This window comes from Aureivirga marina (genome assembly GCF_015767265.1).
GTDB classification, from domain to species: Bacteria; Bacteroidota; Bacteroidia; order Flavobacteriales; family Flavobacteriaceae; genus Aureivirga; species Aureivirga marina.
This window is the reverse complement of sequence record NZ_JADPIB010000001.1, coordinates 288,357-346,027: the sequence shown is the minus strand read 5'-3', so window position 1 is coordinate 346,027 and position 57,671 is coordinate 288,357. Positions and strand designations below refer to the sequence as shown.

The 57,671-nt window shown below is 30.4% G+C and carries 62 protein-coding genes (1 of these 62 only partly in view); 44 read left to right on the top strand and 18 right to left on the bottom strand.

Features of this window, described 5'->3' with window-relative positions:
• Window positions 1–28: 28 nt before the first annotated feature.
• Together I1A51_RS01635 and I1A51_RS01630 are read left to right on the top strand one after the other, a co-directional pair.
• Entirely contained in the window at window positions 29–985 is a 957-nt protein-coding gene (locus I1A51_RS01635) for a M20/M25/M40 family metallo-hydrolase (protein ID WP_196890633.1), read from the top strand.
• A gap of 115 nt (window positions 986–1,100) precedes the next feature.
• Window positions 1,101–2,144: an NAD(P)/FAD-dependent oxidoreductase gene (locus tag I1A51_RS01630; protein WP_196890632.1), complete on the top strand. Its 1,044-nt coding sequence runs from the start codon at window positions 1,101–1,103 to the stop codon at window positions 2,142–2,144.
• A gap of 34 nt (window positions 2,145–2,178) precedes the next feature.
• On the opposite strand, the gene I1A51_RS01625 is transcribed toward I1A51_RS01630, so the two are convergent.
• Together I1A51_RS01625 and I1A51_RS01620 are read right to left on the bottom strand one after the other, a co-directional pair.
• Complete coding sequence (locus I1A51_RS01625) at window positions 2,179–2,991, bottom strand: T9SS type A sorting domain-containing protein (protein WP_196890631.1); 813 nt, start codon at window positions 2,989–2,991, stop codon at window positions 2,179–2,181.
• A 116-nt stretch (window positions 2,992–3,107) separates the two neighbouring features.
• A complete protein-coding gene (locus I1A51_RS01620; protein WP_231373929.1) occupies window positions 3,108–3,497 on the bottom strand; it encodes a DUF983 domain-containing protein in 390 nt (129 codons plus the stop codon).
• A 194-nt stretch (window positions 3,498–3,691) separates the two neighbouring features.
• On the opposite strand from I1A51_RS01620, the gene I1A51_RS01615 reads away from it, so the two are divergent.
• The 3 genes from I1A51_RS01615 to I1A51_RS01605 all read left to right on the top strand — a co-directional run bounded on the left by I1A51_RS01615 (window position 3,692) and on the right by I1A51_RS01605 (window position 7,403).
• Window positions 3,692–5,614 (top strand): ABC-F family ATP-binding cassette domain-containing protein, encoded by a 1,923-nt coding sequence (locus I1A51_RS01615; RefSeq protein WP_196890630.1) that lies wholly within the window; start codon window positions 3,692–3,694, stop codon window positions 5,612–5,614.
• 17 nt (window positions 5,615–5,631) lie between these two features.
• Window positions 5,632–6,573: a 1-aminocyclopropane-1-carboxylate deaminase/D-cysteine desulfhydrase gene (locus tag I1A51_RS01610; RefSeq protein WP_196890629.1), complete on the top strand. Its 942-nt coding sequence runs from the start codon at window positions 5,632–5,634 to the stop codon at window positions 6,571–6,573.
• A 65-nt stretch (window positions 6,574–6,638) separates the two neighbouring features.
• On the top strand, window positions 6,639–7,403 hold the full coding sequence (locus I1A51_RS01605) for a glucosaminidase domain-containing protein (protein WP_196890628.1): 765 nt from the start codon (window positions 6,639–6,641) through the stop codon (window positions 7,401–7,403).
• A gap of 40 nt (window positions 7,404–7,443) precedes the next feature.
• Here I1A51_RS01605 and I1A51_RS01600 read toward each other — a convergent pair whose 3' ends face one another.
• Window positions 7,444–7,947 (bottom strand): DUF456 domain-containing protein, encoded by a 504-nt coding sequence (locus tag I1A51_RS01600; protein WP_196890627.1) that lies wholly within the window; start codon window positions 7,945–7,947, stop codon window positions 7,444–7,446.
• Window positions 7,948–8,125: 178 nt separating this feature from the next.
• Between I1A51_RS01600 and I1A51_RS01595 the strand changes: the two genes are divergently transcribed.
• The gene (locus tag I1A51_RS01595; RefSeq protein ID WP_196890626.1) at window positions 8,126–8,557 is read left to right on the top strand and encodes a hypothetical protein; all 432 of its coding nucleotides are present in this window, start codon (window positions 8,126–8,128) and stop codon (window positions 8,555–8,557) included.
• 47 nt (window positions 8,558–8,604) lie between these two features.
• Here I1A51_RS01595 and I1A51_RS01590 read toward each other — a convergent pair whose 3' ends face one another.
• From I1A51_RS01590 to I1A51_RS01550, 9 genes are all read right to left on the bottom strand, one after another.
• Window positions 8,605–10,575, bottom strand: a complete 1,971-nt coding sequence (locus tag I1A51_RS01590; protein WP_196890625.1) for a LysM peptidoglycan-binding domain-containing protein — start codon at window positions 10,573–10,575, stop codon at window positions 8,605–8,607.
• Window positions 10,576–10,588: 13 nt separating this feature from the next.
• A complete protein-coding gene (gene guaA / locus I1A51_RS01585; RefSeq protein WP_196890624.1) occupies window positions 10,589–12,121 on the bottom strand; it encodes a glutamine-hydrolyzing GMP synthase in 1,533 nt (510 codons plus the stop codon).
• Window positions 12,122–12,525: 404 nt separating this feature from the next.
• Window positions 12,526–14,220: a hypothetical protein gene (locus I1A51_RS01580; RefSeq protein WP_196890623.1), complete on the bottom strand. Its 1,695-nt coding sequence runs from the start codon at window positions 14,218–14,220 to the stop codon at window positions 12,526–12,528.
• Window positions 14,221–15,458: 1,238 nt separating this feature from the next.
• Window positions 15,459–15,890, bottom strand: coding sequence for a lipocalin family protein (locus I1A51_RS01575; protein WP_196890622.1), 432 nt, complete (start codon window positions 15,888–15,890; stop codon window positions 15,459–15,461).
• Between the two features lie 259 nt (window positions 15,891–16,149).
• Window positions 16,150–17,142 carry a GTPase ObgE gene (obgE, locus tag I1A51_RS01570; protein ID WP_196890621.1) on the bottom strand — a complete coding sequence of 331 codons (993 nt, stop codon included), beginning with the start codon at window positions 17,140–17,142 and terminating at the stop codon, window positions 16,150–16,152.
• Between the two features lie 39 nt (window positions 17,143–17,181).
• Window positions 17,182–18,297 carry an adenylate kinase gene (locus I1A51_RS01565; protein WP_196890620.1) on the bottom strand — a complete coding sequence of 372 codons (1,116 nt, stop codon included), beginning with the start codon at window positions 18,295–18,297 and terminating at the stop codon, window positions 17,182–17,184.
• 197 nt (window positions 18,298–18,494) lie between these two features.
• The gene (gene secDF, locus I1A51_RS01560; RefSeq protein ID WP_196890619.1) at window positions 18,495–21,488 is read right to left on the bottom strand and encodes a protein translocase subunit SecDF; all 2,994 of its coding nucleotides are present in this window, start codon (window positions 21,486–21,488) and stop codon (window positions 18,495–18,497) included.
• Window positions 21,489–21,958: 470 nt separating this feature from the next.
• Window positions 21,959–22,384: a hypothetical protein gene (locus I1A51_RS01555; RefSeq protein WP_196890618.1), complete on the bottom strand. Its 426-nt coding sequence runs from the start codon at window positions 22,382–22,384 to the stop codon at window positions 21,959–21,961.
• Window positions 22,385–22,418: 34 nt separating this feature from the next.
• On the bottom strand, window positions 22,419–22,820 hold the full coding sequence (locus tag I1A51_RS01550; RefSeq protein WP_196890617.1) for a hypothetical protein: 402 nt from the start codon (window positions 22,818–22,820) through the stop codon (window positions 22,419–22,421).
• A 409-nt stretch (window positions 22,821–23,229) separates the two neighbouring features.
• Between I1A51_RS01550 and I1A51_RS01545 the strand changes: the two genes are divergently transcribed.
• Window positions 23,230–24,906 (top strand): formate--tetrahydrofolate ligase, encoded by a 1,677-nt coding sequence (locus tag I1A51_RS01545; RefSeq protein WP_196890616.1) that lies wholly within the window; start codon window positions 23,230–23,232, stop codon window positions 24,904–24,906.
• 109 nt (window positions 24,907–25,015) lie between these two features.
• On the opposite strand, the gene I1A51_RS01540 is transcribed toward I1A51_RS01545, so the two are convergent.
• From I1A51_RS01540 to I1A51_RS01530, 3 genes are all read right to left on the bottom strand, one after another.
• The gene (locus I1A51_RS01540; RefSeq protein ID WP_196890615.1) at window positions 25,016–26,479 is read right to left on the bottom strand and encodes a SusD/RagB family nutrient-binding outer membrane lipoprotein; all 1,464 of its coding nucleotides are present in this window, start codon (window positions 26,477–26,479) and stop codon (window positions 25,016–25,018) included.
• 11 nt (window positions 26,480–26,490) lie between these two features.
• Entirely contained in the window at window positions 26,491–29,697 is a 3,207-nt protein-coding gene (locus I1A51_RS01535) for a SusC/RagA family TonB-linked outer membrane protein (RefSeq protein ID WP_196890614.1), read from the bottom strand.
• Between the two features lie 139 nt (window positions 29,698–29,836).
• A complete protein-coding gene (locus I1A51_RS01530; RefSeq protein ID WP_196890613.1) occupies window positions 29,837–31,531 on the bottom strand; it encodes a POTRA domain-containing protein in 1,695 nt (564 codons plus the stop codon).
• Window positions 31,532–31,690: 159 nt separating this feature from the next.
• Between I1A51_RS01530 and rpsL the strand changes: the two genes are divergently transcribed.
• From rpsL to ctlX, 37 genes are all read left to right on the top strand, one after another.
• Window positions 31,691–32,065 (top strand): 30S ribosomal protein S12, encoded by a 375-nt coding sequence (rpsL, locus tag I1A51_RS01525; RefSeq protein ID WP_196885245.1) that lies wholly within the window; start codon window positions 31,691–31,693, stop codon window positions 32,063–32,065.
• Window positions 32,066–32,091: 26 nt separating this feature from the next.
• Window positions 32,092–32,568, top strand: a complete 477-nt coding sequence (rpsG, locus tag I1A51_RS01520) for a 30S ribosomal protein S7 (RefSeq protein ID WP_196890612.1) — start codon at window positions 32,092–32,094, stop codon at window positions 32,566–32,568.
• Window positions 32,569–32,579: 11 nt separating this feature from the next.
• Window positions 32,580–34,703: an elongation factor G gene (gene fusA / locus I1A51_RS01515; protein ID WP_196890611.1), complete on the top strand. Its 2,124-nt coding sequence runs from the start codon at window positions 32,580–32,582 to the stop codon at window positions 34,701–34,703.
• Between the two features lie 18 nt (window positions 34,704–34,721).
• Entirely contained in the window at window positions 34,722–35,027 is a 306-nt protein-coding gene (rpsJ, locus tag I1A51_RS01510) for a 30S ribosomal protein S10 (protein WP_196890610.1), read from the top strand.
• Window positions 35,028–35,121: 94 nt separating this feature from the next.
• Window positions 35,122–35,739: a 50S ribosomal protein L3 gene (gene rplC, locus I1A51_RS01505; RefSeq protein WP_196890609.1), complete on the top strand. Its 618-nt coding sequence runs from the start codon at window positions 35,122–35,124 to the stop codon at window positions 35,737–35,739.
• Window positions 35,739–36,368, top strand: a complete 630-nt coding sequence (gene rplD, locus I1A51_RS01500) for a 50S ribosomal protein L4 (RefSeq protein ID WP_196890608.1) — start codon at window positions 35,739–35,741, stop codon at window positions 36,366–36,368. The genes rplC and rplD overlap by 1 nt, the downstream gene beginning before the upstream one ends.
• Window positions 36,369–36,377: 9 nt before the next feature.
• A complete protein-coding gene (gene rplW, locus I1A51_RS01495) occupies window positions 36,378–36,668 on the top strand; it encodes a 50S ribosomal protein L23 (protein ID WP_196890607.1) in 291 nt (96 codons plus the stop codon).
• Between the two features lie 12 nt (window positions 36,669–36,680).
• A complete protein-coding gene (rplB, locus tag I1A51_RS01490; protein WP_196890606.1) occupies window positions 36,681–37,505 on the top strand; it encodes a 50S ribosomal protein L2 in 825 nt (274 codons plus the stop codon).
• A gap of 9 nt (window positions 37,506–37,514) precedes the next feature.
• Window positions 37,515–37,796 (top strand): 30S ribosomal protein S19, encoded by a 282-nt coding sequence (gene rpsS / locus I1A51_RS01485; RefSeq protein ID WP_196890605.1) that lies wholly within the window; start codon window positions 37,515–37,517, stop codon window positions 37,794–37,796.
• A gap of 9 nt (window positions 37,797–37,805) precedes the next feature.
• Window positions 37,806–38,213 carry a 50S ribosomal protein L22 gene (rplV, locus tag I1A51_RS01480; protein ID WP_196890604.1) on the top strand — a complete coding sequence of 136 codons (408 nt, stop codon included), beginning with the start codon at window positions 37,806–37,808 and terminating at the stop codon, window positions 38,211–38,213.
• A gap of 12 nt (window positions 38,214–38,225) precedes the next feature.
• A complete protein-coding gene (gene rpsC, locus I1A51_RS01475; RefSeq protein ID WP_196890603.1) occupies window positions 38,226–38,933 on the top strand; it encodes a 30S ribosomal protein S3 in 708 nt (235 codons plus the stop codon).
• Window positions 38,934–38,954: 21 nt separating this feature from the next.
• A complete protein-coding gene (gene rplP, locus I1A51_RS01470) occupies window positions 38,955–39,383 on the top strand; it encodes a 50S ribosomal protein L16 (RefSeq protein WP_196890602.1) in 429 nt (142 codons plus the stop codon).
• Between the two features lie 12 nt (window positions 39,384–39,395).
• Window positions 39,396–39,587, top strand: a complete 192-nt coding sequence (gene rpmC, locus I1A51_RS01465; protein ID WP_196890601.1) for a 50S ribosomal protein L29 — start codon at window positions 39,396–39,398, stop codon at window positions 39,585–39,587.
• Window positions 39,588–39,601: 14 nt separating this feature from the next.
• Window positions 39,602–39,859, top strand: a complete 258-nt coding sequence (rpsQ, locus tag I1A51_RS01460) for a 30S ribosomal protein S17 (RefSeq protein ID WP_196885232.1) — start codon at window positions 39,602–39,604, stop codon at window positions 39,857–39,859.
• Between the two features lie 2 nt (window positions 39,860–39,861).
• Window positions 39,862–40,230: a 50S ribosomal protein L14 gene (gene rplN / locus I1A51_RS01455; protein WP_196890600.1), complete on the top strand. Its 369-nt coding sequence runs from the start codon at window positions 39,862–39,864 to the stop codon at window positions 40,228–40,230.
• Between the two features lie 16 nt (window positions 40,231–40,246).
• The gene (gene rplX / locus I1A51_RS01450; RefSeq protein ID WP_196890599.1) at window positions 40,247–40,555 is read left to right on the top strand and encodes a 50S ribosomal protein L24; all 309 of its coding nucleotides are present in this window, start codon (window positions 40,247–40,249) and stop codon (window positions 40,553–40,555) included.
• Between the two features lie 2 nt (window positions 40,556–40,557).
• The gene (rplE, locus tag I1A51_RS01445; RefSeq protein WP_196890598.1) at window positions 40,558–41,109 is read left to right on the top strand and encodes a 50S ribosomal protein L5; all 552 of its coding nucleotides are present in this window, start codon (window positions 40,558–40,560) and stop codon (window positions 41,107–41,109) included.
• A gap of 3 nt (window positions 41,110–41,112) precedes the next feature.
• Entirely contained in the window at window positions 41,113–41,382 is a 270-nt protein-coding gene (gene rpsN / locus I1A51_RS01440; protein ID WP_196885228.1) for a 30S ribosomal protein S14, read from the top strand.
• A gap of 20 nt (window positions 41,383–41,402) precedes the next feature.
• Entirely contained in the window at window positions 41,403–41,801 is a 399-nt protein-coding gene (gene rpsH, locus I1A51_RS01435) for a 30S ribosomal protein S8 (RefSeq protein ID WP_196890597.1), read from the top strand.
• 15 nt (window positions 41,802–41,816) lie between these two features.
• Window positions 41,817–42,359: a 50S ribosomal protein L6 gene (gene rplF, locus I1A51_RS01430; protein ID WP_196890596.1), complete on the top strand. Its 543-nt coding sequence runs from the start codon at window positions 41,817–41,819 to the stop codon at window positions 42,357–42,359.
• Between the two features lie 11 nt (window positions 42,360–42,370).
• Window positions 42,371–42,724 carry a 50S ribosomal protein L18 gene (rplR, locus tag I1A51_RS01425; protein ID WP_196890595.1) on the top strand — a complete coding sequence of 118 codons (354 nt, stop codon included), beginning with the start codon at window positions 42,371–42,373 and terminating at the stop codon, window positions 42,722–42,724.
• A gap of 8 nt (window positions 42,725–42,732) precedes the next feature.
• Window positions 42,733–43,257 carry a 30S ribosomal protein S5 gene (rpsE, locus tag I1A51_RS01420; RefSeq protein ID WP_196890594.1) on the top strand — a complete coding sequence of 175 codons (525 nt, stop codon included), beginning with the start codon at window positions 42,733–42,735 and terminating at the stop codon, window positions 43,255–43,257.
• Window positions 43,258–43,269: 12 nt separating this feature from the next.
• Window positions 43,270–43,452 (top strand): 50S ribosomal protein L30, encoded by a 183-nt coding sequence (gene rpmD / locus I1A51_RS01415; protein ID WP_196890593.1) that lies wholly within the window; start codon window positions 43,270–43,272, stop codon window positions 43,450–43,452.
• Window positions 43,453–43,467: 15 nt separating this feature from the next.
• Entirely contained in the window at window positions 43,468–43,920 is a 453-nt protein-coding gene (rplO, locus tag I1A51_RS01410; RefSeq protein WP_196890592.1) for a 50S ribosomal protein L15, read from the top strand.
• A gap of 12 nt (window positions 43,921–43,932) precedes the next feature.
• Window positions 43,933–45,270: a preprotein translocase subunit SecY gene (gene secY, locus I1A51_RS01405; RefSeq protein ID WP_196890591.1), complete on the top strand. Its 1,338-nt coding sequence runs from the start codon at window positions 43,933–43,935 to the stop codon at window positions 45,268–45,270.
• Window positions 45,270–45,485 (top strand): translation initiation factor IF-1, encoded by a 216-nt coding sequence (gene infA / locus I1A51_RS01400; RefSeq protein WP_152285504.1) that lies wholly within the window; start codon window positions 45,270–45,272, stop codon window positions 45,483–45,485. The genes secY and infA overlap by 1 nt, the downstream gene beginning before the upstream one ends.
• A gap of 10 nt (window positions 45,486–45,495) precedes the next feature.
• Window positions 45,496–45,612 (top strand): type B 50S ribosomal protein L36, encoded by a 117-nt coding sequence (gene ykgO, locus I1A51_RS01395; protein ID WP_073316873.1) that lies wholly within the window; start codon window positions 45,496–45,498, stop codon window positions 45,610–45,612.
• A 2-nt stretch (window positions 45,613–45,614) separates the two neighbouring features.
• The gene (gene rpsM, locus I1A51_RS01390; protein WP_196890590.1) at window positions 45,615–45,989 is read left to right on the top strand and encodes a 30S ribosomal protein S13; all 375 of its coding nucleotides are present in this window, start codon (window positions 45,615–45,617) and stop codon (window positions 45,987–45,989) included.
• A gap of 12 nt (window positions 45,990–46,001) precedes the next feature.
• Window positions 46,002–46,385 carry a 30S ribosomal protein S11 gene (rpsK, locus tag I1A51_RS01385; RefSeq protein ID WP_196890589.1) on the top strand — a complete coding sequence of 128 codons (384 nt, stop codon included), beginning with the start codon at window positions 46,002–46,004 and terminating at the stop codon, window positions 46,383–46,385.
• Window positions 46,386–46,476: 91 nt separating this feature from the next.
• Complete coding sequence (gene rpsD, locus I1A51_RS01380; protein ID WP_196890588.1) at window positions 46,477–47,082, top strand: 30S ribosomal protein S4; 606 nt, start codon at window positions 46,477–46,479, stop codon at window positions 47,080–47,082.
• Window positions 47,083–47,102: 20 nt separating this feature from the next.
• Window positions 47,103–48,095 (top strand): DNA-directed RNA polymerase subunit alpha, encoded by a 993-nt coding sequence (locus I1A51_RS01375; RefSeq protein WP_196890587.1) that lies wholly within the window; start codon window positions 47,103–47,105, stop codon window positions 48,093–48,095.
• 24 nt (window positions 48,096–48,119) lie between these two features.
• Complete coding sequence (gene rplQ / locus I1A51_RS01370) at window positions 48,120–48,602, top strand: 50S ribosomal protein L17 (protein ID WP_196890586.1); 483 nt, start codon at window positions 48,120–48,122, stop codon at window positions 48,600–48,602.
• Between the two features lie 89 nt (window positions 48,603–48,691).
• On the top strand, window positions 48,692–49,801 hold the full coding sequence (gene carA / locus I1A51_RS01365; protein ID WP_196890585.1) for a glutamine-hydrolyzing carbamoyl-phosphate synthase small subunit: 1,110 nt from the start codon (window positions 48,692–48,694) through the stop codon (window positions 49,799–49,801).
• 5 nt (window positions 49,802–49,806) lie between these two features.
• Window positions 49,807–51,099 (top strand): phosphopyruvate hydratase, encoded by a 1,293-nt coding sequence (eno, locus tag I1A51_RS01360; RefSeq protein ID WP_196890584.1) that lies wholly within the window; start codon window positions 49,807–49,809, stop codon window positions 51,097–51,099.
• 240 nt (window positions 51,100–51,339) lie between these two features.
• Window positions 51,340–52,629, top strand: a complete 1,290-nt coding sequence (locus tag I1A51_RS01355; RefSeq protein ID WP_196890583.1) for a citrate synthase — start codon at window positions 51,340–51,342, stop codon at window positions 52,627–52,629.
• Window positions 52,630–52,740: 111 nt separating this feature from the next.
• Complete coding sequence (rocF, locus tag I1A51_RS01350; protein WP_196890582.1) at window positions 52,741–53,706, top strand: arginase; 966 nt, start codon at window positions 52,741–52,743, stop codon at window positions 53,704–53,706.
• A gap of 5 nt (window positions 53,707–53,711) precedes the next feature.
• Window positions 53,712–54,641, top strand: a complete 930-nt coding sequence (ctlX, locus tag I1A51_RS01345) for a citrulline utilization hydrolase CtlX (protein WP_196890581.1) — start codon at window positions 53,712–53,714, stop codon at window positions 54,639–54,641.
• Between the two features lie 68 nt (window positions 54,642–54,709).
• On the opposite strand, the gene I1A51_RS01340 is transcribed toward ctlX, so the two are convergent.
• From I1A51_RS01340 to I1A51_RS01330, 3 genes are all read right to left on the bottom strand, one after another.
• On the bottom strand, window positions 54,710–55,156 hold the full coding sequence (locus tag I1A51_RS01340; protein ID WP_196890580.1) for an ankyrin repeat domain-containing protein: 447 nt from the start codon (window positions 55,154–55,156) through the stop codon (window positions 54,710–54,712).
• 20 nt (window positions 55,157–55,176) lie between these two features.
• Window positions 55,177–55,881, bottom strand: a complete 705-nt coding sequence (locus tag I1A51_RS01335; RefSeq protein ID WP_196890579.1) for a head GIN domain-containing protein — start codon at window positions 55,879–55,881, stop codon at window positions 55,177–55,179.
• A gap of 189 nt (window positions 55,882–56,070) precedes the next feature.
• Window positions 56,071–57,671 carry the 3' portion of a PspC domain-containing protein gene (locus I1A51_RS01330; RefSeq protein ID WP_196890578.1) on the bottom strand. It continues 100 nt past the right edge of the window, so 1,601 of the gene's 1,701 nt are visible here — the last part of the coding sequence; the start codon falls outside the window, past its right edge; the stop codon is at window positions 56,071–56,073.

Below are 57,671 nucleotides of genomic sequence, written 5' to 3'. Positions count from 1 at the left end.
CTTATTTGAAAATGAAATTAACTAAGAAATGAAAAGCATTAAAACAAAACTTTGGATTCCTATTATTGCGTTAGCACTTTCAGGAAGTGTTTTCGCACAGACTTCGGCTAAAAATAAAAGAATTTTAGATAAAATTGTGACAATTCCTTATGTTATAGAACGAGTTACAACTTTAGCTTCTGATGAAATGGAAGGAAGGTTAATTGGAACAGATGGAATAGAAAAAGCTGCAACTTATATTGAAGAGAATTTTAAGAAAATTGGTTTAAAACCATTTGATGGAAAAACTTTTCGTCAACAATTTGTAGCAAAAGATATTCCGATGGAAAATATTATCGGAGTTTTAGAAGGAAAAACTAAAAAAAATGAATTTGTAATCTATTCTGCACATTATGATCACATCGGATATATTGGTGGAGAAGGAAAAGAACATATTGCAAATGGTGCAGATGACAATGCTTCTGGAGTTACAGCTTTATTTGGTTTAGCAGAATATTTTAAAAAAGTTGGAAATGAAAGAACAATTATTTTTGTTGCATTTTCTGGAGAAGAATCTGGACTTTTAGGTTCAAAACATTATGCAGAAACGATAGATGCTGATAAAATTATTGCTGGAATAAATATTGAAATGATTGGTAAAATTTCTTCTTTTGGAGTAAAAAGTGCTTTTTTAACTGGATTTGAGCGTTCAAGTTTAGGAGAAATTATTCAAGAAAACTTAAAAGGAACAGAATATAATTTACATCCAGATCCTTATAAAAGATTTAAATTATTTTACCGCTCAGATAATGCTCCTTTAGCAAAAAAAGGAGTTCCTGCTCATACTTTTTCTACAGATGCGATTGATAAAGACAAACATTATCATCAAGTAACAGATGAGGTAGAAACATTAAATATGGAAAATCTTATGCATGCAATTAAATTGATTGCGATAGGAACAGAAGAAATTGTAAATGGTAAAGATACACCAACAAGAGTGAAATAATACAGCAATTTTGAATCATAAAAAACACCTTTCTCTAAAATAAGAAAGGTGTTTTTATTTTAAATATATAACAAATGTTATAGTTATTTCTGTTTTTGCGTTTTACCTTTGCAATATGAAAGTAGATTATATTATTGTTGGTTTAGGTTTAGCAGGTTTGGCTTTTGCGGAACAATTAAGAGAACATGGAAAAACATTTGTTGTTTTTGAAGATAATTCACAAACATCTTCTAATGTTGCTGGAGGAATGTATAATCCAGTAATTTTAAAGAGATTTACACCTGTTTGGAACGCTGTTTCACAATTAGAATTAGCGATGCCTTTTTATAAAAAAATAGAAGAAAAATTTGAATCACAATACGATTATCCAATAGAAATTTATAGAAGTTTTAAATCTATTGAAGAGCAAAATAATTGGTTTGCAACTTGCGATCATCCTGCTCTTTCTGAATTTATGATTCCGAAAGTTATTCCAAATGAAAACGAAGCTGTAAATGCGCCTTTTGGTTTTGGAAAATTACAACATACAGGAAGGATTTATACAAAAAAACTATTGAATGATTATAAAGCTTTTTTAAGAGAAACCAATAGTATTCGTGAAATATCTTTCGATTATGATGATTTGGTTTTTACGGATAAAATTGTAAAATATCAAGATATTACAGTTTCTAAAATTGTTTTCTGTGAAGGTTTTGGATTAAAACAAAATCCATTTTTTAATTATCTTCCGATGCAAGAAGCAAAAGGTGAATTAATAACGATTAAAGCACCAAATCTAAAGATAGATTATTTATTAAAATCAGCTGTTTTTGTATTGCCATTAGGAGATGATTTATATAAAGTTGGAGCTACTTTTAATTGGAAAGATAAAAGTTTAGAACCAAGTGAAGAAGGGAAAAATGAATTGGTAGAAAAATTAAAAACTGTTATCAATGTTCCTTATGAAATCATAAATCAAACAGCTGGAATTCGTCCAACAGTAAAAGATCGAAGACCATTAGTTGGTGTACATCCTCAATATAAATCATTAGCAATTTTAAATGGTTTAGGAACTCGTGGGGTTATGATTGCTCCAACTGCTGCTAAAATGCTTTATGAATTTTTAGAAGAAAATAAAGAAATCGATAAAGAATATTGTATTAATCGATTTGAGAAATAAAAAAAGGGAACTTTAAAGTTCCCTTTTTCAGTATTTAACTTTTAATAAATTTAACTCTTTTTGTTCCTTTGTCGAATTGTGCTTCTAAAAAGTAAACTCCTGAAGTTAAATCAGAAATATTTATTGCAGAATTATCTCCTGATAATTCTTTTACAACATTTCCTCTAATTGAAATTACTTTGATTGATTTTAATGTAGTTGCAGAATTTGTTTCCACTTTTAAGATATCAGTAGCAGGGTTAGGGTATACTGAAAAAATAGTAGAAATTCCGAATTCTTCATTATCTAATAATTCACCACCTTCTTGGTAGTTATGAGCTGCTAAAGCATTTTTAATTCCAACATAGAAATTAGGCTCAGTTGTATCATTATCATTGTAAGCAACCATTGGGTGACCAGTATCAGGATCTGGAACAAACATGATAAAGAATGGGATTCCAGTTACATTATAAGTATTAAATAACGTACTAATTGCATCATTATTTGAAGATCCATTAGCTGATGCAGGAACAGTAGGATAATGTAAGTTTAAGTCAGTATCCCATTCTGTGATTGTTTCACAAGTTGAGCTAGCTCCACTTACATTTTGGTATAACATTCCAAGAAAAATTACATCTTCTTGATTTTCACCATATAATTCATAAAGTTCTTGAATATAAGGTGCTGCACTTTGGCATGGTCCACACCATTGTGCACCCATATCTACAATAACTGCTTTATTTTGTGCAATTAAATCATGTAAAGTATAAGATGCTCCGTTACAATCTGTAACAGTCCAATTTGGAGGTGTTTGTGCGTTTATACTTAACGAAATTAAGAATAAACAAAAAAGTAATAGTTTTTTCATAATAAAATATATTTATAATTAAAATTATTTGAATATAATGTAAAAAAAGTATTACTTGCTATAGAAAGCTCAAAAAAGATAAGATAATATAAAGAATGGTTAATATTATAGAAGTTTTATTTCTTTGCGCCTCGCTTTGTCGGATTGTATTTTACGAAAATATTGATCCAAATTAAGCGAGCCAATCTTAAATTTAAAGGCATTGTTAAAAATAGAGCAATAACAATTGCATAGAAGCAATCTAAAAGAGAAGAAAAATTTAAAATAAACCTTGCAATGATAAAAGCAGCAACACCAATTGCTACAGTTAGAGCATAATTTACATACATTGCTCCATAGAAAAAAGAAGGTTCAATCATGAATTTTAATCCACAGTTACTACAAGTTTCATTTGTTTTTAAAAGCTTTTTTGGATTCAAAGTCATTTTATATTCAAAAAAATTGCCTTCTTGACATCTTGGACATTTGTTTTTAAAAATACTGTAGAAAATAGAACCTTTTTTCATTATTTAATTTTTTGGTTTAATTATGGTTTTTAAGGTATTTTAGAAAGAATTAATATAGTTTTTTCATTTCAATTACTGAAAATAAAATAATAGTTTTGCAAAGTTAAGCTTTTATTTACAGAGCTGCTTTTAAGATTCTCAGAAAAACATGAAAATCAAACAAAAATCAGTTCTTAATATACAATTACAAATTCATGGTTAATATACATAATGTAACAGTTACTTTTGGAGGAGAAGATTTATTTTCAGGAATTACTTTCAAATTAAATGCAGGAGATAGAGTAGGACTTGTTGGGAAAAACGGAGCAGGAAAATCTACTCTATTAAAAGTTTTAGCAAAAGATATCGAAAACGATGGCGGAACACTTGCTTTTGATAAAGATGTAAAAATCGGATTTCTTCGTCAGGATATTGATTTTGTAAAAGGAAGAACAATTTTAGAAGAAGCATATCAGGCTTTTACAGAAATTAAAGAACTGGAGAAACAGTTAGAAAATATTAATAATGAATTAGTTTCAAGAACAGATTATGAAAGTGATTCTTATAATGAATTAATCATAAAACTAAATGAAACAACTTCAAGATATGAACTTCTAGGAGGATATAATTACAAAGGAGATACTGAAAAAATTCTTCAAGGTTTAGGATTTAAAAGAGAAGATTTTGATAAGCTTACGGATACTTTTTCTGGAGGTTGGAGAATGCGAATCGAATTGGCGAAATTACTACTTCAAAAGAATGATATTTTACTTCTGGATGAGCCTACGAACCATTTAGATATTGAATCGATTATTTGGTTAGAAGGATTTTTAAAGAATTTTTCAGGAGTTGTTGTATTGGTTTCGCATGATAAAATGTTCTTAGATAATGTAACAAATCGAACGATTGAAATTTCTCTTGGAAGTATTTATGATTATAAAAAACCATATTCTCAATATTTAGTTTTAAGAAAAGAAATAAGAGAGCAACAGTTAAAAGAACAGAAAAATCAAGAAAAAGAAATAAAGCAAACAGAACAACTTATCGAGAAGTTTAGAGCGAAAGCAAATAAAGCTTCGATGGCACAATCTTTAATTAAAAAACTAGATAGAGTTGAAAGAATTGAAGTAGATGTGGAAGATAACGCAGTGATGAATGTGCAATTTCCTTTATCGAAACAGCCTGGAAAAATTGTTGTTACAGCAGAAAATGTTTCTAAGAATTATGGAGATAAAAATATTCTTCATGATGTAAGTTTAATGATAGAAAGAGGAAGTAAGATTGCTTTTGTCGGTCAAAATGGACAAGGAAAATCAACTTTAGCAAAAATTATCATTGGAGAAATTGCTCACGAAGGAAACATGAAGCTTGGTCATAATGTAGAAATCGGATATTTTGCACAAAATCAAGCAGAATATCTAGATGGAGAGAAAACGTTATTACAAACAATGGAAGATGCTGCAAATGATGGAAATCGAATTAAAGTTCGTGATATGCTTGGTTCTTTTTTGTTTAGTGGAGATGATGTAGAAAAGAAAGTAAAAGTACTTTCTGGAGGAGAAAGAAATCGTTTGGCTTTATGTAAAATGTTATTAGAACCTTTTAATGTTTTAATAATGGATGAGCCGACAAACCATTTAGATATTGCTTCTAAAAATGTATTGAAAAAAGCATTACTAAATTTTGAAGGAACCTTAATTTTAGTTTCGCATGATCGTGATTTCTTACAAGGATTAACTTCTAAAGTTTTTGGATTTAAAGATAAAGTTATCAAAGAATATTTAGGAGATATTGATTATTTCTTAGAGGAACACAAAATTGAAAGTTTACGTGAAGCAGAAATGCGAACAAAAGTTTCTGAAGAAAAGGATGTAACAAAAAAAGAAGCATATCAAGCACAAAAAGCTTCAGGAAAAGAGATAAAACAAATAAAGAATAAGATTTCAAAAATTGAAAAAGAGATTTCAAGATTAGAAACAGAGATTGAAAAAGATGATGTAAATCTTGCTGAAAATTTTGAAGAAATTTCTCAAAATCCAGACTTTTTTAAAGAATATGAAGCAAAAAAGAAAAAGCTAGAAGATTCGATGGAAGAGTGGGAAGTATTAGAAGAAAAGTTAGCAGAATTAGAAGGATAAATTTTAATTTTGAAAAGATGATATTTTTAGAAAAAGTACATAGTAGAATTCAGAAAATAGAACTTTCAGAAATAAAAGTTAGTGGCGTTTCGTTATATATTAAGCGAGAAGATGAATTGCATACTTTTGTTTCTGGGAATAAATTTCGAAAATTAAAATACAATATTTTTGAAGCACAGAAGCAAAATAAGAAAGTTCTTTTGACATTTGGTGGAGCATATTCAAATCATATTGCTGCAACTGCATCAGCTGGAAATTTATGTGGATTTAAAACTATTGGAATCATTCGTGGAGAGGAACTAGCAAATGATTTGGAGAAAACTTTAGCTTCAAATCCAACTTTAAAATTTGCTGTGGAAAATGGCATGCAGTTGGAATTTGTAACAAGATCTGCTTATCGAGAAAAGAATACAAAAGAATTTATTGAACAATTAAAACAAAAATTCGGAGATTTTTATTTGGTTCCAGAAGGAGGAACAAATGATTTAGCTGTAAAAGGTTGTGAAGAAATTTTGACAGAAGAAGAAAAAATGTTTGATTATATTTGTTCGGCTGTTGGAACGGGTGGAACTATTTCTGGCTTAATTAATTCGAGTAAAAATCAGCAAAAAGTTTTAGGCTTTCCTGCGTTGAAAGGCGACTTTTTAGAAAAAGACATAAAAAAACTTATTAACAATAATAAAGAGAATTGGCAACTCATTCATAATTATAATTTTGGAGGTTATGGAAAAATTAACAAAGAGTTGATTATTTTTATAAATAATTTTAACTTACAGTCCAATATTCCTTTAGATCCGATATATACCGGAAAAATGTTGTTTGGAATTGTAAAAATGATCCAAAATGGATTTTTTGAGGCAGGTTCCAAAATTTTAGCAATTCATACTGGAGGATTACAAGGAATAGATGGGATGAATAAAATTTTAGAAAAAAAGAAATACCCTTTGATTGTAAAATAATATTTTCCTTATGATAAGGTCAACCAATTCAAAAATCACAAAATCACTTTAACCAAACATAGCTTATGAAATTAAAAACGATTCTATTGTCCGCGGGAGTATGTTTATTATTAATATCATGTGGAGGAAATAAAAAGACAGTTTCTAGTAGAAAATCAAACAAACCAGCTACTAGTGAAAGAAGACTATCTGATTATGAACAGACAATAGTTTATATTGAAGAATATAAAGAAATAGCTATTGAAGAAATGGAAAAATATGGAATTCCAGCGAGTATTACTTTAGCACAAGGAATTCTAGAATCAGGGAAAGGGAAAAGTCAATTAGCATCTAAATCTCATAACCATTTTGGTGTAAAATGCCATAAAGATTGGAAAGGACCAAGAGTGTATCATGATGATGATAGAGATCAAGAATGTTTTAGAAAATATAGACATCCAAAATATTCTTTCCGTGATCATTCATTATTCTTAGTTGAAAGAGATAGATATGCTTTCTTATTTGAATATAAAATTACAGATTATAAGAGGTGGGCAAAAGGTCTTAAAAAGGCAGGTTATGCAACGGATCCAAAATATCCAACGAAATTAATTGCGATTATTGATAGATATGAATTGCATAAATATGATAAAAATATCAAACCTCTTCATCAAAAGAAAGATAAAGTAGTTAAAAACTCTGGAAAAATTCACACAGTGAAGAAAGGAGATACTTTATATTCAATTTCAAGAAAATACGGAGGAGTAAAAGTAGATGCAATTAAAAAACTGAATAAATTAAAATCAAGCAGTTTAAAAATTGGTCAAAAACTGAAAATTCCAACAAGATAAAATAGAAAAGAAAAGCTCTCAAATTTGAGAGCTTTTTTATTTAGTTAAATAAAAATTCGCTATGATTATAAATATCTTTAATGAAATAATAAAGATATACAAAACTTAAAATCAACTTCAATAGCGTAGAGAATAGAAATCCTACAAAACTTCCCCAAGCAGCTTTTAAAGCCTTTTTATGATCTTGTGAGTTCTTGATTAATTCTCCAACAAAAGCTCCAACAAAAGGCCCGATAATTACTCCGATAAAATTGAAGAAAATAATTCCAACGATTAATCCGATTATGGAACCCCAAACACCATATTTTGTTCCACCATATTTTTTAGTTCCTAAAGCAGGAATGACATAATCGAGAACAGTTACGATGATTGCAATAATCAAAGTGATGATGATGAATTTTGTTTGAAAAGGGATAAAATCGGTTACATGAAGAATTAATAAGCCAAGCCAACTCATAATTGGACCAGGAATTCCTGGAGCAATTGCACCAATGATTCCAAGTAAAATAAAGATGGAACTTAAGATGATTAAAACAATATCCATAAATTTTCTTTTGAATTTTAAACAATTTTTAAAAATAAAGCTCTAAGATACTTAAATTGTTTTTGTTAAATTTATATAGAGTGCTATTTCCTTAGTATGAAAGATAAAATGTAATTTTGAAGAAATTTCAATTATGATAGTAAAAGTGCCATATTACATTGTATTAATTTTCATTTTAATGTCCTGTAAACGGAACCAAAATCCTAAGCCATTAAAAGAAGAAAATGTTCAAATTGATTCGATTATAACTATTCAAAATATTGATGCATTTCCATTGTTTGAAGTTTGTGATAGTTTGGAAACAAAAGAAGTGCAAAAAGAATGTTTTATTCAAAATATTTCCAATAAAATTTATACTTCTTTACATGAAGAAAATTTTAAATCAAAGAAAAAATTAAATGATACAATTCAATTAATTATTAAAGTTGATACAGTAGGAAATTCACATTTGACAAAAGTAGTTTCCAGTGAATTAATTAAAGCAGAGTTTCCGAGATTGGATAGTGTTTTATATGAAACTGTAGAAGTTTTTCCGAAAGCAAAACCAGCTACTTCTAGAGGAATTCCAACGAATATAGAATTTGAAGTTCCGATTATTATAAAGAATTAAAAAAAAGAGTTGAAAATTAATTCAACTCTTTTTTAGTATTTTATGTTTTAATTTAAAATATGAACATTTAAATCTGGATCATATTGTAAAATGAAATTTCCGTAGTTTTCAAAGCTTTTTGAAGGTTTTTGTTTGTATTCGAATTTTGTTCCAATTCTTCTTGAAACACCTTCCTCGAATGAACCATAAATAGATCCATCTGTTAATAATCTACTCAAAATATCATAAGTGATATCAAATCCTGAAATTGCATATTTTGTTGGAGTTCTAAAGTTTTTTACTCTATAATTATCATAGAATTTTTGAACTTTTTCATCTTCCATATTTACATATTCAGCACTTGGGAAAGTAAAGCTTAATTTTCCTAATAAATTTAAATCAATAAAGTTATAATGCATTTCTTTTAATAAAGAAAACAATTGAATATCATATGTATCAATAATGTTTCCTTTCGAATCTTCTTTAGGTTCATAACCTTCTTCATATTTTGCATCCACGTCTTCTAAATCTAATGTACTCAAATTATTGATAGAATTGATAATTACTTTATTAGGACTTGTAATTACAATAATATTTTCTCTTTTAGAATCTAAACTGTCAAATAAATCTTTACGTTTGATATATTTTTCTTCTTTAGGATATAATTTTACAATAGAAGCCAAAGAATCAATTGATTTAAATTTCGATTCAATTTGATTTAATTTAGAAATGTTTTTCTCACTAGAATCACCAATTAAAATGATGTTTTGATCATCAAAAGTTTCTAGTAAATATTCGATAATTGTATTTTCTAAACCATCTTTTTTAGGTGCAGCTTTAATCAAGTTTTCTCCAAATAATTTGTTAGAATATTTTTTAGAAAACATTGGAGCTACAATTGGAATATTTTTGTTTTTATTGGCTGTATAACCAGCATTTTTCAAATAAAAAGGACCAATGATTATGTCTGCTCTAGATAAATCATTTGATTCATTTAAAGAATCTATTTCCTTGATAGAATTTTCTGTATCTAAAACTTTAATTCTAATATTCGCACCTTGTTGTCTTAAAGAATCTACAGCTTCGATTGCTCCTAAATAAAAATCAGTTGTAATATTTAAAACAGATCTTTTATTAAAATCATTGATTAAAATTGAATCATTCAGCTTTGAAGTTTTAAAAGGAAGCATTAAATAAGCATTGATTTCTCTTGACGTATCGATATCATCTTCGAATTGTTTTTTTTGCATAAAAGGAAGCATTTCAACTTCTTCTTTTACAACAATTTCTTGTTCTACTTTTAAACCTTCCACTAATTGTGGATTCATTCGAATTAATTCCTCTTTTGAAATATTAAATTTATTTCCTAAACTGTAAAAAGTATCTCCCTTGACAACTTTATGATAAGTTTTTTTAATGCTTTTTACTCCACCTTTTGGTTGAACAACAACAGTTTTTTCAACCATCATTGGAATGATAAGTTCTTGATTTAAATCCAATTCATTTGATTCTAGTTTATTTTTAATCATGATTGAATCTAAAGAAACATTGTATTTTTTTGATAAAGCATAAAGATTATCACCAAGTTTTACTGTATGAATAGAGTCAACATGAACCATCATTTTCTTTGTGATTGGTTTTCTTTTAACTTTAGTAACTCTAAGATTTTCATCAGATTTACCTGTTTCTAACTCTTTTTGCTTTTGTTGTAGTTCTTCAATTCTCTTTTTTAGCTCCTCTTTTTCTTTGTCAATTTTTTCTTGAGGACTTATTTTTTGAACTACAACTTCATCTTTAAATGAAGCATTTCTATCATAATGTGGATTTGGAATAATAATCATTGTATTTGCTTGTGGTTTTTTGTCCACATCAGGATTTAACTTTAGAAGATCTTTCTCTTTAAGTTCATTATCCTTTGCAATACTTTTTATTGTTTCACCTTGCTTTACTTTATAAGAAATATATTTCTTCTGAGCTTGAGCACTGGCAGAAATTATAACTAAAAACGTCACTATAAGAAGAAGTTGTAGTTTTTTCATAATCTAAAATTTTTTATTCCCATTCAATTGTTGCAGGTGGTTTTGAGCTTATATCATACACAACTCTATTAACACCTTTAACTTTGTTAATAATTTCGTTTGATGTTTTTCTTAAAAATTCATAAGGCAAATCTACCCAGTCGGCTGTCATACCATCTGTTGATTCTACTGCACGCAAAGCTACGACTTTTTCATAAGTACGTTCATCTCCCATAACTCCTACAGATTCTACAGGAAGAAGCATTGCTCCAGCTTGCCAAACGTTGTTATACAAATTCCATTCCTTTAATCCATTTATAAAAATAGAATCTACTTCTTGTAATATTTTTACTTTTTCTTCTGTTACTTCTCCAAGGATTCTAATTCCAAGTCCAGGCCCTGGAAATGGGTGTCTTCCAAGAAGTTCTTCATGAATACCTAAAGATTTTCCAACTCTACGAACTTCATCTTTAAATAACATTCTTAAAGGTTCTACAACTTTTAATTTCATGAAATCTGGTAAACCACCAACATTATGATGTGATTTAATTGTTGCAGAAGGTCCTCCTGTTGCAGATACAGATTCGATTACATCTGGATAAATTGTTCCTTGACCTAACCATTTTGCATCATCAATTTGGTGTGATTCTTCATCAAATACTTCAATGAAAACACGTCCAATAATTTTTCTTTTTTGCTCTGGTTCTGTTACACCTTTTAAAGCAGAAATAAATTTATCAGAAGCATCAACTCCTTTTACATTTAATCCCATTCCTTCATATTGCTTTAAAACGCTTTCAAATTCTCCTTTTCTTAAAAGACCGTTATTTACAAAAATACCTTGTAAATTATCTCCGATTGCTTTGTTTAATAAAACAGCAGCTACAGTAGAATCTACTCCTCCAGATAAACCTAGAATAACTTTATCATTTCCTAATTTTTCTTTTAATTCAGAAACAGTTTCTTCAATAAAAGAATTTGGTGTCCAATCTTGAGAAACCCCAGCAATATTTACTAAAAAGTTTTCCAATAATTTTTTTCCATCTGTAGAATGATAAACTTCTGGGTGGAATTGAATAGCAAATGTGTCTTCTCCTTCAATTTTATAAGCCGCATTTTCTACATCTTTTGTAGAAGCAATCATTTTATAATGATCTGGTAACTCTGTGATTGTATCACTATGACTCATCCAAACTTGGCTACCATCATTAATGTTTTCAAAAAGAGTTTCTTCTTTATCAATGAATGATAAATGTGCCCTACCATATTCTCTAGTTTTAGAAGGAGCTACTTTTCCTCCATAAAAATGTGCAAGATATTGTGATCCATAACACACTGCTAGTAATGGTAATTTTCCTTTAATGTTTTTTAATTCAGGGTGAAGAACGTCCTCTCCTCTTACAGAATATGGACTTCCTGACAGAATAACCGCTTTATACTCTGAGGTATCTTCCAATACAAAATTGTATGGTTTAATTTCGCAAAATATGTTGAGTTCTCTAACTCTACGTGCAATTAATTGCGTGTATTGCGATCCGAAATCTAATATTAGTACTTTGTGTTGCATTCGCAAAAGTAAAATAATTTCAAAAATTAGATGTTCTTTTAACCATATTTTTTCTTCACATTAAAAGAATTAATAAGATTTTGTTCACAGAATGAAAATCCATTTCTTTGAAAGTTAGACTTTAATATTAACTATTTCTCTTTTGTTAGACAAAAATAGAATATTTTATTTCAATATGTAACTAATTTCAACTCAATCTTCTTTCTGCAAAAACTCTTGAGAATTTGCTGCTTTTTCTTTCTTTTTATAATCTTTTCAAGTATTTAATTTTTGATTTAAAATTAAATAGACTCTCTATTAAAATTAGAGATTAAAAATGTAAATACCTAATCTATAGTAAAATAAAAGAGGTTATTTAATTGTAAATAACCTCTTGTTTTATGTTATGAAAAATATTTTAAAAATTAATCTTCAGTGAAAACCATTTTTGCTCCTTTCCATGTATTTCCTAATCTGGTTAATCCCATGAAATTTACATTAAACTCTGAAAACTCATATAATTGAGGTAAATCTAAAGCACTTAAATATGTACCAGGTTTTTGCCAATCATCAAAGTTTGTATTGATAGTTCCATCATTATTGAAATTTAAAGTAAGTTTTAATTGAATACCCCAATCAGCAGCTAAAGTATTTCTTATAAATCTTCTATTTAAACCACGTGCTGTAACATTTATGTGATTAATATAAACTTTTTGAGGAGTTTGAACAATATAGGTTACAGGCTTTTCTCCATCTAATTTTTTCATTAAAGACTCAGCATTATCCCAAACATTAGACCAAAACATTTCATTTAATTTTTCTGCTTCTAATTTGAAGTTTCCAATTTCTCCAACTAAAGGTATATTCATAATTTCATGAACAATTATATCATCTGTAAAAGGAGTTTGTGGAATATATGGATTTGGAACATTTTCTCCAAGGTAAGGAATATTACCTATTAAATTTTCATTATATCTTTTATTTCCATAATAATATGTTCTTTGACCATTAATTAAACCTTCATAATTTGGAATTTGATTTGGTGCTTCAGCTGCAAAGCAAACTTGATCAATAGCTAATGCAATTTCATCAGCTCTTTTTCTATGCCAAGTTTCAAATCTTGTTCCAAAAACTGTAACTCCAATACTTTGTTGATGTTTAGACTCTAATCCAACAGATTTATAAACATAATAATCTTCATGCCAAAATAATATTCTTGTTCTACGCTTATCGTTATGATATGTAACACATAGTCTTCTAACTCCATTAGTAAGTTGTTCCCATGATCCACATGGATCTGCATCTCTTAAAGCTTGCATTTCATCAAGTAAAGTGAAAGTATGTTCATTTTCTAATTCCCAAGATGACACATTTGAATTATTACCATTTCCGCTTCCACCACCTACACAAGGAACGGTTTGTATATAAGCATCCTCTTCATTATATCCAAAATCATTATCAGCTGTAATAGGAGCTTCAGTTGTATTTAGTTCAAAACATGGCTGATCTAAATTATATAAGATACTAGGAGCATAAGCAGTTATATTATTATCTATTTGAAATTCTCCTCTTACAATACCTGGTTTTAATTCCTCTGATGTATCTAAATTGTTATTTGAGATATATGTATCCAAATCTTTTTGATTTTTAACATCACAAAATAAAACTCCTATTGGTGTATATCTATACAATGTGTTATTTACAATTAATTCTCGTTTTACAGTTAGAATTGATGCAAAAATATGATCTGAAATTATACCATCATCATCACTCAAAGGTCCACTATGAGTACGTTTTCTTTTTTCTTTAGCCCATTCTTTAAAAAGAGATTCATTTGCAAAATCAAAATATGGATTTAATGGAACAAAACCATCGTGATAAAAATGATTTAGAGCTTTAGATATTTTTTCTGCATCATCAAATCCTTTTAAATGATTAACAAAATCTCCAACGTGTTTGTTACTATTAAATTTTAAAATACCATTTTCTATGGTTGGAAATAGAGTTGTTTCACGTTTTAAATGTTTAGAAGTTTGTAAATTTTGAGTTTCTGTTAAATCGTCTTGTGTACAAGAACTTACGACTAATAATAATAGGAATAACTTTCCTAATAATTTCATTTTCTTCATTTTTATTTATATTTAATTATTCTTTTAAAACTTAAAGTATTTTTATTCATCGATTCTTTTGAAGAAACAATAAAATATAATTCAGTATTCTCTTCATTTATAATTCGAAGAATGTTTTCATTATTTAAATTCTCTATGGATATTAGAGATGATTTTGCAATTTTGATAGGTTAATAATTAAATTATTAGCTTATTAAATACTTATATTTTCCAAAAATGTTAGATTTTAATGAAGAAGAAATTTCACTCTTATCACTTCTTGAATAAGAACATACAATTAATAATAAAAGGAGTTTTTCTAGCAATTTAATTTGTTTCATTTTTATTTTAAATCATTAATTATAATTACTTTATATTTCTCTTTAATTAAAGACAATTCTGTGTGAAATTGTAAATAAATAATAGAAATATTATAACTATATTTTGATTTATACTTATTTTGTAGATAAATATCTAACTAAAAATATATTTTATAAGAATTTTAATTATCTCTAATTTTAAAAGAATTATAATTAATAGGATCTTTATTTTTAAGAATATAAAAATAAGTTAGATTAAACATTTAAAGTTTTAATACTTTATCAAATTATTCAATAATAAATAATTTAATTCAAGAACCTTTAAAATTGTATTATTAATTTATCTTTTTGAATAATGATAGGATTATTCAAATTAAGAGGTTTCTTAATTATTAAGAAATCAATTAAATTAAAAAGTGTTTATAAATACAATGTAAATTGAAAAGATTATTGTTAGCAATTTTTTAATAAAATAATCAAACCTTAAAAATATTAGGACAATTAAAAATTTAATATAATTTTATTAAATAAGATTATGGATATATAATTTTTTCATAGCATTTAATTTTTTCATAGTAATTTTTAAAAAAGAACAATTTAAAATATTTTGTTCTTCTCTAGGAGGCTAATTTATAAAAAAATATTAAAAATTAATACTTTTTTGTAAAATATTTTTTATTTTAATGTTTTATTCTTAATAATTGGTTATTATTTACTATAATAAGTATCATAAAAAATTATAATTTACAAAAGCCAACAATTTAATATATTTAGAAATTAGATAATATAAAATGATATATTTATAATGATTTAAAATAAACATATCATTTTTATTCAAATTTAATTTAGTTAATAATCAAATTATCAGACTATAAATGGTAAAATTTTGATATTTTAATGATTTTATAAACTAAATTAATTCTTTGTAGTTTAATTATTTTTTTTAAAGATTAATGTAAACTCATCTGATGAATTTATTGGGGGAACAATAATACGTAATTCGGAATTATCTTGATTAATTTCATATCCCCAGAAAACGTCATCAAAACCTTCAGTGCCTATTATTTTAAGAGTATTTTCATTGTATTTCTCATATTTACCTTGTGCATTCGGTATAATTTCACAATTAGAATCATATTTTATTACTTTAAAATTTCCTTCAGAAGTAAATAGATAACCATCTTTTTCGCAATTTTCTGTATGTTGATAATTTGATGTTTCTCCTTTATAAATACTTTGATATAAATCCCATTTTCCAAAAATGTTTTCAGGTAATGTCGAATTAGTATTATCATCGTCTTTTGAACAAGAAACTATGATTAATAATAGGAATAATTTTCCAAGGAGTTTAATTTGTTTCATCAGTATTTAAATTTAATTATTTTCTAAAATTATTATTAATTCTTTTATTGAATTATCTATTTTTTATATTAATAATCAAAATAAATTTGAATAAATGATTTCATTTAAAAATAAGTTTTAACATTGTTTATAATAATTATTGATCATTTAGAAAAATTATTTTGAATCAAAAGATAAAAATTTGAATATAAGATAAATAAAATAAAAGAGGTTATTTATAATTAAATAACCTCTTGTTTATATAGAACTTTAAATAGTTTTATTCATTAAGCATTGCCCAAAGTTTATCTTTCAATTCTGTAATTCCTGTTTGTGTTACAGAAGAAATGAACACATGTTCTAAATCATCAGGTAATTCTTGTGATAATTCTTCTTTTAATTCGTCGTCTAACATATCCGATTTTGTGATTGCCAATAAACGTTGTTTATCCAACAATTCAGGATTGTGTTTTTTCAATTCATTTAAAAGAATTTTATACTCATTTCTCACATCATCCGAATCTGCTGGAATCATGAATAATAGAGTAGAGTTTCGCTCAATATGACGTAGGAAGCGATGACCTAAACCTTTTCCTTCAGCAGCTCCTTCGATAATTCCTGGAATATCTGCCATAACGAAAGATTGGAAATTTCTATATTGAACAATTCCAAGATTTGGCTTTAAAGTAGTGAATTCATAATCTGCAATTTTTGGTTTTGCAGACGTAATAACTGAAAGTAGGGTAGACTTTCCTGCATTTGGAAATCCAACTAATCCAACATCAGCTAAAACTTTTAATTCTAATAAAAACCAACCTTCTTCTGCTGGAATTCCAGGTTGTGAATAACGTGGAGTTTGGTTTGTGGAAGATTTGAAATGCCAATTTCCTCGACCACCTTTTCCACCTTCACAAATAACAAATTCTTGATGATCTTCTGTTAATTCTTGTAGAATTTGATTTGTTTCACCATCACGAATAATAGTTCCTAAAGGTACTTCAATGATAGCATCTTTTCCATCTTTTCCAGTACTTCTACTAGAACCACCATCACCACCATGTTCTGCTTTAAAGTGTTTTTTAAATTTTAAATGATATAGAGTCCACATGTGTTTACTTGCTCGAACAATAACATGTCCTCCACGACCTCCATCACCTCCGTCTGGACCACCTTTTTCAACAAATTTCTCACGGTGTAGGTGCATAGAACCTTTTCCACCTTTTCCAGATTTAGCATGGATTTTTACATAGTCTACAAAATTCCCTTCTGTCATATCTCTATATCTTTTATGATAAAAACAATTTTAAATTGATTAAGCATCTAGTTTATCAAGTACGTTGCTTAAACGACCTGTGATTTCTTCAATACTTCCAACACCATCTACTCCGAAATACTCATCTTTTGCTTCGTAATAATCTTTTAAAATAGCTGTTTTTGTATTGTATTCTTCAAAACGATTTTTGATTTTTGAAACATCTTGATCATCTGTTCTTCCACTAGTTTTTCCTCTTTCTAAGATTCTATCAACTAGTAAATCTTCAGGAACTTCTAAAGCAACCATTCCGTTAACTTTAGAACCTTTTGTTTCTAAAAATTTATCAAGAGCAACAGCTTGCGATTCTGTTCTTGGGAAACCATCAAAAATAAATCCATTTGCTTCTGCATTTTTATTTACTTCTGCTTCTAACATACTAATTGTAACTTCATCAGGTACTAAATTTCCATCATCCATGTATGTTTTTGCTAATTTTCCAAGTTCAGTTTCATTTTTGATATTATATCTGAAAACATCTCCAGTTGAAATGTGAACAAGGTTATATTTATCTTTTAAAATTTCTGCTTGTGTTCCTTTTCCTGCACCTGGAGGTCCGAATAATACAATGTTTGTCATTTTCTTTGGTGTTGTCAATTTATAAATTGAAGCTAAATTTCTTCCTAAACCATTATAATCTAAACCATATCCAACAATAAAATCATCAGGAATTTCCATTCCTACATAATCTACTGGTAAATCTTTTTGGTAAACATCCGGTTTTAAAAATAAAGTAGCTGTTTTTAATTGTTTTAAATTTTTGTCTGCTAGAATTCTGTATAATTCTTCTAAAGTATTACCTGTGTCAATAATATCTTCAAGAATAATAACAGTTCTGTTTGTTAAATCTTCATTTACCCCTACAAGTTGTTTCACTTTTCCAGTACTTGAAGTTCCGTGATATGAAGCTAATTTAAGAAATGAGATTTCACATGGAAAGTTGTATTCTCTTATGAAATCCGCTACAAATAAGAAACAACCATTTAATATTCCAATGAATAATGGAGTTTCATCTTGATGATCTTTTTCTACTTGTCTAGCTAAAGAAACTACTGCTTCTTTAATGGTCTCTTCTGAGATATATTGCTCAAAATACTTGTCGTGTAGTTTTATCATTTTCTCAAATTTTTCAATTCTCTACAAAGTTAAGAATACATTGATAAATTCAATTAGAATTTTCAATTTATCCTATTCAAAAACAGTAAGTAAAGAACGTTAATTAGTAATTTAGTTGTGTGTGTTGTTGTTATTAAAAAAAATAAAAACCGTCTTGATAAAAATCAAAACGGTTTTGCAAATATAGTTATTTGAATTTATTTTTCTTCAGTTCCTTTATTTTTAGTTGAATCGAACATTACTGGCGTTGCAACAAATAAAGAAGAATAAGTACCAGTTAATACCCCGATAATTAAAGCAAACATAAATCCTTTAATAGAATCTCCTCCAAATAAGAAGATAGCTAGTAATACGATTAATGTAGTAATAGAAGTATTAATTGTTCTTCCTAATGTACTACTTAATGCTTTGTTTACAGTTGTATTAAATGACCATTTGTTATCTAATTTTGAGAATTCTCTAATTCTATCGAAAATTACCACGGTATCATTGATTGAATATCCTACTACTGTTAGTACAGCTGCGATGAATGATTCGTCAATTTCCAAATCGAAAGGTAAGAATCTATATAATAAAGAGAATACAGAAAGAACGATAAGAACATCATGAACAACTGAAACGATAGCTCCAATTGAGAATGATACTTTCTTGAATCGAATTAAGATATATAAGAACATTACGATGATAGATCCTAAAATAGCCCATTTTGCAGCAGTTTTAATATCATCAGCAATTGATGGTTCTACTTTAATAGAACTCATAATTCCGATTGTTTGTCCATCATATCCACCTTTGAATTGATCAAAAGTTGTTCCTTCTGGTAAGTAAGGTTTTAACCCTTCGAATAATAAGTGTTGTACTTTATCATCTACTTCTGGTCCATTTTCATCAATTAAATAGTTTGTTGTAATTTTTAATTGATCTGGAGTACCATAAGTTTTAACTTCTGGAGCAGCATTAAATTCATCTTGTAAAGCTTCAGATACTTCAGTTGCACTTAATGTTTGTGCAAATTTCACAGTATAAGAACGACCTCCATCAAAGTCAACTCCATATTTTAATCCTTGTGTAAATAAAGAAACGATACCAGCAATAATAATAATTGAAGAAATTGCATAAGCAACTTTACGTTTCTTTAAGAAGTTGATATCGATATTACGGAACCATCCTTTAGTTAAGCTAGTTACGAATTCTAATGGTTTATTCTTCACAACATTTCCATCAACTAATAATCTTGTGATGAAGATTGCAGTAAATAATGAAGTTAAAATACCAACGATTAATGTGTAAGCGAATCCTTTTACTGGTCCAGTTCCAAAAGAATATAAAATGATACCAGTTAAGATTGTTGTTATGTTTGCATCTAAGATTGAAGATAAAGCTCCGTTAAATCCATCTTTTACAGCATCATTAAAAGTTTTACCTCCGTTTAATTCTTCTTTAATTCTTTCGAATATCAGTACGTTCGCATCCACGGACATACCAATTGTTAAGATAATACCCGCAATTCCAGGTAAAGTTAATACAGCTCCAAATGCTGTTAATACACCAAAGATAAATAAGATGTTTACTGCTAATGCGATATCAGCATAAACTCCCGCTTTTCCGTAGTATACAACCATCCAAACTAAAACTAAAGCTAAAGCTAATAAGAATGAGTTTACAGAAGCATCAATTGCTTTTTGACCTAAAGATGGTCCAACAACTTCTGATTGAATAATATGTGCAGCAGCAGGTAATTTACCAGCTTTTAATACGTTTGCTAAATCTTTTGCTTCTTCAACTGAGAAGTTTCCTGTAATAGAAGTTCTTCCTCCAGTAATTGCATCATTTACTCTTGGAGCAGTGTAAACATAATCATCAAGAACAACTGCAACGAATTTACCTACGTTTGCACCTGTTAATTTTGCCCACTCTTTAGTTCCTTTAGAGTTCATTGTCATACTTACTTCAGCATTCACACCAAATTGGTCAAACTGCTGAGAAGCATCATCAATTACATCTCCTTCAATAGGAGCAACATCATTTCTATTTGATTTAATAGCATATAAAGAAATTAAATCTGAATTTTTATTTGGCTTAGCATCCCATAAGAACTTCGCATACTTCATATCTGTTGGAAGTAAAGCTCTTACTTGTCTGTTAGAAAGATATTCGTTTACTTTTGCAGTATCAGATACTTTTGCATATCCAACTAAAGAACTAAGTTGATTTGCAGATTGAGGGATGTTTGGTAATAAATAAGAGAATAAATCTTTGTTTTTATTAGCAGCTAAAGAATCTGTAACTTCTCCTAATAAATTATCGATTTCATCTCCAGTTGCTGTAGAATCTTTAGCAACTTCTTCTGAAGTTTCTGTTCCTTTTGCTTCTTTAGCTTTAATAATTTCAGCTACTTTACCGTTAGCAGCAATAAAGAATTGAGAAACATCTGCATTTGTATATACTTCCCAGAATTGTAATTCTGCTGTACTTTGTAATAATTTTTTTACACGATCGATATCTTTAGCTCCAGGTAATTCGATTTGAATTCTACCTGATTTTCCGATTCTTTGAATATCTGGTTGTGTAACTCCAAATTTATCAATTCTTGATCTTAATACTTGGAAAGCTGTACTAATAGAAGCAGAAACTTCTCCTTCAATAATAGGCTTAACTTCAGAGTTTGATAATTTAAAGTTAATTCTTTCTCTTAATTGTTTGTTACCGAAAATAGAAGGATCACTTAACTTTACAGAACCTTTACTAGTTTCTTCGAAAGCTTCAAAGAACAAGTTTAAATAAGTGTTATCACTTGATTTTTGTGCTTGATCTGCTTTTGCTAAAGCTTCTAAGAAAGCTGGATTTTTCGAATCATTTGATAATCCTATCAAAATATCTTTTACAGACACTTGTAGAATAGCATTGATTCCTCCTTTTAAATCTAATCCTAAATTAATAGATTTATCTTTTATATCATTATACGTAAAAGAAGTAAATCCTAAATCAATTGCAGGCTTGTTGGCAACAGAATCTAAATAAATTCTTTCAAAGTTATCTAAACTTCTAGCATCATTTTCCTGAGCATGCTCCTTTGCATAAGCCTTTGCTTGATCTTCTATTCTATTCGTAAAAAATGTAAAAGATAACTGGTATAAACTTACTATTCCGAAGAGAATAGCAAATACCTTAATAAGTCCTTTGTTTTGCATCCTTTTATTTTAATTTAAATCTACTTAAATGTTCTAAACGTGCAAATATATAATTTCAAAAAGGAAAAGCCAATTTTTTTTAATCTTAATCTTACTCCTTTCATTTTCTGAAAATTATTGAGAAATCAACCATTTTTTTTAATAATTCCGTTGAATTATTTAATTGGGCTTAAATTATTTCATCTTTTTTATGATTTTGTTAAAATAATGAAACACTTATTTATACAGAGAAAAAGAAAGATTTTTAGTGAATTAGAAATTTACTTCCAAAAGATATCTAAAACAAAAAAAAATAGGAGAGAAGTAACTCAAAAAATTACCTTTAAATAGATAAGTTGAGATAATTTTATTTTTAAAAATAAAATGAAAGTTATATTAAAAAAATGAGATTAAAAACAGAGAAAAATTGGTTGGATTTGAATTAATAACATAAAAAAACTCTCAAATACAAAACGAAGTATTGAGAGTTTTTATTTAATTTTTATAGAATCAAGTAATTCTACATAATCTTCTTTATGTAATTCTACCGAATTGATTCTGTTGAAGTGTGCTTTGGAAATCAATTCATTAAGAATATCGTATTTTTCTTTCAGTTCTTTTTTTCTTTTCCCTGATAAGTTTGGGTCTTTTAAAGATTCCGTCAAGAAATATTGACATTTTTTGACGTATCTTCTGAATTTATACTCTTTAAAGCTTATTTCAATTTGGACTTTAGCATATTTCCAAAATAAACTTGCTCCAATTGCTATAGATGGAGATAAGTATAAAAGTAAGTTTGAAATTAATGGATGACTTGTCAGGTTTTCCGAAAGCACAATTAACAATGCTCCTCCACTTCCTCCTGCAATCGTTCCATCAATGTTACTCTTTTTCGAAATAATTTTTTCATCCATCATTTTTAAATGATTTTATGGTTAAACGAATATTGCATCAGGTGACGTTATTCGTAGCATATCCAATCAATTTATTGATGTCTTTTTCTGTCGGATTGTTATTAAATTCTATTTGTTTAGTCTTGTTTAAAGATTTAGAAAGCTTTTCATATTTTTTAATTAATGCTTTGTTTGCTTGTTCTAAATCTTCTAATTTTTTTACGATTTTATCCTTTTCATCAGCTTCTAAAAGTTGTTGCTTGTGATTTTCAATTTCGTTCATTTTAGATTTAATCTCTAAAATTTCAGGATGATTACTTTTATCTTTATTGATGATGTTTATTGTAATTTTGCCTGTAGCATGAACTGTATTTCGTTCTCTAGAAAATTTTAGCAACTTTAGAAATAATGGAGATAAAAAACCTATGGATAGAAAAATAATTACCAATGTACTACTCATATCGTTCCTTATTTTTAATTAAAAGAGATTCATAGAATATCATATCCTATAAATGCTCCATTTTTTGTTATTAATTGGTTTACTTTCATGATTTTAAACTTTTTCAATACGAAAATATAATTTTTTAACAAAAAAACAATACGGAAAATTAAAATATTGAAATTTAGCTTATTTATTTCTTTAAAAAATGAATATTTAGCTTTATAAATATGTAAAATAATAGAATTTCTACTATTTACAATAAAAAGATAAAATGATTTTTAATTTAATTTTAAAAATGTGAAGAAAATAAAGTTTAAGTAAAGTTAGACTAAATCATAAAGGATACTCAAAATTTAATCGAACAATGATAAATGTCTTTTTTGCTAAATTTCTATTTACTAAATTGCGATTCTAAATTTTATAGAGAATGGAATTTTTAACAGATATTGAAATTGCACAACAAACAGAGTTGTCGCATATTAAGAATATAGCCGAAAAATTAAATATTGAAGAAGATAATTTAGAAATGTACGGAAAGTACAAAGCAAAACTTCCTTTAGATTTAATCGATGAAGAAAAAATCAAAAACAACAACTTAATTTTAGTAACAGCTTTAACACCAACTCCAGCAGGAGAGGGGAAAACTACTGTTTCTATCGGATTAACTGAAGGTTTAAATAAAGTTGGAAAACAAGCTACAGTAGTACTTCGTGAGCCTTCTTTAGGTCCTGTTTTTGGTATTAAAGGTGGTGCTGCCGGAGGTGGACATTCTCAAGTAGTTCCAATGGAAGATATCAACTTACATTTTACTGGAGATTTCAATGCTGTTGAAAAAGCAAATAATTTACTGGCTGCTTTAATTGATAACAATATTCAAAGTAAAGTAAACAATTTAAATATTGATCCAAGAACTATTCTTTGGAAACGTGTAATCGATATGAATGATCGTGCTTTACGTCAAATTACAATCGGTTTAGGTGGAACTGCAAATGGAATTCCGAGAGAAGATGGATTTAATATTACTCCAGCTTCAGAAGTAATGGCAATTCTTTGTATGGCTACAGATTTTGAAGATTTAAAGAAACGTTTAGGAGATATTTTTGTTGGATTTACATTTGATAAAAAACCAATTTTCGCTCGTGATTTAAATGCTGAAAATGCAATGGCAATTTTATTAAAAGATGCTATTAAACCAAACTTAGTTCAAACTTTAGAAAAGAACCCTGCAATTATTCATGGTGGACCTTTTGCGAATATTGCACAAGGAACAAATACAATTATCGCTACGAAAATGGGACTTTCTCTTTCTGATTATGTTGTAACTGAAGCAGGATTTGGAGCTGATTTAGGAGCAGAGAAATTCTTAGATATTAAATGTCAAGCTGCTGGATTAAATCCGAAAGCTGTTGTGTTAGTTGCGACAATCCGTGCTTTACGTCACCATGGAGGAGCAACAAAAGATGAATATAACACACCATCTTTAGAAAGAGTAACTGAAGGATTCAAAAACTTAGAAAAACATATCGAAAATATTCGTAAGTTTAATATTGAACCAGTTGTTGCATTAAATTCTTTCATTTCTGATTCAGAAGAAGAAGTGAACTTCATCATCGAGAAATGTGCATCTTTAGGAGTACAAGCTGTTGTATCTGAAGGATGGGCAAAAGGAGGAGAAGGAACTCAAGAATTAGCAAAAGCTGTTGTAAATGTTGTAGAAAATAAAGCTTCTGAATTCAAACCTTTATATAACTGGAATAGTTCAATAAAAGAAAAAATCGAAACAATTGCCCGTGAAATTTATGGAGCAGAAGGTGTAGATTTTGAACCAAAAGCTATTTTAAACTTAAAAAGAATTGATAGATTAGGATTTAATGATTTTGCTGTATGTATGGCGAAAACTCAGAAATCTTTCTCTGATAATGATAAATTAATTGGAAGACCAACTGGATTTAGAGTAACAGTTCGTGAAATTGAAATCGCAGCTGGGGCTCGTTTCGTAATTCCAATTTTAGGAAAAATGATGCGTATGCCAGGATTACCAGGTGTGCCTGCTTCTGAAGGAATGGATATTGATAACAACGGTGTTATTTCAGGACTTTCTTAGAGAATTAAAATATATTTAAAATGAATTATCATAGGTAATTTATTCATTTATAAGAAATGAAAAAGCCGAGCATTTGCTCGGCTTTTTTTAGTACTTAATCTTGCTTATATTAATTTTTATCCCAGAAAAGCTTTGTAGTAAGCAAGTCACCTCCAATAGCACTAGCTGCTTGTTGGTAACTTTGAGGATTCAATGTTTGTTCGTTAATTGGATACGTATATCTAGTAGGTACAATATCAACTTCAGCTCCTGAAGGTGCTTGTAACATTGGATAATCTAATCTTCTGTACTCAGTCCACCCTTCAAAACCTCTGTTATAAAGAGCTAACCATTTTTGTACTCCAATTTTTTCTTTGTAAGTACCAGCAGCAGTATCATAATTTACATCAGGATTAGCAAGATAATCAACAGCATCTGTCAATGTTCCTCCCCAATATAAAATAGACTCTGTTACTCCTAAATCATAATATATTTTTGCATCTGATGTAGAACCATAAAATCCTCTTTCAGCAGCTTCCGCTAAGAAAAATGCAACATCAGAGAATGTCATTAAAACTCCTTTTGCATCTGGAGCTACAACTTGTTCAGAAACGTGTGTGAAGTTATTATAAGTATTACTTGCTCCGTAAATACCTCCTTTATAAACTACCATTCCATTTTCCATGATATTTCCATCAAAATAATGCATTCTTCTTGGATCTTCTAAATCGTTCATGATATCCGTAATAGTATTTGCAGGAACGAAGTCATTTCTTCCAGATTGCACTAAATCAACCCAAACAGGATTTGTATTAGGTGGAGAAATTAAATATTGGAAAGTTGCATTATCTGCATTTGATTCAAAAGCATTTGGAGCTGCTTCATTGATTGCAGTTGTAATTGCAGCTGTTTCAGAACTAACATCAGCTAATCTCATTGCTAATCTAATTTTAAGAGAATTAGCAAATTTATACCATCCATTAGTATTTCCATTATAAACAATATCTGCATCACCAAAACTTGTTACTGAAGTATCAAAGTCATTAATTGCTGCATTGATTCTAGTTAATAAATCTTTATAAATAGTTAATCCATCATCATAAGCAGGAAGTGGATTATCAATATTTAGAGCTTGAGAATAAGGAATATTTCCAAAAATATCCACTAATACTTGATAAGTATAAACATTTAAAACTTCAATAATTGCTAATTTATTGATTCTTTCTTGCTCTGCATCAGGATTATTAACGTCAATTGCTTGCTCCATAATAAGCCTTTTAGATTCATCTAAATCTTTTAAAACTCCTAAATAAAGTTGACTGTAAACATTTGCAGGAATTGTTCTAGTAACAATATTATAGTTAGATTCATCAATATAAGTTGTTTGTGTCCAATATTGAGAAAATAATCTTAAAACGTTAATATTTACATTAGATGAAGTTAAGTGATCAACAAGATTCTTTTCAGCTTCCGTAAATAATGTCTCCCCCGGAACTATTTGAGGGTTTTTTTGGTCGACATTAAGATCCTGTAAGTCTTTGGTACAACCAACAGTTGCCGCCATTAATAATAATAATATATATAGTCTTTTCATAATTTGCTTTTTTAGAAACTTAATTTAACATTAAATCCATAAGTTCTCGTAGTTGGTAGTGGTCCACTCTGATATCCTTGTAAGTTACCAGCACTTAAACCAGCCTCAGGATCAGCATGTGGTAAATTTTTGCTGATAATCCATAAGTTTGAACCAGTTAATGTGAAAACTAAATCTTTAATAAATTTATCTTTGATTAAGTCTTTAAAATTATATGATAGAGAAACTTCTCTTAATTTAACATATGATGCATCATAAATGAATGCTTTATTTGGTAATCTTCTATAACCCCAAGCTCCAAATGTTTCAGCACTTGCTCTTGTTGTATTAGGAGTTCCATCAGCATATACACCAGGATTGATAAATCCTCCACCATCATCTAATGAATTACGAACAGGATTTCCTAAGTCATTGATGAATGCTGTTTCTTCGTATAATCCAGTAGCTCTACCATAATATTGGTCTAATGAGAAAATATCTCCACCTTGTTGGATGTCAATTAAGAAACTTAAAGAGAAATCTTTGTATGATACTGTATTTGTAATACCTGCATTCCAGTCTGGAGTAATATTACCGATGATGTTATCAGAAGTACTACTTTCTTCATAATATCCTGTACTTTCATTTACTACTTTCTCTCCATTTTCATGGTAAACATAATCTGTTCCTTGAATTGTTCCATAAGGTTGTCCAACAGTTGCATTAATTGTAACTCCTCCTTGGAAAGAACCTAATTGATAGTTAGAAATTTCTCCATCTAACTCTTTAACTTCGTTCTCATTTTTCGCCCAGTTAATGTTGATGTTCCATCTAAAGTCATCCGTTTGAATTGGTGTAGCATATAAATTTAACTCAATACCTTTATTTTGTACTTCTCCAGCATTGATAAATTGACTAGCATATCCAGTAGCTCTTGATAATGGAAGATTAACAATTTGATTTTTTGTTCTTGTATCGTAAAGAGATAAATCAAATCCAATTCTTTTACCAATAAAGTCCATATTTAAACCAGCCTCCCAACTTGAAGATCTTTCTGGTTTTAAGTCTGGATTTCTTTTAATTCCAGAAGCTGACCAAAGAGATTGTCCGTTAAATGTTGGTGATTTGATATAGATATCATATAATGAATTTACAGGTGCATCATTTCCTACTTCTGCATAGTTTAATCTTACTTTACCGAAAGATAACCAGCTAGATTCAATTAAGTTTGAGAAAACAAAACTTGAAGCGATAGAAGGGTAGTTAAATGCTCCATCATCAATTAAAATTGTTGAAGATTGATCTCTACGGAATGTAGCATCTAAATAAATTAAGTTGTTATATCCGAAAGATACACTAGCGTAAACACCACCAATTTCTTCTCTAATATCTGTTTCTGTTGGATCTAAAATGTTATTCTTAGAGTTTGTTAAACTATAGAATTTAGGAATAACAAGTCCACCATTAGTTTGTGCAAAAATACTTCTGATACTTTGTCTTCTGATGTTCCCCCCAACAATACCTTTTACATTAAGTTTTTCATTAATGTTGTAATCGAAGTTGAACATTAAGTCATAGTTATATTCAGAAAAAGTTCTGTTGAATCTGCTATATTCAGAAACTCTTTGACTTCCAATTGCAACTCTTTCTTCTTGAATTTCATCATAAGTATCCACAGAAGCTCTTGCGAAAACTTCTAACCAATCATTGATTTGATAAGTTAAAGCAGTGTTTCCAAATAAACGGTTTCTTGAATCCGTTTCGTAGTTTTCATATCTTTGCCAGTATGGGTTATCCCAGTAGATTGGACGTAAATCAGTTGGATAAGCATAATTCCAAGTTACGTTTCTATTAGTTAAGAAATATGCGTCTTTTTGTTGTTTAACATCAACGTTTGTTTGCCACCATTGTCTAAACATAGACATGATATTGTCACTATATCCAGTAGAGTTTCTACCTCTTGCTTTAATTCTACTATAACTAGCATTTACAGAAACTTTGAATTTATCTGTAAAGTTGTTAATTCCTGCAAAAGTAATGATATCTTTATTTAAGATACTGTTTGGTAAAATTCCTTCTTGATTGAATTTAGTATATCCTAATCTGAAAGATCCGTTTTCACTTCCTCCATCTAAACTAACACTATTTGTATAAGTTACTGGAGTTTCAAAGAATTCTAAAGGATCATTTTCTGGATAAACCCATGGACTTTTTTGTAAATAAGTTGGTAATTCAGAATCTAAAGAATTCCAGTGGTAAACTTCTAAATTTGGATCAAATGGTGCTCCATAAGAAGCATCTTCACTAACAGGAACAATTTGATCTAAAACACCGTCACCAGTAATATCTTCTTCAAACCAGAAGTTTCCTGGTCCACTATAATATGGTCCATATCCAGCTCCATATTGTTTTTGATATTTAGGGAAAGTACTTTTGTCAATGCTTCCAGTAGAAATTCCAGAATTGATTGTTACTCCAATTCCTCTTCCTTTTCTTCCTTTTTTTGTAGTAATGATGATTACCCCGTTTGCAGCTCTTGATCCATATAATGCAGATGCTGCTGCTCCTTTAAGTACGTTCACAGATGCAATATCTTCTGGGTTGATATCCGATGCAACGTTACCAAAGTCATATCCTCCACGAGCTGTAGATTGACCTCCAGCATTCGTTGTTGAATTATCAATTGGTACACCATCAACAACAAATAATGCTTGGTTATCAAATCCTAAAGAAGAATTACCACGAATAATTACGTTTGTAGATCCACCAATATTATTATTTGTTTTAATTTGAACCCCTGAAACTTTTCCAGAAAGCGCATTTGTAATGTTTCCACTTTTAATTGTGTTAACATCGTCTCCTTTTACTTCTTGTGTTGCGTATCCAAGAGATTTTTTATCTCTCGAAACTCCAAGAGCGGTTACAACCACTTCATCAAGTGCTTCCGTGTCTTCTGTTAAAGTAAGATAGATTACAGTTCTGTCTCCTACCAATTCTTCTACAGTTTTATATCCTACAAAACTAAAAACTAATATGTCATCTGACGAAGCTTCAATAGAGAAGTTTCCTTCAAAATCCGTATCAGTTCCAGTCGCAGTACCTTTAACGACGATGTTTACACCAGGGACTGGCCCAGTTTCGTCACTAACAGTACCAGTAATTGTTTTTGTTTGTGCAATACTGACCTGCACTACAAACACTAATAAAAGTGTCAAGCCTTTACTAATTAATGATTTCATTATGTATAATTATTTGATTAAATACACTTAAAATTCCTAAAAATTTGTTAAAAAAGCAATAGTATTTATCAAAAACTATAAAAATAAATTACAATCCTTAATTTCTTTAGTGTTTATAAGGGTTAAGAAGAAGTTTGAACTAGAAAAAATAGGTGAATTTTATGTGAAATTTCGAATTATTGAAGTCAAAATTCTCATTTCCAAAGCTTCCAACGGCGTAACTGATGTTAATTTTACTATTATTTTTAAAGTAAACATACCCAATTCCTAGTCCATACGCATTATCTGAAACGTTATCAATTTCATTATTTGTATATGCAAAATCGGTGATACTATAAAGGTAAGATAAATCAGACAAAAGGTAGCGATATTCTATATTAAACAAACTATAAGTAGAAACGAAAATACTACTCTCATTGAATCCTCTAATAGAGTTTGCACCACCAATTCGAAATAATTCATTAAATATATAATTTGAAGAGTTTAAATGAGCCGAAATATTTCGTATATATAAATAGTTTTTTCTATTTAATAGCCAGAGATAAGAAGCGGATCCAGAAATTTTTTGTTGTGCAATTGTTTCTTCTGCTTTTCGTGTTCCAATAGATGGTTTTAGTTCTAAATAAAATTTTCTTGGTTGTAAATAGGAATCATTATATTCTATATAATTATATCGAATTCCATAAAAATTATTTGTAAAATCTTCGACTGTTAGATTTGAAAGCGAATTATTTAAAAGATTTGAAGAGCTTTCAGAATTGTAAAAACCACTCAATTCATTTTTGTGATTTATACTATAACTTAATTCAAAATTAAATTTCGTTGAGACGAAAGTAGAATCTTGTTTAAAAATTTCTAGATTGACACTTGGAGAAACAGGAGAATTAAAAATATAAGGTATTTTACCTCCAACATTTAACATCGTTTTTTCTTCAGGAAAACTCTCCCAAAAAATCTTTATTTCTTCACCATTATTAAACATATTAAATAATTCTAATCGTAAATGACCATTTAATCTCAACTTTCCATCATCTTCATTGGAGTTAAACCCAATTAATCCATCAAAAATATTTCGGTTTCTCTTTTTTAAATAAAGATAAATTGCTGTTGTATCTTTTGTAAATAAAATTTGTGGAGATTTAATTTCTTCTACAAATGGAATTGATTTTAAAACTGTAGAAGCTGTTTTTAATTTATCTTTTGTAAATACACTTCCTTTTTTTAATTGCAACTTATGTTTAATGAATGATTTAGGGAAAGATTTATAACCTTCAATAATAATAGAATCAATATGCCGCTGATTTGATTTTTCTACTTGCAAATTAGCATAGAGATTTCCATCTTTTTGATTTAAATTATATAAATATACATTTGAAAAAGAGTTTCCTTGATTTTCAAAATAAGAAACAATTGTGTTTAAAATTTGTTCGATGTATTTTGGAGAAGCAATAATTGTATTGTTTTCAATTTTGACATTTGAACTAAAATTTAAATCTGTAATTTGTTCTTCTTTATACCTTAATATAAGTTTATCAATTTTTTTGCCTAAATCAAAAATAGCTGTTATTGTATCTTTTTTAGAAATTTTATTTTTTAAGTAAGAATTGTAAAAACCTTCTAATTGTAATTTTTTTTGAATTTTTTCAATTTCTAAATTTAAAGAATCAACATTTTTAAAATTATTTTTGTAAGTAAAATCCTTATTTTTTTCAACAGCATTATTCTCTGAATCTATGGCTTTTAGAATAATATTCTGGCTATAGATTTTTGCATTAAAAAGAAATAGTATACTAAAAAAAAGTAGATATAAGGGTTTGATATTAAGATTCTTCACTAGTGAAAATGTTGAAATTTTGGCGAAAGTAACAATTAAATGTTAAGAAATGAAAAATAAATTGTATGAGGTTTGATTAACGAGAAAAAATTCATACATTTGCACACTCTAAAAAACAGAGAGTTAATAAAATAAAAACGTAATTAATATAAATTTAGTATGCCAACTATTCAACAATTAGTACGCAAGGGAAGAACCACAATAACTAAGAAGAGTAAATCGGCTGCTTTAAATTCATGTCCTCAAAGAAGAGGAGTATGTACACGTGTTTACACTACGACACCTAAGAAACCAAACTCTGCAATGAGAAAAGTTGCCAGAGTTCGTTTAACAAACGGTAACGAGGTAAATGCTTACATCCCAGGAGAAGGACACAATTTACAAGAGCACTCGATAGTATTAGTTAGGGGAGGAAGAGTTAAAGATTTACCAGGGGTAAGATACCACATCGTTCGTGGTGCTTTAGATACTGCTGGTGTTGAAGGAAGAACTCAACGTCGATCTAAATATGGTACAAAACGTCCTAAGAAGTAAATTTTTAATTTTTTAAAGAAACAACGATGAGAAAAAGAAGAGCGAAAAAAAGAGTTCTTTTACCAGATCCAAGGTTTAACGATCAGTTAGTAACTAGATTCGTAAACATGTTAATGTGGGACGGAAAGAAATCTGTAGCTTTTAAAGTATTTTACGATGCATTAGATATCGTAGAAGCAAAGAAACAAGATGAAGAAAAATCTGCTTTAGAGATTTGGAAAGATGCATTATCTAACGTGATGCCACACGTAGAAGTACGTAGCCGTCGTGTTGGAGGAGCTACATTCCAAATTCCAATGCAAATTAGACCAGATAGAAAAGTATCTATGGCTATTAAATGGTTAATTCTTTTCGCTAGAAAGCGTAATGAAAAATCAATGGCTCAGAGATTAGCTGCAGAGATTTTAGCTGCTGCTAAAGAAGAAGGTGCTGCTGTTAAGAAAAGAGTTGATGTTCACAAAATGGCGGACGCTAATAAAGCTTTCTCACACTTTAGATTCTAATATAATTAACCATGGCAAGAGATTTAAAATACACAAGAAACATTGGTATTGCTGCGCATATTGATGCCGGTAAGACTACTACAACGGAGCGTATCCTTTATTATACTGGAGTTTCTCATAAAATTGGAGAAGTACATGATGGTGCTGCTACAATGGACTGGATGGAGCAAGAGCAGGAAAGAGGGATTACTATTACATCTGCTGCAACTACTTGTACTTGGAATTTCCCAACTGAAAACGGAAAACCAACTTCAGATGCAAAAGGATATCACTTTAACATTATTGATACTCCAGGTCACGTTGACTTTACAGTAGAGGTAAACCGTTCTTTAAGAGTTCTTGATGGATTAGTATTCTTATTTAGTGCAGTTGATGGTGTTGAGCCTCAATCTGAAACTAACTGGAGATTAGCTGATAACTACAAAGTTCCAAGAATGGGATTCGTAAACAAAATGGACCGTCAAGGATCAAACTTCTTAAACGTGTGTAAACAAGTTAAAGAAATGTTAGGTTCTAATGCTGTGCCAATCGTTTTACCAATTGGAGATGAGGCTGATTTTAAAGGAATCATTGATTTAGTTAAAAATAGAGCTATTATCTGGCATGAGGAATCTAAAGGATCTACTTTTGATGTAGTTGAAATTCCAGAAGATTTAAAAGAAGAAGCTGCTGAGTACAGAGCTTTATTAATCGAGGAGGTTGCTGCTTATGATGACAACCTTTTAGAGAAATTCATGGAAGATGAAAACTCTATTACAGAAGATGAAGTACATGCTGCTTTAAGAGCTGCTGTAATGGATATGGCTATCATCCCAATGATCTGTGGATCTGCATTCAAAAACAAAGGAGTTCAATTCTTATTAGATGCAGTTTGTAGATATTTACCTTCTCCATTAGATAAAGATGATATCGTAGGAACTAACCCTAAGACTGAAGAGGAAACTTCTCGTAAACCAGATGTAAATGATCCTTTCTCAGCATTAGCGTTTAAGATTGCTACAGATCCTTTCGTAGGACGTTTAGCTTTCTTCCGTGCTTATTCTGGAAAATTAGATGCAGGATCTTACGTATGGAATTCTCGTTCTGGTAAAAAAGAGCGTATCTCACGTATCTACCAAATGCACTCAAATAAACAAAACGCTATTGATTCTATCGAAGCTGGAGATATTGGAGCTGCTGTAGGATTTAAGGATATCAAAACTGGAGATACATTGTGTGCTCAAGAAGCTCCTATTGTATTAGAAAGTATGGATTTCCCTGATCCTGTAATTGGTATCGCTGTTGAGCCTAAAACTAAAGCTGATGTTGAAAAATTAGGTTTAGCTTTAGCAAAATTAGCAGAAGAAGATCCAACATTCCAAGTAAAAACTGATGAGGCTTCAGGTCAAACAGTAATTTCAGGAATGGGAGAGCTTCACTTAGATATCATTGTTGACCGTTTAAAACGTGAGTTTAAAGTTGAAGTAACTCAAGGTGAGCCACAAGTAGAGTACAAAGAGGCATTCATGAATACTACAGAACTTAGAGAGACTTATAAGAAGCAATCTGGAGGACGTGGTAAGTTTGGAGATATCGTATTCGAAATGGGTAGAGCTGATGAAGATTTCAAAGGACCAGGTTTACAGTTTGTTGATGAGATTAAAGGTGGACGTATTCCTAAAGAATTTATTCCTTCAGTAGAAAAAGGATTCAAAGAGGCAATGCAAAATGGACCTTTAGCTGGATTCGTAATGGATTCTATGAAAGTTACTCTTAAGGATGGATCTTTCCACCCTGTGGATTCAGATCAACTTTCTTTCGAATTAGCTGCTAAGTTAGGATATAAGTCTGGAGCAAAAGCTGCAGGTGCCGTGATCTTAGAGCCAATCATGAGTTTAGAAGTTGTTACTCCAGAAGAGAACATGGGAGATGTAGTAGGAGACTTAAACCGTCGTAGAGGACAAGTGAATAGTATGGATGATAAGTCTGGAGCAAAAGTTGTTAGAGCTGAAGTTCCATTATCTGAAATGTTTGGATATGTAACTACATTAAGAACATTAACATCAGGTAGAGCAACATCATCAATGGTATTCTCTCACTATGCACAAACTCCTTCTAACATCCAAGAGGAAGTAATTGAGAAAGCGAAAGGTTAATAGCTAAAGTTAGAAACAATGAGTCAAAAAATCAGAATAAAATTAAAATCATACGATCACAACTTAGTAGACAAATCTGCTGAGAAAATCGTAAAGACAGTAAAGAATACTGGTGCTGTTATCAACGGACCAATTCCTTTACCAACACATAAAAAGATTTTTACTGTATTACGTTCTCCACACGTAAACAAAAAATCTAGAGAGCAATTCCAATTAAGTTCTTACAAAAGATTATTAGATATCTATAGTTCTTCTTCTAAGACTATCGATGCTTTAATGAAGTTAGAATTACCATCAGGAGTTGAAGTAGAAATTAAAGTTTGATAAAAATATCAAAAAGTAGAGAAAGTTACCTAGAAATTCTGGGTAACTTCTTCTGCGAATAATAATAAATAAATATTAATAAATTTTATAAATAATGTCTGGGTTAATAGGAAGAAAAATCGGAATGACTAGCCTTTTTGACGAGAATGGAAAAAATATTCCATGTACAGTTATAGAAGCTGGTCCTTGTGTGGTTACCCAAGTCAGAACCGAAGAGGTAGACGGGTATAATGCGTTACAACTTGGTTTCGATGACAAATCTGAAAAGCATACTACAAAAGCTTTAGAAGGTCACTTCAAAAAAGCAGGAACTACTGCTAAGAAGAGAGTTGTTGAATTTCAAGGATTTGAAGAGGAATATAAATTAGGTGATTCAATTACAGTTGAGCACTTTACTGAAGGAGAATTTGTTGATGTATCAGGAATTTCTAAAGGTAAAGGATTCCAAGGGGTTGTAAAACGTCATGGATTTGCTGGAGTTGGACAAGCAACTCACGGTCAACATAACCGTTTAAGAGCACCTGGTTCTATTGGAGCTGCATCTTATCCTGCAAGAGTATTCAAAGGAATGCGTATGGCAGGAAGAATGGGTGGAGATAAAGTTAAAGTTCAAAACTTAAGAGTTTTAAAAGTAGTTGCTGATAAGAATTTATTAGTAGTAAAAGGAGCAGTTCCTGGACACAAAAACTCTTACCTAATCATTGAAAAATAATGAAAGTAGCAGTTTTAGATATAAATGGAAAAGAAACAGGAAGACAAGTAGAACTTTCTGATTCTATCTTTGCTATCGAGCCAAATGATCACGCTGTTTATTTGGATGTAAAACAATACTTAGCAAACAAAAGACAAGGTACTCATAAATCTAAAGAAAGAGCAGAGATTACAGGAAGTACTAGAAAACTTAAAAAGCAAAAAGGTACTGGTACAGCTCGTGCAGGTTCTATTAAATCTCCTGTATTTAGAGGAGGAGGTAGAATTTTTGGACCAAGACCAAGAAACTACTCTTTCAAATTGAATAAAAACTTAAAAAGATTAGCTCGTAAATCTGCATTAAGTATTCAAGCAAAAGAAAACAATTTAGTAGTAATTGAAGATTTCACATTCGAAGCTCCAAGTACTAAAAAGTTTGTTAATATTTTGAAAGCATTTGAGTTAGAGAATAAAAAATCTCTATTTGTATTGGGTGAATCAAATAATAATGTATATTTGTCGTCGCGCAATTTAAAAAAGGCAAAATCTGTAAATAGTTCATTATTAAACACTTACGAGATTTTGAATGCGAATAAGGTTGTACTTTTTGAAAGTACTGTAGAAGGAATCGAATCAAATTTAAGTAAATAGGTCATAGTGATGAGTATTTTAATTAAACCTATTATCACAGAAAAGATAACAAACGATAGCGAGTTAAATAATCGCTATGGTTTTGTTGTGAGAAAAGACGCTAACAAAATTGAAATTAAAACTGCTGTTGAAACTACTTATGGAGTTTCAGTTGAGGCAGTAAGAACAATGAACTATCCAGCGAAAAGAACAACGAAGTATACTAAAAGAGGTATGACTGAAGCTGTTAAAGGTGGATACAAAAAAGCTATTGTTCAATTAGCAGAAGGAGAAACTATTGATTTTTATAACAATATCTAAGAAAGATAACAAATGTCAGTTAGAAAATTAAAACCAGTAACGCCAGGTCAGCGTTTTAGAGTAGTAAATGGTTTCGACGCCATTACTACTGACAAGCCGGAGAAAAGTTTATTAGCTCCGAAAAAAAGATCTGGTGGTCGAAACAATAAAGGTAAAATGACTATGCGCTACATTGGTGGTGGTCATAAGAAAAAATACCGTATTATCGATTTCAAAAGAGATAAGCATGGTGTACCTGCAACTGTAAAGACTATCGAGTATGATCCAAATCGTACAGCATTTATCGCTTTATTAAACTATGCAGATGGTGAGAAGCGTTATATTATTGCTCAAGGAGGATTAAAAGTTGGTCAAACTGTTGTTTCAGGTGAAAACATTGCTCCAGAAATTGGAAATGCAATGCCTTTAAGCCAAATACCTTTAGGAACTACAATTTCTTGTATCGAGTTAAGACCAGGACAAGGAGCTATCATGGCTCGTAGTGCAGGATCTTTCGCTCAATTAATGGCAAGAGATGGTAAATATGCAACTGTGAAATTACCATCAGGTGAAACGAGATTAATCCTAGTAACTTGTTATGCTACAATTGGAGTTGTATCAAACTCAGATCATCAGTTATTAGTATCTGGTAAAGCAGGTAGAAGCAGATGGTTAGGAAGAAGACCAAGAACTAACGCAGTTCGTATGAACCCAGTTGATCACCCAATGGGAGGTGGAGAAGGTCGTTCTTCAGGAGGACATCCAAGATCTAGAAACGGAATACCAGCTAAAGGTTATAAGACTAGATCAAAAACTAAAGCGAGTAACAAGTATATTATCGAACGTAGAAAAAAATAGTTTTAGAGTATGGCACGTTCATTAAAAAAAGGACCATTCGTATCTATTAATTTAGAGAAGAAAGTTCAAGCAAACGTTGAATCAGGAAAGAAATCTGTAATCAAAACTTGGTCAAGAGCATCAATGATTACACCTGATTTTGTTGGACAAACAATCGCTGTGCATAACGGACGTCAATTCGTTCCTGTATATGTAACAGAGAATATGGTAGGTCATAAATTAGGAGAATTTTCACCAACTCGTTCATTCAGAGGTCACGGTGCAGATAAGAAAAATAAAGGTAAAAAATAGTAGGAAATCATGGGAGTTCGTAAAAAACTAAGAGCACAACAGATAAAAGAAGCGAAAAAGCACACTGCTTTTGCAAAGCTTAACGGCTGTCCTACTTCACCAAGAAAAATGCGTTTAGTAGCAGATTTAATCAGAGGAGTTGAAGTTGAGAAAGCTTTACAAATTTTAAAGTTCAACGAAAAAGCTGCTTCTGTTAATTTAGAAAAATTATTACTTTCTGCTATCGCAAACTGGCAAGCTAAAAACGAAGATTTAAGCATTGAAGATGCTGAATTATACGTTAAAGAAGTATATGTTGACAGCGCAGGTATGTTAAAAAGATTAAGACCTGCACCACAAGGTCGTGCACATAGAATTAGAAAACGTTCTAATCATGTGACATTAGTGTTAGGTAATAAAAATGTTGAAAGCAATTAATCATAAGTAGAAATGGGACAAAAGACTAATCCAATAGGAAATCGTTTAGGAATTATCAGAGGATGGGATTCTAACTGGTACGGAGGAAACAACTACGGAGATAAGATTGCAGAAGACGCAAAGATTAGAAAATACCTTAGCGCAAGATTATATAAAGCAAGTGTTTCTAGAATTATTATTGAGCGTACACTTAAACTTGTAACCGTTACTATCACTACTGCTAGACCTGGTATTATTATCGGAAAAGGTGGACAAGAGGTAGACAAGATTAAGGAAGAGCTTAAGAAAATTACTAATAAAGAAGTTCAAATTAATATCTTTGAGATCAAGCGTCCAGAATTAGATGCAACGTTAGTTGCAGCTTCTATTGCTCGTCAGATTGAAAATCGTATTTCTTATAGAAGAGCAATCAAGATGGCTATTTCTGCAGCTATGCGTATGAATGCAGAAGGTATCAAAATTCAAATTTCAGGTCGTTTAAACGGAGCTGAGATGGCACGTTCTGAGCACTATAAAGAAGGTAGAATCCCTCTATCTACTTTCAGAGCAGATATTGATTATGCACTTGTAGAATCTCATACTACTTACGGAAGAATCGGAGTAAAAGTATGGATTATGAAAGGTGAGGTTTATGGTAAGAGAGAATTATCTCCATTAGTAGGATTATCTAAAAAAGGAGGTAAATCAGGTAGAAATCAAAAATCTCGTCGTAGAAAATAATTTTAAAATTTAGTATTTAAGATGTTACAGCCAAAAAGAGTAAAATATCGTAAAGTACAGAAGGCGAAAGGGAACATGAAAGGAAACTCTCAAAGAGGGCATCAACTTTCAAATGGAATGTTCGGAATCAAAGCTTTAGAACAAGATTTGATTACTGCTCGCCAAATCGAGGCAGCTCGTATTGCAGCTACTCGTTACATGAAGAGAGAGGGACAATTATGGATTAAAATATTCCCGGATAAGCCAATTACTAAGAAACCATTAGAGGTACGTATGGGTAAAGGTAAGGGAGCACCAGAATATTTTGTTGCTGTAGTTAAACCAGGAAGAATCATGTTTGAAGTTGGTGGAGTACCAATGGAAATCGCAAAAGAGGCTTTACGTTTAGCGGCACAAAAACTTCCAGTAAAGACTAAGTTTATTGTAGCTAGAGATTTTGATAACGCTTAATTGATTAGAGAAATGAAACAATCAGAGATAAAAGAATTATCGACAGCTGAGTTACAAGATAAACTTAGTACGTTGAAAAAGGATTATACTGATCTGAAGATGGCTCACACAATTTCACCATTGGATGCTCCAATGCAGGTAAGAGCCCTTAGAAGAACTGTGGCAAGAATTGCTACAGAATTAACTAAAAGAGAATTACAATAATTGTACTCGACAAGATGGAAAAAAGAAATCTTAGAAAAGAGAGAATAGGTGTAGTTACGAGTAACAAAATGGAGAAGTCTATTGTTGTTTCAGAGGTAACAAGAGTAAAACACCCTATGTACGGTAAATTCGTGTTAAAAACGAAAAAATACGTTGCACACGATGAGACAAATGATTGTAACATTGGAGACACTGTTAAGATAATGGAGACACGTCCAATGAGTAAATCTAAACGTTGGAGATTAGTAGAAATCATTGAAAGAGCTAAATAATTATGTTACAAACTGAATCAAGATTAAGAGTAGCAGATAATACTGGAGCTAAAGAGGTTTTAGTTATCCGCGTTTTAGGAGGAACAAAAAAACGTTACGCTTCTGTAGGTGATAAGATTGTAGTTACTGTAAAAGATGCTACGCCAAACGGAAATGTAAAGAAAGGACAAGTTTCTAGAGCAGTTGTAGTTCGTACAAAGAAAGAAGTTAGACGTAAAGACGGATCATATATCAGATTTGATGACAATGCATGTGTGTTATTAAATCCATCTGAAGAGATGAGAGGAACACGTGTATTTGGTCCAGTTGCTAGAGAACTTCGTGAGAAACAATTCATGAAAATCGTATCATTAGCACCTGAAGTGCTTTAATAAAAATTAGAGTAAAATGGCAAAATTAAAGATCAAATCAGGAGATTTAGTAAGAGTTATTGCTGGAGATCACAAAGGTGAGGAAGGAAAAGTTGTAAGAGTTTTCCCAGCAAAAAACAGAGCTATTGTTGAGGGTGTTAACATGATATCTAAGCATACTAAACCTAGCGCTCAAAGTCCACAAGGTGGAATTGTAAAGAAAGAAGCTTCTTTACATATTTCAAACTTAATGTTAGTAGAGAACGGAGAAACTACTAAAGTTAAGTACGTAATGGAAGGAGATAAAAAAGTTAGGGTTTCAAAAAAATCTGATAAAGCTATATAATCATGAGTTATATACCAAGACTTAAAGGAGAATACAAGAGTAGAATTATTGCTGCTCTTACAGAAGAATTCGGATACAAAAATGTAATGCAGGTTCCTAAATTAGAGAAAATTGTTATCTCTAAAGGAGTTGGAGCTGCAGTTGCCGATAAAAAATTAATAGATTATGCTGTTGATGAATTGACTAAAATTACTGGTCAAAAAGCAGTAGCGACAATTTCTAAGAAAGACGTTGCAACTTTCAAATTACGTAAAGGAATGCCAATTGGAGCAAAAGTTACGTTAAGAGGAGAAAGAATGTACGAATTCTTAGATAGATTAATCACTATCTCATTACCTCGTGTAAGAGATTTTGACGGTATTAAAGCGAACGGTTTTGACGGACGTGGAAACTACAATTTAGGTATTACTGAGCAAATCATTTTCCCAGAAATTGATATTGACAAAGTAAACAAAATTGGAGGAATGGATATTACTTTTGTAACATCTGCTCAAACGGACAAGGAAGCAAAATCATTATTAGGCGAATTAGGATTACCATTTAAAAAGAGTTAAGGAATGGCTAAAGAATCAATGAAAGCCCGTGAGGTTAAAAGACAAAAGACTGTTGATAAGTACGCTGAGAAAAGAAAAGCGTTAAAAGCAGCTGGAGACTACGAAGGTTTACAAAAGTTACCTAAGAATGCTTCACCAGTGCGTTTACACAATCGTTGTAAATTAACAGGAAGACCAAAGGGATATATGCGTCAATTCGGAATTTCTCGTGTGACTTTCCGTGAAATGGCAAATCAAGGATTAATACCAGGAGTTAAAAAAGCAAGTTGGTAAACTAATTAAATAGTAAGAAGATGTACACAGATCCAATAGCAGATTATCTAACAAGAGTTAGAAACGCGGTAAGTGCAGGACATAGAGTAGTTGAAATTCCAACTTCTAAATTGAAGCAGGAAATCACTAAGATCTTGTTTGATCAAGGATATATTTTAAGCTACAAGTTCATGAACGAAGGTGTTCAAGGAACTATTAAGATAGCCTTAAAATATGATAAGGAAACTAAAGAGCCTGTAATCAAACATATTGAACGTATTAGTAAACCTGGTTTACGTAAGTATGCAAGTGCTAGTGAAATGCCTAGAGTATTAAACGGACTTGGAATTGCAATCGTTTCTACATCTAAAGGAGTAATGACGAACAAAAAAGCTCGTCAAGAAAACGTAGGTGGAGAAGTATTGTGTTACGTATATTAAAATAATTTAGTAGAGATGTCAAGAATAGGAAAAAGCCCAATCGCGATACCAGAAGGTGTAACTTTCACTATCAATGGTGATGTAGTTACAGTAAAAGGAAAATTGGGAGAGTTATCTCAAGAAATAAAAGATATCACAGTAAAAGAAGAAGATGGTCAAATCGTTTTAGAGAGACCATCTGAATCTAAAGATCATAGAGCAAAGCATGGATTATACAGAGCTTTAATTAACAACATGGTGGAAGGTGTATCTAAAGGATTCACAATCTCATTAGAGTTAGTTGGAGTTGGATATAGAGCAAGTAACCAAGGACAAGTATTAGACTTAGCTTTAGGTTTTTCTCATAATATCGTTATTGACTTAGCTCCTGAAGTTAAAGTTGAAACAATTTCTGAAAAAGGTAAAAATCCAATCGTTAAGTTAACTTCTTTCGATAAGCAATTGGTAGGACAAGTAGCTGCAAAGATTCGTTCTTTCCGTAAGCCTGAGCCGTACAAAGGAAAAGGAGTTAAATTTGTAGGAGAAGTATTAAGAAGAAAAGCAGGTAAATCTGCATAATTAGTAGTATTATGGCATTATCAAAGCTTGAAAGAAGACAAAGAATTAAGCGTAGAATTAGAAAGATTGTTTCTGGAACTAGCCAAAAACCTAGGTTATCTGTATTCAGAAGTAATAAAGAAATTTATGCTCAATTAATCGATGATTTAACAGGGACAACTTTAGTTTCTGTTTCATCAAGAGATAAAGCACTAGCTGCTGAAGGTTCAAAATCAGAAATTGCTGCCTTAGTTGGTAAAGCAGTTGCTGAAAGTGCAATCAAAGCAGGAATTGAAACTTGTGCATTCGATAGAAATGGATATTTGTATCATGGTAGAGTTAAAGCTCTAGCTGAAGCTGCAAGAGAAGCAGGATTAAAATTTTAACAAAGATTATGTTTCAAAAATATAAAAACGTAGAACGAGTTAAGCCAAGTGGTTTAGAATTACAAGATCACTTAGTAGGTGTTAACAGAGTAACTAAAGTAACAAAAGGAGGTAGAACATTTGGTTTCTCTGCTATTGTTGTTGTAGGTGACGGAAACGGTGTTGTAGGACATGGTTTAGGAAAATCTAAAGACGTTGCTTCTGCTATCGCTAAAGCTATAGAAGATGCAAAGAAGAATTTAGTTAGAATTCCTATCATTAATCACACTTTACCACACGAACAAAAAGGTAAATTTGGAGGAGCAAGAGTATATTTACAACCAGCATCTCACGGTACAGGAGTAATCGCCGGAGGAGCTGTACGTGCTGTACTTGAGTCAGTTGGGGTTCATGATGTATTATCTAAATCTCAAGGATCTTCAAATGCACATAATGTTGTTAAGGCAACTTTTGATGCATTATTACAATTACGTAGTGCTGAAGTTATCGCTAAGCAAAGAGGAATTTCTTTATCAAAAGTTTTTAACGGATAATAACAAGGAATAATGGCAAAGATTAGAGTAACAAAAGTTAGAAGCGAAATCAACCGTCCTCAAGATCAAAAAAGAACTTTAGAGGCTTTGGGATTACGTAAGATGAACCAAGTAGTAGAGCATGATGCTACACCTGCTATCCTTGGAATGGTAAACAAAGTTAAACACTTAATTTCTGTTGAAGAAGTTAAATAAGAAATCTGAAACGTTATGATTTTAAACAACTTAAAACCTGCAGAAGGTTCTGTAATCAGAAAAGGAAAGAGAGTAGGTAGAGGTGAAGGTTCTGGAAAAGGTGGTACAGCTACAAGAGGACACAAAGGAGCTAAATCTCGTTCAGGATATTCTCGTAAAATCGGATTCGAAGGAGGTCAAATGCCACTTCAAAGACGTGTACCTAAGTTTGGATTTAAAAATATCAACCGTAAAGAATACGTTGGTATTAACTTAGATAGAATTCAAGAGCTAGTTGAGCAAGGAAGAATTACTGATACTTTAGATATGGAAGTAATCGTTGCAAACAGATTAGCTCGTAAGAATGATCTAGTAAAAATATTAGGTAGAGGAGAGTTAAAAGCAAAATTAAAAATCTCAGCTCACAAATTCACTGCAACTGCAAAAGCTGCTGTTGAAGCTGCGGGAGGAGAAGTAATTACTTTATAAGAAATACCTTAAATGAAAAAATTTATTCAAGCCATAAAAGACATTTCAAAGATAGAAGAACTTAAAAATAAGATTCTTCTTACACTCGGTTTCATGGTAGTTTACCGTTTTGCCGCTCAAGTTTCTTTACCAGGAATTGATGTTAATGCTGCACAAGAAGCATTAAAAAATCAAGCTGGAGAAGGAGGACTTCTAGATATATTAAATATGTTTACTGGTGGAGCTTTTGCACAAGCATCAGTAATGGCATTAGGAATTATGCCATATATTTCTGCATCTATTGTTGTTCAATTAATGGGGATTGCTGTTCCTTATTTACAGAAACTTCAAAAAGATGGAGAAAGTGGTCGAAAGAAGATTAATCAAATTACACGTTGGTTAACAATTGGAATCACAGCAGTGCAAGGTCCTGCTTATATTACAAATTTAAGTAGTCTAATACCTGAGTCAGCAATGTATTTGAGTGGAGGAATGTTTTGGATTTCGTCAATGGTACTGTTAACTTCAGGTACTATTTTCGCAATGTGGCTTGGAGAAAAAATTACAGATAAAGGTATTGGAAACGGTATTTCACTTTTAATTATGATCGGAATTATTGCACGTTTTCCAGGTGCTTTCGTTCAAGAATTTACTTCTAGAATTGCGGAATCAAATGGAGGTGCAATAATGATCTTAATTGAAGTAGTTGTTTGGTTTGCTGTAATTTTAGCATGTATTTTATTAGTAACTGCAGTTCGTAAAATTGGTGTTCAGTATGCTCGTAAGACTATCGCTGGAAACGTAAAAGATGTTGCAGGAGCTAGAGAATACATTCCATTAAAATTAAATTCGGCAGGTGTAATGCCAATCATTTTTGCACAAGCAATTATGTTTGTTCCTGGTGCAATTGCTAATTCAGCTTCAAATGAATCAGTGAAATCTATTGCTGCTAGTTTTAGTGACATAAATGGACTAGGGTATAATTTGGTATTTGCTTTATTAATAATTATATTTAGTTATTTTTATACTGCAATTACTATCCAAACAAACAAAATGGCAGAAGATTTAAAGAGAAGCAATGGATTTATTCCAGGTGTACGTCCAGGAGAAGAAACTGCGAATATGTTAGATTCTATCTTATCTAAGATAACTTTACCAGGATCATTATTCTTGGCATTATTAGCAATCTTACCTGCGATTGTAGTGAAGTTTGGAATCCAACAATCTTGGGCTATTTTTTATGGTGGAACTTCTCTAATCATTATGGTTGGAGTTGCAATAGATACTATTCAACAAATTAATTCTCATTTATTAAACCGTCACTATGATGGATTAATGAAGACAGGAAGCAAAAGAAAATCAGTAGCATAATGGCTAAACAAGCAGCAATACAGCAAGATGGAACAATCACGGAAGCATTGTCAAACGCAATGTTCCGTGTTGAGTTAGAAAATGGACACATAGTTACAGCTCATATTTCAGGGAAAATGCGTATGCATTATATTAAATTATTACCTGGAGACAAGGTAAAATTGGAAATGAGCCCTTATGACCTTACAAAAGCAAGAATTACTTATAGATACTAAAGATTAAACGATGAAAGTAAGAGCATCATTAAAGAAAAGAAGTGCCGAGTGCAAGATTGTGCGTAGAAAAGGCAGATTATATGTAATCAATAAAAAGAATCCTAGATTTAAACAAAGACAAGGATAGTTATGGCAAGAATAGCAGGAATTGATATACCAAAGAATAAAAGAGGAGTTATTGCTCTAACCTATATTTTTGGAATTGGTAGCAGCAGAGCTAAAGAAATTTTAGAAACTGCAAAAGTAGACGAAAACACGAAAGTTCAAGACTGGAATGATGACGAGATTGCACGCATCAGAGAGCAAGTTGGAGAATATACTTTAGAAGGAGAGTTACGTTCTGAGATTCAGTTAAACATCAAACGTTTAATGGACATCGGGTGTAACAGAGGAATTCGTCACAGAAATGGTTTACCTTTAAGAGGACAAAGAACTAAGAACAATTCTAGAACTAGAAAAGGTAAGAGAAAAACAGTGGCTAACAAAAAGAAAGCAACTAAATAATAACTAGGAATTATGGCAAAATCAAATTCGAAAAAACGTAAAGTTGTTGTTGAAGCAATTGGTGAGGCACACATTACAGCTTCTTTTAATAATATCATTATTTCTTTAACGAATAAGAAAGGAGATGTAATTTCATGGTCAACTGCTGGTAAGATGGGATTCAGAGGTTCTAAAAAGAATACTCCTTATGCTGCACAAACAGCTGCTGAAGATTGTGCTGCAGTTGCTCTTGAAGCAGGTTTAAGAAAAGTAAAAGTTTACGTTAAAGGACCTGGAAACGGAAGAGAGTCTGCTATTAGATCTATCCACAATGCAGGAATCGAAGTAACTGAAATTATTGATGTTACTCCATTACCACACAATGGATGTAGACCTCCAAAGAGAAGAAGAGTTTAATTTATATTTAATTAATTTTTAAAAATAGGATTGAAATTATCGAAGGAAATGCCTTAATTCATAATTCCTATTTATTTTAAAACAATAAGAAATGGCAAGATATACAGGACCAAAAACTAAGATTGCTCGTAAATTTGGTGAAGCAATTTTTGGAGATGATAAATCTTTTGAAAAAAGAAATTTCCCTCCAGGACAACACGGGGTTGCAAAGCGTAGAGCTAAAAAATCTGAGTATGCAATTCAGTTACAAGAAAAACAAAAAGCTAAATATACTTACGGTATCTTAGAGCGTCAATTCCGTAACCTTTTTGATAAAGCATCAAGAAGTAAAGGAATTACTGGTGAAATCTTACTTCAATTATGTGAATCTCGTTTAGACAATGTAGTTTTCCGTTTAGGAATTGCTCCTTCTCGTAGAGCTGCACGTCAATTAGTATCTCATAGACATATTACTGTAAATGGAGAGTTAGTAAACATTCCATCTTATAGATTAAAAGCTGGAGATGTTGTTGCTGTTAGAGAAAAATCTAAATCTTTAGAAGCAATTGAAAATTCTTTAGCTAATAGAAGTGAATCATACGAATGGCTTACTTGGAACTCTGAGAAAATTGAAGGTACTTTTGTATCTGTACCTGAAAGACTACAAATTCCAGAGAATATTAAAGAACAATTAATAGTAGAGTTATACTCTAAATAATTTTAAAGACCAGTCCAACTATGGCAATTTTAAATTTTCAAAAGCCCGATAAAGTTATCATGATAAACTCTACCGACTTTGAAGGTAGATTTGAATTCAGACCGTTAGAGCCTGGTTTCGGATTAACGGTAGGTAACGCACTAAGAAGAGTATTATTGTCTTCTTTAGAAGGTTTTGCAATTACTTCAGTACGTATGGAATCTGTAGAACATGAATTTTCTACAATTAAAGGTGTGGTTGAGGATGTTACCGAAATCATCTTAAATTTAAAACAAGTACGTTTTAAGAAGCAAATTGAAGATTCTGATAGAGAAACAGTTACTATTTCTGTAACGGGTCAAGACCAACTTACTGCTGGAGACTTCCAAAAATTTATTTCTGGATTCCAAGTATTAAATCCTGACCTAGTAATCTGTAACATGGAAAAATCCGTGAAGATTGATATGGAAATTACCATTGAAAAAGGTAGAGGATTTGTTCCATCGGAAGAAAATAAAAAATCTGGAGCACCAATTGGTACTATTTTTACAGATTCGATATTTACTCCGATTAAAAATGTTAAATATGCGATTGAAAACTATCGTGTAGAACAAAAAACAGATTACGAAAAGCTGGTTTTTGATATTATTACTGATGGATCTATTAGTCCTAAAGATGCTTTAACTGAAGCAGCTAAGATATTGATTCATCATTTCATGTTATTCTCAGATGAGAGAATTACATTGGAAGCTGATGAAATTGCTCAAACTGAAACTTATGATGAAGAATCTCTTCACATGAGACAGTTATTGAAAACAAAATTAGTGGATATGGACTTGTCTGTAAGAGCACTGAATTGTTTGAAAGCAGCTGAAGTTGAAACTTTAGGTGATTTAGTTTCATTCAATAAAAATGACTTAATGAAATTCCGTAATTTTGGAAAGAAATCTTTAACAGAACTTGATGAGTTAGTACATAATAAAGGTTTACACTTCGGTATGGATTTAAGCAAGTATAAATTAGATAAGGATTAATTCTGAACCCAAGTAAGAATAACGATGAGACACGGAAAAAAATTCAACCACTTAGGAAGAAAGACAGCGCATAGAAAAGCGATGTTAGCAAATATGGCTTGTTCTTTAATCGAGCACAAGCGTATCAATACTACTGTTGCTAAAGCAAAAGCTTTACGTCAGTTTATTGAGCCTTTAGTTACAAAATCTAAAGAGGACACTACACACAACAGAAGAGTTGTATTTAGTTACTTAAGAAATAAATATGCAGTTACTGAATTATTCAAAGAAATTTCAGTAAAAATTGCAGATCGTCCAGGAGGATACTTACGTATCATCAAATTAGGAAATCGTCAAGGAGATAATGCTCCAATGGCAATGATTGAATTCGTTGATTACAACGAAATCTACAACCCTAATGGTAAGAAGAAGAAGAAAACTACTCGTAGAAGTAGAACTAAATCTTCTGCTTCTGCTGCGACTGAAGCACCTGCAACTGAAGTTGAAGAAACTAAAGAAGAAAATTAATGTTAATACATTGATAAAATTAAAAGGATAAGCGATTTTAAGCTTATCCTTTTTTTTATATTTGAACATTTCAAAATCCATTTTAAAAAATGAAATACACACAACACAACAAAGCTATATTATTATTAGAAGATGGAACTGTATTTGAAGGAAAATCAATTGGAATTGAGGGAACTGCCTTCGGTGAAATTTGTTTCAATACAGGAATGACAGGTTATCAAGAAATTTTTACAGATCCTTCTTATTTTGGACAATTAATGGTAACAACGAATGCACACATTGGAAACTATGGTGTTCAAGAAGAAGAAGATGTAGAGTCTGATTCAATAAAAATTTCAGGATTAATTTGTCGTAATTTTAGTTTTGAATATTCAAGAGAAAGAGCAACAGATTCCCTTGAAGATTATTTCAAAAAACAAAATATAGTAGCAATTTCTGATGTAGATACAAGAGCAGTTGTAAGATATGTTAGAAGTAAAGGTGCGATGAATGCTGTAATTTCTACAAATACTAATATTGAAGAATTAAAGAAAGAATTAGCAAATATTCCAAATATGGTTGGATTAGAACTTGCTTCTAAAGTTTCTACTAAAACACCATATTTTTATGGAGATGAAAATGCTAAATATAAAATTTCAGCTTTAGATTTAGGAATTAAAACAAATATTTTAAGAAATTTAGCAAAAAGAGATTGTTATATTAAAGTATTCCCTTTTGATGCTAGTTTTGAAGATTTAGCTTCTTTTAATCCTGATGGATACTTTTTATCAAATGGACCTGGAGATCCAGAACCATTAAAAAGTGCGCAAGAAGTTGCAAAACAAATTATCGATAAAGACTTACCATTATTCGGAATTTGTCTGGGGCACCAAATAATTGCATTAGCAAACGGGATTTCAACTTTCAAAATGCATAATGGACATCGTGGAATCAATCATCCAGTTAAAAATTTATTAACAGGAAAAGGAGAAATTACTTCTCAAAATCATGGATTCGTTGTTGATAGAAAGCAAGTAGAAGATAGTGATATTTTAGAAGTAACACATGTGCATTTAAATGATGATACTTTAGCAGGAATGCAAATGAAAAATAAAAATTGTTTCTCTGTACAATACCATCCAGAAGCAAGTCCTGGACCACATGATTCATCTTACCTTTTTGATCAATTTATTGAAAATATTAAAAAACATAAAAATTAATAGTTATGAGTATTATAATTAACATCCATGCACGTCAAATTTTTGATTCTAGAGGAAATCCTACAGTTGAAGTAGATGTAATTACAGAAAATGGTTCTTTAGGAAGAGCTGCTGTACCATCTGGAGCTTCAACAGGAGAGTATGAAGCTGTAGAATTAAGAGATGGAGGTTCTGATTATATGGGAAAAGGTGTGTTAAATGCAGTAAAAAATGTAAATGAAATTATTGCACCAGCACTATTAGGTTTTTCTGTTTTTGAGCAAAATGCAATCGATCAAACAATGATTGAATTAGATGGAACTCCAAATAAAGCAAAGTTAGGAGCTAATGCAATTTTAGGAGTTTCTTTAGCAGCAGCAAAAGCAGCAGCAAAAGAATTAGGTTTACCATTATATAGATATGTTGGAGGAGTTAGCGCAAATACACTTCCAGTGCCGATGATGAACATCATCAATGGAGGTTCGCATTCAGATGCTCCAATTGCTTTCCAAGAATTTATGATTATGCCTGTAAATGCATCAAATTTTGCAGAGTCATTAAAAATGGGAAGTGAAATTTTTCACCATTTAAAGAAAATCTTACACGATAGAAATTTAAGTACTGCTGTAGGAGATGAGGGAGGATTTGCTCCAACTTTTGCAGGAACTGAAGATGCTTTAGATACAGTAATGCAAGCTATCGAAAATGCAGGATACAAACCAAAAGAAGATATTTTATTAGCATTAGATGTTGCTGCATCTGAATTCTATGTGGATGGAAAATATGATTATACAAAGTTTGAAGGAGAAACAGGAGCTATCCGTACTTCTGAAGAACAAGCAGCATATTTAGCAGAATTAACAGAAAAATATCCTATTGTTTCTATCGAAGATGGAATGGATGAAAATGATTGGGATGGATGGAATAAATTAACAGAAACAATTGGAAATAGAGTTCAAATTGTTGGAGATGATTTATTTGTTACAAATGTAGAGAGATTATCAAAAGGAATTGAGAATAAATCTGCAAATTCAATCTTAATTAAAGTAAATCAAATTGGAACATTAACAGAAACAATTGCTGCTGTGAATATGGCACATAATGCAGGAATGACTTCAGTTATGTCACATCGCTCAGGAGAAACTGAAGATAGTACAATTGCAGATTTGGCTGTAGCTTTAAATACAGGACAAATTAAAACTGGTTCTGCTTCAAGATCAGATAGAATGGCAAAATATAATCAATTATTAAGAATTGAAGAAGATTTAGCAGATACGGCTTATTTTCCAAAAAATAATGCTTTCAAAGTTGAAATGTAAGCTTTAAAAAACATAAAATAATTGATACTAAATCACTTAATGTTATCAATTCAGTTGTAAATTTTTTAACTATTATTCAATTAATTGTTTCAAAAGCTATACAACGGATAACATTAAGTGATTTCGTTTGTTAAACCCTAAAGATTTTAATGGTTTTTTTTGAATAATTATTATAGAAATGCCAATTAAAAATCGTATTTTCGTGCATCGTAAAGAATAAAGTTTAAATTAAGATAAATTATGTCAGATATAGCAAAATTAGAAATAGATGGTAAGGTGTATGAATTTCCAGTTGTAAGAGGAAGTGAAAACGAGCTTGCCATTGATATTAAAGCTTTGAGAGGTACAACTGAAGGAAATGTGATTACTATTGATCCAGGTTATAAAAACACAGGATCTTGTTTTAGTAAGATTACATTTTTGGATGGAGAAAAAGGTATTTTACGTTATAGAGGATACTCAATCGAAGATGTTGCTGAAAAATCTACTTTCTTAGAAGTGATGTATTTGTTAATCTTCGGAGATTTACCAACAGCTGCTCAATTATCTAAATTTGATAGTGACATAAAGAAGCAATCTCTTGTAAATGAAGAAATGAAAAGCATCTTAGATGGTTTCCCTAGAAAAGCACACCCAATGGGTATTGTTTCTTCATTAACTTCTGCACTTACAGCTTTTAATCCAAAATCTGTAAACGTAGATTCTGAGGAGGATATGTACAAAGCAATCGTTAAATTGTTAAGTAAATTCCCTGTATTAGCTTCTTGGGCACACCGTAAAAATCAAGGTTATCCTTTAAATTACTCTGACAACTCTTTAGGATTTATCGAAAATTTAATGCAATTGATGTTTAAAAAGCCAACCGAGGAATATGTAATTAATCCAACAGTTGCAAAGGCATTAGATAAATTATTAATCTTACACGCTGATCACGAACAAAACTGTTCTACATCTACAGTAAGAATCGTTGGTTCTGCACATGCAGGGTTATTCGCTTCAATTTCTGCTGGAGTTTCTGCTTTATGGGGACCACTTCATGGAGGAGCTAACCAAGCTGTAATTGAAATGTTAGAACAGATTCAAGCTGACGGAGGAGATGTTGATAAATTCGTAGCAAAAGCTAAGGATAAAAATGATCCTTTCCGTTTAATGGGATTCGGACACAGAGTTTATAAAAACTTCGATCCACGTGCAAGAATCATCAAGAAAGCTGCTGATGAGGTATTACAAGAATTAGGAATCGAAGATCCTATCTTAGATATCGCTAAGAAATTAGAAGAAGTAGCATTAAATGATGAATATTTCAAAGCTCGTAAATTATATCCAAACGTAGATTTCTACTCTGGAATTATTTATAAAGCTTTAGGTATACCAACAGAAATGTTTACAGTAATGTTTGCTATTGGACGTTTACCAGGATGGATTGCTCAATGGAGAGAAATGCGTCTTAACGGAGAGCCAATCGGTAGACCAAGACAAATTTATACTGGAGAAAATCTTAGAGAGTTTAAAAAAATGGAAGATAGATAATATCATTTCCTGAATAAAAGCTTAAAAGCCTCATATGTTGTTATATGGGGCTTTTTTTGTATTTAAAATCGTCGTACTTTTGCAAATACAAGAAATTACATAGAAATAGAAATGAAGAATATAAAAATAATTAAAAATCGATCGGATATTGGAGCTGGAACAAGAGGTTCTGATATGGGAATCGATGCAATGGAAATCGCAGCAATCAACGAAGAAAATCACTACTTTAATCAATTTGAATTCTTTGATATTAAAACAGAGAATGAAGCAATTTATAAAGAAGTAAATACGCCAAAAGCAAAGCGAATTAAAAATATTGTTTCTGTTTGTACAAGATTAAGTAATGCAGTAAAAGATAGTTTACAAGCAGAAGAGTTTCCATTAGTTTTATCAGGAGATCATTCTTCAGCTTTAGGAACAATTAGTGGAGTTAAAAATGCTTTTCCTGAGAAAAAAGTTGGTGTAGTTTGGATTGATGCACATGCAGATATTCATTCTCCATTTACGACTCCTTCAGGAAATGTTCATGGAATGCCTTTAGCTGCGGCGTTAGCAGAAGATAATTTTGATAGACAAATCAATGAACCAAATGCAGATACAATTGCGCAATGGGATGCAATGAAAAACATTGGTGGAATTGTGCCAAAAGTATATGCTGATGATGTTGTTTATTTCGGTGTTCGTGATACAGAAGAGCCAGAAGATTATATCATTGAGAAATTAGGAATTAAGAATTATACTGTTGAAGAAATGCGCTATAGGGGTTTCCGTAAATGTTTAGAGGAAGCTGTAGATAGGTTAAAAGATTGTGATTTAATTTACATTTCTTTTGATGTTGATAGTATGGATTGTGATATCATTTCTAAAGGAACTGGAACTCCTGTTTCTAGAGGATTTGATCAATTTGAAATTAAAGACATCATTGCTGCATTTGTAGAAACAAATAAAGTTGCATGTTTTGAAGTTGTGGAAGTGAATCCAACTTTAGATACAGAAAACAAAATGGCACACGCTGCATTTGATGTTTTACATGATATTACAGAGAAAGTAAAAGAAACATTAGTTTTAGTAGAATAGAAATAATGAAACAAACAACAAATACAATAATGATGGTGCGTCCATCTTATTTTGGATGGAATGCTGAAACAGCAAAAAACAATTTTTTCCAAAAAAATGAAGGAAATGTGCTTCCAGCTACCATTTTAGCAAAAGCACAGGAAGAATTTGATTTGTTTGTTTCTAAATTAAGAAAACATGGAGTTGAAGTTATTGTTTTAGAAGATAACTCAGAAAGTCCTGATGCAATTTTTCCTAATAATTGGATTTCTTTTCACCAAAATGGAGATATTGGAGTTTATCCGATGTATGCTGAAAATAGAAGAAAAGAAAAACGAGAAGATGTTTTAGATATTCTTGAAGAAAAAGGATTTCATGTTGAAAATGTAATTGATTATTCGGAAGCTGAAGAAGAAGATATTTTCTTAGAAGGTACAGGAAGTTTTATATTAGATAGAGTAAATAAAATTGCATATGCTTGTATTTCTCAAAGAACAGATGAAGATTTATTTATCGAATTTTGTGAAGATTTCGGATATCTTCCTGTGATTTTTCATGCGTATCAAACTTATAATGGAGAAAAACACGAAATATATCATACAAATGTTATGATGAGTGTTGCTGATACATTTTCAATTATTTGTTTGGAATCTATTACCTCAAAAAAAGAGAAAAAATTAGTGATTTCTCAATTGAAAGATTCTGGAAAAGAAATCATTTCCATTACTGAAAAACAAATGCATCATTTGGCTGGAAATGTAATTCAAGTAGAAGGAAATGATGAGAAAAAATATTTGGTGATGAGTCAACAAGCAAAAGATTCATTAACAGAAGCTCAAATTAATTCAATTGAAAAACATTGTGAAATTTTAGCTTCTCCATTAGAAACCATTGAATATTATGGTGGAGGTGGAGCAAGATGTATGATTGCTGAAGTATTTTTACCAAAAAAATAAAATAAAAAAGCTACTTAGAATTCTAAGTAGCTTTTTTGATAAATGAAAAAGAGTAAAAATTGGTTGATTTACTTGGTATGATTTGTTAAATATTTTTCGATTTTTGAATACCTATATTTTTTGGCATAATCTAAAGCTGTATATCCTTTGTTATTTTTTGCGTTTAAATTCGCACCATTTTCAAGTAAAAATTTCACCATTTCTAAATTTCCATATTTTACAGCATACATTAAAGGAGTTTTGCTCCTACAAACTTTTTCTAAATCTGCACCATTATTTACTAAATGTTTTACAGCATTCATGTTTTCTAATTTTATACTCATCGTTAAATAAGTATAAGTACTATTACTACTTTCAATTTGAAAACACTTGTTGTAATCTTCTGTTTTAAAATTTTCAATAACTCTTGTGTTATTTTCTTTAATAGCTTTTAAAGTTTTTCTACTTACAGATTGACTAAAACTAGTAACAGAAATTGCTGTAAATAAACTTAGTAATAATAGCTTTTTTCCCATTTCGGTGTAAATAATTGGTATTAAAATCTTATTGATCCTCCTGATGAGGTATGTTTTTCTTTAAATTCTGGATTTCCTTTACATTTGATAAATCCACCTGAAGAAGCATTTCCTTTGAAAGAATTAGTAACATTTACATAAGTATTTGCTCCTGAAGAAACATCTGATTTACAGTTTTTTGCTTCTAATTCTTTACATTGAATTACACTTCCTGAAGAAGCATCCGTTTTTAAATTTTCAGCTTCACCTCTTACATTGATAATAGATCCACTTGAAGAATCACAACTTACATTTCCTGCATTTACAGTTAAATCAAGATTTCCTCCTGAAGATGAATCTAATTTTAAATTTTCTGATTTTAATGTATTTTCTGTTTTAAATCCTGCTCCGCTTGAAACTTTAACTTCCATAACTTCTGGAGCTGATAAATACACATTTTTAGCTTTTACTTTCTTTACATTCTCTTCGAAGTAGATTTTTAATCTACCATTTTTAACTTCTGTTTTTAAGTTATCCATGATATTTGAATCTGCTTCAACTCTTAATTCAACATCTGGGTCTTGTGTAAAATGAACTTGAATTCCTTGTTGAACTTTAATTTTTGTAAAATTCTCTTTGATATTTCTATCTTCAGTAATTACATTTCCATTTCCTTTGATTGTTTGTCCACAAGCAGTTAGTGTAATAAATAAAACAAGTATTCCGATTAAATTTTTGATTTTCATGATAGTATTTTTAGGTTAAATAATTTTCTTTTTTCTAAAGACTTTAAAAAAAATCGATTGTGACATTTTTTATTAAAAAAAGTTTGGTGTTTCTAAACTAGGTGAGAAGTGATACAACATTGTAAAGAAACACCTCACAATTAATAGGGTTTTCTATAGCTATAAACCCAAAAAACAAACAGAAATTTTTTAATAATAATTAACCTTGATAGAAACGTTATCCTTATCTATAGTTGTTTTTATATAATCTTCATTTCGGATTACTTCATCTGGACAATCTAAACATTCTAATCCTTCTTTTGTCATGATGAAATAATGATTAATCATATCTCTATCATAAATTCTTTGAACGTTTTTGACATTTGATAATAAATATTTTACAGAATCATCAAAATAAATTATGGTACCAACTGGAATAATAACATCTAAATCAATTTCTTCATCAATTCTTTTATTAATCGTTGGACTAATAAAATATCCATTTAACAATAATTCTTTTTCATTCGTATCGAAATTATAATCGATTAATTCTGTATTTGCAATCGCATTCTTAAAAGTTTTACCTTCAGATTCTTTTTGAATTCTTAATAACGAATTTTCATTGTTACTTTTTTTCACTCGAATTCTAATTTGATTAGAATATTTCTTTTGTTCATTATTTTCTAAAATAAATTGATCGTCACTATGTCTGCTCAATTTAGAATAAGAACCATATTTTTCATGAGGTAAAGCTTTTAAAATAATTGTATCATTTTTTACAAATTCCAATCTCTCTTCCTGATTTGTATTTCCTCTATTAACTGAATATGATGAAAATTCGATTCCAGAATAGATTACAAATAATAAGGAAATAAACCATAAACCAACTAATGTTAATATTGTAGGTAAATTAAATCCTTTAAAATTGGAAGAAATAATTCTTAAACTTAATAATAACCAGAAAATACATGGAATTAAAACAAGCATGAAAATAAGAATTGAAATCATCCAAATTGGGAAAGTATTTTCAAAGAAGAAAGATGAATTATTATCAAATATTTCTTGAAATATACCAAAGTGATTTAAAGTGTTTACTGAAAATAAAGAAACAATTAAGCTAACAATCATTACAATAGAACCGATTAATAAAACAATTCCAATGATTTTACGAATAGCTAATAATATTTTTTTCATTACATTTCCTAAACCATCAAAGAACTTTTGTGAATTATTTTTCACTGAAGATTCAAATCCCCCTAAATCTTTTTTTTTAATCTTTTGTCCGAATTCCTCAACGTTTTTTGAAATTCTTTCTACATTTTCAGAAACAGTTTTCTGTATATTGGATATATTAATATCCTTTCCCTGCATTTGTAATTTTTCTGAAGTAGTTCTAGCTTCAGGTAATAAAATCCATAAAACTAAATACACTAAGATTGGCGAACCTACTCCAATGAATAACGAAATAATAAACAGAATACGAATCCAAATAGGTTCAACACCTACATAATGTGCAAATCCAGCAGCAACACCTCCGATAAATTTATCTTCTCCATCTCTAAAGAATTTTTTCTTATATTTTTTCCTCTTAGAGTTAAATGGATTATTTGGATCTTCTTCAGTTGTATAATCATTACTTTCTTCTTCCATTGAATAATCTTCTGGTTGTCCCATGATTGAGATAATTTCCTCAATGTCAGTTGTGTTTACAACTTGACGATTATCCTTTACTTTTTCAGAAAGTAATTCACTAATTCTCGCCTCAATATCATTTAAAATCTCTTCTAATCCTTCAGGATCATTTCGTAAAG

What these genes read in the sequence shown, in the direction of transcription:
- I1A51_RS01635 (WP_196890633.1), top strand. Translation starts at nt 29, where the DNA reads ATGAAAAGCATTAAAACAAAACTTTGGATTCCTATTATTGCGTTAGCA.
- I1A51_RS01630 (WP_196890632.1), top strand. Translation starts at nt 1,101, where the DNA reads ATGAAAGTAGATTATATTATTGTTGGTTTAGGTTTAGCAGGTTTGGCT.
- I1A51_RS01625 (WP_196890631.1), bottom strand. Translation starts at nt 2,991, where the DNA reads ATGAAAAAACTATTACTTTTTTGTTTATTCTTAATTTCGTTAAGTATA.
- I1A51_RS01620 (WP_231373929.1), bottom strand. Translation starts at nt 3,497, where the DNA reads ATGAAAAAAGGTTCTATTTTCTACAGTATTTTTAAAAACAAATGTCCA.
- I1A51_RS01615 (WP_196890630.1), top strand. Translation starts at nt 3,692, where the DNA reads ATGGTTAATATACATAATGTAACAGTTACTTTTGGAGGAGAAGATTTA.
- I1A51_RS01610 (WP_196890629.1), top strand. Translation starts at nt 5,632, where the DNA reads ATGATATTTTTAGAAAAAGTACATAGTAGAATTCAGAAAATAGAACTT.
- I1A51_RS01605 (WP_196890628.1), top strand. Translation starts at nt 6,639, where the DNA reads ATGAAATTAAAAACGATTCTATTGTCCGCGGGAGTATGTTTATTATTA.
- I1A51_RS01600 (WP_196890627.1), bottom strand. Translation starts at nt 7,947, where the DNA reads ATGGATATTGTTTTAATCATCTTAAGTTCCATCTTTATTTTACTTGGA.
- I1A51_RS01595 (WP_196890626.1), top strand. Translation starts at nt 8,126, where the DNA reads ATGTCCTGTAAACGGAACCAAAATCCTAAGCCATTAAAAGAAGAAAAT.
- I1A51_RS01590 (WP_196890625.1), bottom strand. Translation starts at nt 10,575, where the DNA reads ATGAAAAAACTACAACTTCTTCTTATAGTGACGTTTTTAGTTATAATT.
- guaA (WP_196890624.1), bottom strand. Translation starts at nt 12,121, where the DNA reads ATGCAACACAAAGTACTAATATTAGATTTCGGATCGCAATACACGCAA.
- I1A51_RS01580 (WP_196890623.1), bottom strand. Translation starts at nt 14,220, where the DNA reads ATGAAATTATTAGGAAAGTTATTCCTATTATTATTAGTCGTAAGTTCT.
- I1A51_RS01575 (WP_196890622.1), bottom strand. Translation starts at nt 15,890, where the DNA reads ATGAAACAAATTAAACTCCTTGGAAAATTATTCCTATTATTAATCATA.
- obgE (WP_196890621.1), bottom strand. Translation starts at nt 17,142, where the DNA reads ATGACAGAAGGGAATTTTGTAGACTATGTAAAAATCCATGCTAAATCT.
- I1A51_RS01565 (WP_196890620.1), bottom strand. Translation starts at nt 18,297, where the DNA reads ATGATAAAACTACACGACAAGTATTTTGAGCAATATATCTCAGAAGAG.
- secDF (WP_196890619.1), bottom strand. Translation starts at nt 21,488, where the DNA reads ATGCAAAACAAAGGACTTATTAAGGTATTTGCTATTCTCTTCGGAATA.
- I1A51_RS01555 (WP_196890618.1), bottom strand. Translation starts at nt 22,384, where the DNA reads ATGATGGATGAAAAAATTATTTCGAAAAAGAGTAACATTGATGGAACG.
- I1A51_RS01550 (WP_196890617.1), bottom strand. Translation starts at nt 22,820, where the DNA reads ATGAGTAGTACATTGGTAATTATTTTTCTATCCATAGGTTTTTTATCT.
- I1A51_RS01545 (WP_196890616.1), top strand. Translation starts at nt 23,230, where the DNA reads ATGGAATTTTTAACAGATATTGAAATTGCACAACAAACAGAGTTGTCG.
- I1A51_RS01540 (WP_196890615.1), bottom strand. Translation starts at nt 26,479, where the DNA reads ATGAAAAGACTATATATATTATTATTATTAATGGCGGCAACTGTTGGT.
- I1A51_RS01535 (WP_196890614.1), bottom strand. Translation starts at nt 29,697, where the DNA reads ATGAAATCATTAATTAGTAAAGGCTTGACACTTTTATTAGTGTTTGTA.
- rpsL (WP_196885245.1), top strand. Translation starts at nt 31,691, where the DNA reads ATGCCAACTATTCAACAATTAGTACGCAAGGGAAGAACCACAATAACT.
- rpsG (WP_196890612.1), top strand. Translation starts at nt 32,092, where the DNA reads ATGAGAAAAAGAAGAGCGAAAAAAAGAGTTCTTTTACCAGATCCAAGG.
- fusA (WP_196890611.1), top strand. Translation starts at nt 32,580, where the DNA reads ATGGCAAGAGATTTAAAATACACAAGAAACATTGGTATTGCTGCGCAT.
- rpsJ (WP_196890610.1), top strand. Translation starts at nt 34,722, where the DNA reads ATGAGTCAAAAAATCAGAATAAAATTAAAATCATACGATCACAACTTA.
- rplC (WP_196890609.1), top strand. Translation starts at nt 35,122, where the DNA reads ATGTCTGGGTTAATAGGAAGAAAAATCGGAATGACTAGCCTTTTTGAC.
- rplD (WP_196890608.1), top strand. Translation starts at nt 35,739, where the DNA reads ATGAAAGTAGCAGTTTTAGATATAAATGGAAAAGAAACAGGAAGACAA.
- rplW (WP_196890607.1), top strand. Translation starts at nt 36,378, where the DNA reads ATGAGTATTTTAATTAAACCTATTATCACAGAAAAGATAACAAACGAT.
- rplB (WP_196890606.1), top strand. Translation starts at nt 36,681, where the DNA reads ATGTCAGTTAGAAAATTAAAACCAGTAACGCCAGGTCAGCGTTTTAGA.
- rpsS (WP_196890605.1), top strand. Translation starts at nt 37,515, where the DNA reads ATGGCACGTTCATTAAAAAAAGGACCATTCGTATCTATTAATTTAGAG.
- rplV (WP_196890604.1), top strand. Translation starts at nt 37,806, where the DNA reads ATGGGAGTTCGTAAAAAACTAAGAGCACAACAGATAAAAGAAGCGAAA.
- rpsC (WP_196890603.1), top strand. Translation starts at nt 38,226, where the DNA reads ATGGGACAAAAGACTAATCCAATAGGAAATCGTTTAGGAATTATCAGA.
- rplP (WP_196890602.1), top strand. Translation starts at nt 38,955, where the DNA reads ATGTTACAGCCAAAAAGAGTAAAATATCGTAAAGTACAGAAGGCGAAA.
- rpmC (WP_196890601.1), top strand. Translation starts at nt 39,396, where the DNA reads ATGAAACAATCAGAGATAAAAGAATTATCGACAGCTGAGTTACAAGAT.
- rpsQ (WP_196885232.1), top strand. Translation starts at nt 39,602, where the DNA reads ATGGAAAAAAGAAATCTTAGAAAAGAGAGAATAGGTGTAGTTACGAGT.
- rplN (WP_196890600.1), top strand. Translation starts at nt 39,862, where the DNA reads ATGTTACAAACTGAATCAAGATTAAGAGTAGCAGATAATACTGGAGCT.
- rplX (WP_196890599.1), top strand. Translation starts at nt 40,247, where the DNA reads ATGGCAAAATTAAAGATCAAATCAGGAGATTTAGTAAGAGTTATTGCT.
- rplE (WP_196890598.1), top strand. Translation starts at nt 40,558, where the DNA reads ATGAGTTATATACCAAGACTTAAAGGAGAATACAAGAGTAGAATTATT.
- rpsN (WP_196885228.1), top strand. Translation starts at nt 41,113, where the DNA reads ATGGCTAAAGAATCAATGAAAGCCCGTGAGGTTAAAAGACAAAAGACT.
- rpsH (WP_196890597.1), top strand. Translation starts at nt 41,403, where the DNA reads ATGTACACAGATCCAATAGCAGATTATCTAACAAGAGTTAGAAACGCG.
- rplF (WP_196890596.1), top strand. Translation starts at nt 41,817, where the DNA reads ATGTCAAGAATAGGAAAAAGCCCAATCGCGATACCAGAAGGTGTAACT.
- rplR (WP_196890595.1), top strand. Translation starts at nt 42,371, where the DNA reads ATGGCATTATCAAAGCTTGAAAGAAGACAAAGAATTAAGCGTAGAATT.
- rpsE (WP_196890594.1), top strand. Translation starts at nt 42,733, where the DNA reads ATGTTTCAAAAATATAAAAACGTAGAACGAGTTAAGCCAAGTGGTTTA.
- rpmD (WP_196890593.1), top strand. Translation starts at nt 43,270, where the DNA reads ATGGCAAAGATTAGAGTAACAAAAGTTAGAAGCGAAATCAACCGTCCT.
- rplO (WP_196890592.1), top strand. Translation starts at nt 43,468, where the DNA reads ATGATTTTAAACAACTTAAAACCTGCAGAAGGTTCTGTAATCAGAAAA.
- secY (WP_196890591.1), top strand. Translation starts at nt 43,933, where the DNA reads ATGAAAAAATTTATTCAAGCCATAAAAGACATTTCAAAGATAGAAGAA.
- infA (WP_152285504.1), top strand. Translation starts at nt 45,270, where the DNA reads ATGGCTAAACAAGCAGCAATACAGCAAGATGGAACAATCACGGAAGCA.
- ykgO (WP_073316873.1), top strand. Translation starts at nt 45,496, where the DNA reads ATGAAAGTAAGAGCATCATTAAAGAAAAGAAGTGCCGAGTGCAAGATT.
- rpsM (WP_196890590.1), top strand. Translation starts at nt 45,615, where the DNA reads ATGGCAAGAATAGCAGGAATTGATATACCAAAGAATAAAAGAGGAGTT.
- rpsK (WP_196890589.1), top strand. Translation starts at nt 46,002, where the DNA reads ATGGCAAAATCAAATTCGAAAAAACGTAAAGTTGTTGTTGAAGCAATT.
- rpsD (WP_196890588.1), top strand. Translation starts at nt 46,477, where the DNA reads ATGGCAAGATATACAGGACCAAAAACTAAGATTGCTCGTAAATTTGGT.
- I1A51_RS01375 (WP_196890587.1), top strand. Translation starts at nt 47,103, where the DNA reads ATGGCAATTTTAAATTTTCAAAAGCCCGATAAAGTTATCATGATAAAC.
- rplQ (WP_196890586.1), top strand. Translation starts at nt 48,120, where the DNA reads ATGAGACACGGAAAAAAATTCAACCACTTAGGAAGAAAGACAGCGCAT.
- carA (WP_196890585.1), top strand. Translation starts at nt 48,692, where the DNA reads ATGAAATACACACAACACAACAAAGCTATATTATTATTAGAAGATGGA.
- eno (WP_196890584.1), top strand. Translation starts at nt 49,807, where the DNA reads ATGAGTATTATAATTAACATCCATGCACGTCAAATTTTTGATTCTAGA.
- I1A51_RS01355 (WP_196890583.1), top strand. Translation starts at nt 51,340, where the DNA reads ATGTCAGATATAGCAAAATTAGAAATAGATGGTAAGGTGTATGAATTT.
- rocF (WP_196890582.1), top strand. Translation starts at nt 52,741, where the DNA reads ATGAAGAATATAAAAATAATTAAAAATCGATCGGATATTGGAGCTGGA.
- ctlX (WP_196890581.1), top strand. Translation starts at nt 53,712, where the DNA reads ATGAAACAAACAACAAATACAATAATGATGGTGCGTCCATCTTATTTT.
- I1A51_RS01340 (WP_196890580.1), bottom strand. Translation starts at nt 55,156, where the DNA reads ATGGGAAAAAAGCTATTATTACTAAGTTTATTTACAGCAATTTCTGTT.
- I1A51_RS01335 (WP_196890579.1), bottom strand. Translation starts at nt 55,881, where the DNA reads ATGAAAATCAAAAATTTAATCGGAATACTTGTTTTATTTATTACACTA.